General features: G+C 61.7%; 37 protein-coding genes (1 of these 37 running past the window's edge). 24 read left to right on the top strand and 13 right to left on the bottom strand.

Annotated features, from left to right (window positions below):
- Positions 1-1,348 carry the beginning of a serine hydrolase domain-containing protein gene (locus tag LJ738_RS14305; RefSeq protein WP_227787105.1) on the bottom strand. Its footprint begins 1,832 nt before the window's first position, so the window shows 1,348 of its 3,180 coding nt (coding positions 1-1,348); it begins with the start codon at positions 1,346-1,348; its stop codon lies off the left edge, out of view.
- Between the two features lie 449 nt (positions 1,349-1,797).
- Here LJ738_RS14305 and LJ738_RS14300 point away from each other — a divergent pair, with 449 nt between their 5' ends.
- The 14 genes from LJ738_RS14300 (at position 1,798) to LJ738_RS14235 (ending at position 24,829) form a co-directional block, all read left to right on the top strand.
- Positions 1,798-3,042 carry a T9SS type A sorting domain-containing protein gene (locus tag LJ738_RS14300; protein WP_227787104.1) on the top strand — a complete coding sequence of 415 codons (1,245 nt, stop codon included), beginning with the start codon at positions 1,798-1,800 and terminating at the stop codon, positions 3,040-3,042.
- Between the two features lie 631 nt (positions 3,043-3,673).
- Entirely contained in the window at positions 3,674-6,250 is a 2,577-nt protein-coding gene (locus LJ738_RS14295; protein ID WP_227787103.1) for a T9SS type A sorting domain-containing protein, read from the top strand.
- Between the two features lie 251 nt (positions 6,251-6,501).
- Positions 6,502-6,693, top strand: coding sequence for a hypothetical protein (locus LJ738_RS14290; protein ID WP_227787102.1), 192 nt, complete (start codon positions 6,502-6,504; stop codon positions 6,691-6,693).
- Between the two features lie 272 nt (positions 6,694-6,965).
- Complete coding sequence (locus LJ738_RS14285) at positions 6,966-8,789, top strand: DUF885 domain-containing protein (RefSeq protein ID WP_227787101.1); 1,824 nt, start codon at positions 6,966-6,968, stop codon at positions 8,787-8,789.
- Between the two features lie 384 nt (positions 8,790-9,173).
- A complete protein-coding gene (locus tag LJ738_RS14280; protein WP_227787100.1) occupies positions 9,174-11,018 on the top strand; it encodes a DUF885 domain-containing protein in 1,845 nt (614 codons plus the stop codon).
- Positions 11,019-11,142: 124 nt separating this feature from the next.
- Positions 11,143-12,753, top strand: coding sequence for a serine hydrolase (locus LJ738_RS14275; RefSeq protein WP_227787099.1), 1,611 nt, complete (start codon positions 11,143-11,145; stop codon positions 12,751-12,753).
- A 105-nt stretch (positions 12,754-12,858) separates the two neighbouring features.
- The gene (locus tag LJ738_RS14270; protein WP_227787098.1) at positions 12,859-14,637 is read left to right on the top strand and encodes a DUF885 domain-containing protein; all 1,779 of its coding nucleotides are present in this window, start codon (positions 12,859-12,861) and stop codon (positions 14,635-14,637) included.
- 189 nt (positions 14,638-14,826) lie between these two features.
- Positions 14,827-16,644 (top strand): DUF885 domain-containing protein, encoded by a 1,818-nt coding sequence (locus LJ738_RS14265; RefSeq protein WP_227787097.1) that lies wholly within the window; start codon positions 14,827-14,829, stop codon positions 16,642-16,644.
- Positions 16,645-16,674: 30 nt separating this feature from the next.
- Complete coding sequence (locus tag LJ738_RS14260) at positions 16,675-18,009, top strand: MGH1-like glycoside hydrolase domain-containing protein (RefSeq protein WP_227787096.1); 1,335 nt, start codon at positions 16,675-16,677, stop codon at positions 18,007-18,009.
- A 17-nt stretch (positions 18,010-18,026) separates the two neighbouring features.
- Positions 18,027-19,388: a POT family MFS transporter gene (locus LJ738_RS14255; protein WP_227787095.1), complete on the top strand. Its 1,362-nt coding sequence runs from the start codon at positions 18,027-18,029 to the stop codon at positions 19,386-19,388.
- Positions 19,389-19,673: 285 nt separating this feature from the next.
- Positions 19,674-21,710 carry an alpha/beta hydrolase family protein gene (locus LJ738_RS14250; RefSeq protein ID WP_227787094.1) on the top strand — a complete coding sequence of 679 codons (2,037 nt, stop codon included), beginning with the start codon at positions 19,674-19,676 and terminating at the stop codon, positions 21,708-21,710.
- 55 nt (positions 21,711-21,765) lie between these two features.
- Complete coding sequence (locus LJ738_RS14245; RefSeq protein ID WP_227787093.1) at positions 21,766-23,280, top strand: M28 family peptidase; 1,515 nt, start codon at positions 21,766-21,768, stop codon at positions 23,278-23,280.
- A gap of 7 nt (positions 23,281-23,287) precedes the next feature.
- Positions 23,288-24,175 (top strand): alpha/beta hydrolase family protein, encoded by an 888-nt coding sequence (locus tag LJ738_RS14240; protein WP_227787092.1) that lies wholly within the window; start codon positions 23,288-23,290, stop codon positions 24,173-24,175.
- 24 nt (positions 24,176-24,199) lie between these two features.
- The gene (locus LJ738_RS14235; protein WP_227787091.1) at positions 24,200-24,829 is read left to right on the top strand and encodes a flavin reductase family protein; all 630 of its coding nucleotides are present in this window, start codon (positions 24,200-24,202) and stop codon (positions 24,827-24,829) included.
- Between the two features lie 79 nt (positions 24,830-24,908).
- Here LJ738_RS14235 and LJ738_RS14230 read toward each other — a convergent pair whose 3' ends face one another.
- Both LJ738_RS14230 and LJ738_RS14225 read right to left on the bottom strand, forming a co-directional pair.
- Positions 24,909-26,129 (bottom strand): MBL fold metallo-hydrolase, encoded by a 1,221-nt coding sequence (locus LJ738_RS14230; RefSeq protein WP_227787090.1) that lies wholly within the window; start codon positions 26,127-26,129, stop codon positions 24,909-24,911.
- A 187-nt stretch (positions 26,130-26,316) separates the two neighbouring features.
- Entirely contained in the window at positions 26,317-26,688 is a 372-nt protein-coding gene (locus tag LJ738_RS14225; protein WP_227787089.1) for a hypothetical protein, read from the bottom strand.
- A 125-nt stretch (positions 26,689-26,813) separates the two neighbouring features.
- Between LJ738_RS14225 and LJ738_RS14220 the strand changes: the two genes are divergently transcribed.
- A complete protein-coding gene (locus LJ738_RS14220) occupies positions 26,814-28,016 on the top strand; it encodes an esterase/lipase family protein (RefSeq protein WP_227787088.1) in 1,203 nt (400 codons plus the stop codon).
- Positions 28,017-28,098: 82 nt separating this feature from the next.
- Here LJ738_RS14220 and LJ738_RS14215 read toward each other — a convergent pair whose 3' ends face one another.
- Together LJ738_RS14215 and LJ738_RS14210 are read right to left on the bottom strand one after the other, a co-directional pair.
- On the bottom strand, positions 28,099-28,428 hold the full coding sequence (locus LJ738_RS14215) for a hypothetical protein (RefSeq protein ID WP_227787087.1): 330 nt from the start codon (positions 28,426-28,428) through the stop codon (positions 28,099-28,101).
- Positions 28,429-28,561: 133 nt separating this feature from the next.
- Positions 28,562-30,112, bottom strand: coding sequence for an HTTM domain-containing protein (locus tag LJ738_RS14210; protein ID WP_227787086.1), 1,551 nt, complete (start codon positions 30,110-30,112; stop codon positions 28,562-28,564).
- Positions 30,113-30,406: 294 nt separating this feature from the next.
- On the opposite strand from LJ738_RS14210, the gene LJ738_RS14205 reads away from it, so the two are divergent.
- Complete coding sequence (locus tag LJ738_RS14205; RefSeq protein WP_227787085.1) at positions 30,407-30,823, top strand: thiol-disulfide oxidoreductase DCC family protein; 417 nt, start codon at positions 30,407-30,409, stop codon at positions 30,821-30,823.
- A gap of 651 nt (positions 30,824-31,474) precedes the next feature.
- Complete coding sequence (locus LJ738_RS14200; protein ID WP_227787084.1) at positions 31,475-33,925, top strand: reprolysin-like metallopeptidase; 2,451 nt, start codon at positions 31,475-31,477, stop codon at positions 33,923-33,925.
- 153 nt (positions 33,926-34,078) lie between these two features.
- Here LJ738_RS14200 and LJ738_RS14195 read toward each other — a convergent pair whose 3' ends face one another.
- The gene (locus tag LJ738_RS14195; protein ID WP_227787083.1) at positions 34,079-35,386 is read right to left on the bottom strand and encodes a serine hydrolase; all 1,308 of its coding nucleotides are present in this window, start codon (positions 35,384-35,386) and stop codon (positions 34,079-34,081) included.
- A gap of 126 nt (positions 35,387-35,512) precedes the next feature.
- On the opposite strand from LJ738_RS14195, the gene LJ738_RS14190 reads away from it, so the two are divergent.
- Both LJ738_RS14190 and LJ738_RS14185 read left to right on the top strand, forming a co-directional pair.
- Complete coding sequence (locus LJ738_RS14190; protein ID WP_227787082.1) at positions 35,513-36,433, top strand: T9SS type A sorting domain-containing protein; 921 nt, start codon at positions 35,513-35,515, stop codon at positions 36,431-36,433.
- A gap of 149 nt (positions 36,434-36,582) precedes the next feature.
- The gene (locus LJ738_RS14185) at positions 36,583-37,650 is read left to right on the top strand and encodes a WD40/YVTN/BNR-like repeat-containing protein (protein ID WP_227787081.1); all 1,068 of its coding nucleotides are present in this window, start codon (positions 36,583-36,585) and stop codon (positions 37,648-37,650) included.
- A 128-nt stretch (positions 37,651-37,778) separates the two neighbouring features.
- Here the strand turns inward: LJ738_RS14185 and LJ738_RS14180 are convergent, their stop codons facing one another.
- Both LJ738_RS14180 and LJ738_RS14175 read right to left on the bottom strand, forming a co-directional pair.
- On the bottom strand, positions 37,779-38,516 hold the full coding sequence (locus tag LJ738_RS14180; protein WP_227787080.1) for a porin family protein: 738 nt from the start codon (positions 38,514-38,516) through the stop codon (positions 37,779-37,781).
- A gap of 211 nt (positions 38,517-38,727) precedes the next feature.
- Positions 38,728-41,226 carry a glycoside hydrolase family 31 protein gene (locus LJ738_RS14175; RefSeq protein WP_227787079.1) on the bottom strand — a complete coding sequence of 833 codons (2,499 nt, stop codon included), beginning with the start codon at positions 41,224-41,226 and terminating at the stop codon, positions 38,728-38,730.
- Between the two features lie 227 nt (positions 41,227-41,453).
- Between LJ738_RS14175 and LJ738_RS14170 the strand changes: the two genes are divergently transcribed.
- The 3 genes from LJ738_RS14170 to LJ738_RS14160 all read left to right on the top strand — a co-directional run bounded on the left by LJ738_RS14170 (position 41,454) and on the right by LJ738_RS14160 (position 45,496).
- Positions 41,454-42,806: a glycosyltransferase gene (locus LJ738_RS14170; protein ID WP_227787078.1), complete on the top strand. Its 1,353-nt coding sequence runs from the start codon at positions 41,454-41,456 to the stop codon at positions 42,804-42,806.
- A 77-nt stretch (positions 42,807-42,883) separates the two neighbouring features.
- Entirely contained in the window at positions 42,884-43,354 is a 471-nt protein-coding gene (locus LJ738_RS14165; protein WP_227787077.1) for a YdeI/OmpD-associated family protein, read from the top strand.
- Between the two features lie 264 nt (positions 43,355-43,618).
- Complete coding sequence (locus LJ738_RS14160) at positions 43,619-45,496, top strand: glycoside hydrolase family 13 protein (RefSeq protein WP_227787076.1); 1,878 nt, start codon at positions 43,619-43,621, stop codon at positions 45,494-45,496.
- Positions 45,497-45,640: 144 nt separating this feature from the next.
- Here LJ738_RS14160 and LJ738_RS14155 read toward each other — a convergent pair whose 3' ends face one another.
- The 4 genes from LJ738_RS14155 to katG all read right to left on the bottom strand — a co-directional run bounded on the left by LJ738_RS14155 (position 45,641) and on the right by katG (position 55,158).
- Positions 45,641-48,007: an ATP-binding protein gene (locus tag LJ738_RS14155; RefSeq protein ID WP_227787075.1), complete on the bottom strand. Its 2,367-nt coding sequence runs from the start codon at positions 48,005-48,007 to the stop codon at positions 45,641-45,643.
- Between the two features lie 13 nt (positions 48,008-48,020).
- On the bottom strand, positions 48,021-50,285 hold the full coding sequence (locus tag LJ738_RS14150) for a tetratricopeptide repeat-containing sensor histidine kinase (RefSeq protein WP_227787074.1): 2,265 nt from the start codon (positions 50,283-50,285) through the stop codon (positions 48,021-48,023).
- A gap of 6 nt (positions 50,286-50,291) precedes the next feature.
- Positions 50,292-52,463 carry a sensor histidine kinase gene (locus LJ738_RS21515; protein WP_302717651.1) on the bottom strand — a complete coding sequence of 724 codons (2,172 nt, stop codon included), beginning with the start codon at positions 52,461-52,463 and terminating at the stop codon, positions 50,292-50,294.
- A 442-nt stretch (positions 52,464-52,905) separates the two neighbouring features.
- Complete coding sequence (gene katG / locus LJ738_RS14140) at positions 52,906-55,158, bottom strand: catalase/peroxidase HPI (protein WP_227787073.1); 2,253 nt, start codon at positions 55,156-55,158, stop codon at positions 52,906-52,908.
- Positions 55,159-55,479: 321 nt separating this feature from the next.
- Between katG and LJ738_RS14135 the strand changes: the two genes are divergently transcribed.
- Both LJ738_RS14135 and LJ738_RS14130 read left to right on the top strand, forming a co-directional pair.
- Positions 55,480-55,683, top strand: a complete 204-nt coding sequence (locus tag LJ738_RS14135) for a hypothetical protein (protein WP_227787072.1) — start codon at positions 55,480-55,482, stop codon at positions 55,681-55,683.
- 392 nt (positions 55,684-56,075) lie between these two features.
- Complete coding sequence (locus LJ738_RS14130; protein WP_227787071.1) at positions 56,076-56,813, top strand: porin family protein; 738 nt, start codon at positions 56,076-56,078, stop codon at positions 56,811-56,813.
- Positions 56,814-57,144: 331 nt separating this feature from the next.
- Here LJ738_RS14130 and LJ738_RS14125 read toward each other — a convergent pair whose 3' ends face one another.
- Positions 57,145-57,456 carry a transposase gene (locus tag LJ738_RS14125; protein ID WP_227787070.1) on the bottom strand — a complete coding sequence of 104 codons (312 nt, stop codon included), beginning with the start codon at positions 57,454-57,456 and terminating at the stop codon, positions 57,145-57,147.
- Between the last annotated feature and the right edge of the window lie 215 nt (positions 57,457-57,671).

Genomic DNA, 57,671 nt, shown 5'->3' with positions numbered 1-57,671 from the left:
GCCGGTGGCTCAGGTATCGGGCGTGGGGCCCGTTGAGGTCTTCGTAAATGTGCTTGGTTTCGATAGGCCGGTAGTGGTCCAGGCCAGCCCACTGCTTGAGGGCCAGCACGCGGCGGCAGTGCTCGTCGATTTCCTTTTGCGAAATACGGCCGCTATCCACAGCGGCGCGCACCATCTGAATGGCCAGCGGCACATTCTTGCTAAACTCCAGGATGTCGTTGCCCGCAATGAGGGCCCGCACATCGGCCTCGCCGGGCGGAAACTTGCTGATGACACCCTTCATGTTCATGGCATCAGTGAAAATCAGCCCTTTAAAGCCCATCTCCTTCCGCAGGAAGTCCGTGATAATGGGCCGCGAAAGGGTGCTGGGGCCACTCACCGTATCCAGCGCGGGCACGTTGAGGTGGGCCACCATCATGCCCCCAAGGCCACCCGCAATCAGGCTGCGGAAAGGCGGCAACTCCAGCGTATCGAGCCGGCGGCGGTCTACCCGCACGGTGGGCAGGGCGAGGTGGGAATCGGCATCCACGTCGCCGTGCCCAGGAAAGTGCTTGGCCACCGCTAGAATGCCCGCATCCTGCATGCCGCGCATGTACTGGCGGCTATCGCGCGATACAGCCGCCGGGTTTTCGCCCCAGGAGCGAAAGCCGATGACGGGGTTGGCGGCGTTGTTGTTTACATCCACCACGGGCGCAAAATTGACGTGCATGCCCAGCCGCTTGAACTGTTGGGCCACTTCGTGGCCCATGTCGTAGAGCAGCGTAGTATCGGTTTCGCCCCCCAGGCTCATCTGGTACGGGAATTTCACCACGCTGTCGAGGCGCATGCCCACGCCCCACTCCCCGTCCAGGGCCACCAGCAGCGGCACTTGGCTTTGGCTCTGGTAGCGGTTCAGCAGCCGCGCCTGCCGGGCCGGCCCGCCCTGGAAGAAGATAAGCCCGCCAATGCCGTACTGCTTAATCAGGGCCGAAATCGAGTCCTCGTCCACCCGCGTGCGGTTAGAATACGCCGCTACCATAAAGAGTTGGGCTGCCCGCTGGTTGGGAGTGAGCACACGCATCAGGCTATCCACCCAGGGCGAATGTAGGTACTGGGTAAAGGCGGGGGCAGGAGCCGCTTTTTTCGGCGTCAGGGCAGCTTTGCGCGCCGCCGCTTGGCGGGCAGCGGTTGTTGCTTTGGCGCGGGCAGTCTTTGGCCTGGTGGTCCTGGTTTTAGGAGCGGCTGGTGCGGCCCGATGGGTAGCTGCTTTTTGGGGAGCATGCCCGGGGCGGTGCTGGGCCGGAGCTAGCAGCGGAGCCGCCAGCAGCAGGCACACGAGAAGAGACTGGAAGGATTTAGGGAACGACAAGGCGAGGGCGGGATTTTTACTACGAAAGTAGCACCGGCTGCCGCAAGACAGTTAAACACGTCAGTAGTAAGTCAGATGAATAGGGCATTTCGATGATAGCTCACAATCGTCATTTGACCTGTAAATTGAGCACTAAATTTTTTACTGCGCCCATTTGCAGCCGCGTTATGTCCAATTATATGGCGAAATATGATAATTTAATCCAAATAAGATTAAGCTTGATTTTTTAAAGGCCCGATGTGATACGAGGCATAGCATATATTTGTTTATAATAAAACCGATAATATTCACTACCTTGCAGCCGCTTAATTGTAATTAATGAACTTGATGTAAAGCATATCTCAACTGTTTACTGAATATAAAGTACTGGTAAGCTTTACGCACCGCAAAAACATAGCCCATAACAAGCCTTCTCGATTCTGATTCCCTTAAAACTCACCTTTTACATAATGACCGCTTTGAAACGTTATTTACTCTTTTCCCTAATACTGGTCTTGACTGGCTTCATTAGTACCCGTGCCAACGCACAGTGCGTATATACTACCACCAAAGCGGGCAACATTTTGGACCCTAGCATATATACTGGCGGCTGCACCGCGGCTCCCACCTCCACAAGCACCATCATTATTAACCATGCGGTTACCCTCAGCCAGGATTTTAGCAGCTCGGGCACTATTACTATCAACACGGGCGGTTCTTTAACTGCAAGCGTTCCTAATATTACTCTCTCATTAAGTAATGCTAATTTGATAATTGGATCCTCTGTTTCGCGGACGCCTTCTATGCCGCAACTTTCAGTAGGAGTGCTGGATTTATACAAAGTTGAAACTAGTGTAGGAGCAAATTCTGTAGTTACAATAGGCTGCACACTCAATTTTCAAAACCAAGCAAGCAAAAATTTCACGTTGGCAAATAACTCGCTGCTGATTGTAACCGGCAATGTGGTTGTAGGTACAGGCAACCCCAACATCACCGGGCCAACAACTGGCGTTGCTGGCCTACGCATTGTGGGAAACATCTTTGGAAACTCTGGATCCACGCTTTTCACCACTTCAAATTTAATCACTTGTGTAAAAGGGCAGCCGCAACCAAGTGGGTGTGTTGCCACAACTGGGACTCCCCTTATTCCCCCTCCGACTAACGACCAAACTTGTCAGAACCTCGCAGCACTGCCCGTAACCCTTACCCAATTTATTGGCAAACGCACACCCAAGGGCACCGTCTTCCTTGGTTGGTCTACAGCTAATGAGATTAACAATTCCTTTTTTGAAGTTGAACGTTCAGCAGATGCTTTAAACTTTGTACCTCTGACTAAGATTGCAGGTTCAGGTAACACTACTTCGGCACGGACCTATTCCTTTACCGATGAAAACCCTTTAGCTGGACAGGCATACTATCGGTTGCGTCAAATTGACGTTGACGGCACAGATGCCTACTCACCTATTGTGTCTATAGTTGAACAAAAGACTGCTGAACTTGCTGTTTTCCCCAACCCCAGCGCGGGCAGCATTACGGTGCCTTCTGCAGTAGGTGCAACTCAGTATCGTGTCCTCAACGTTCTGGGCCAAGCGGTGCTTAGCGGCAAATTGGCCACCAACGGCCGCATCGAGCTGAACACGCTCAACAAAGGCACGTTCTTCCTTGAACTGACCGGCACCTCCGGCCGCTCCACTCAGCGTCTGGTGCGCGAATAAGTTCTCTCCTTTTGCCGGCTTTCGGCAAAATCTTAGTGAAAAGCCCTACGTCCCCTAGCGTGATGTAGGGCTTTTCTTTTTATATAAAAAGGTCTAACGGCCTAATTTACCTGCTGGGGCGGCCGGCGCCTGCGAGGTCCGGACAGGCCAGGGCATTGCCAAAGACCAGCTCCCGCGCCTGTTTCACCGCTTCGACAAAGGCGCCACCACCGACCCGACCCTGACAGCTATGGCCTGGGGCTAAGCATTGCCCGCACCATCGCCGACCGGCACGGAATCGGGATTGAGGTAAATTCCATTGAGGGGCTGGGCACCTCGTTCCTGCTCACGTTTCCGCCCGCTGCAGACGGGCAGTAGCCCCGAGCCCGGAATTTTTAGCGCCGACGAGCCTCTACTGGTTCCGCTTATCATGTTGGCTTCATGTTGAGGCGGTAGTGTTGTGAGCGCAACATTACCGTTCAGTTTGTGCGCCTATTCGCCACTATAAATCATTGCAAATGGTGGCCTTGGCATTATTGAACGAGGGGCTTTTAAACCCTGTGGCTGAACCCAGGTCTGCGTTACTGTTCAGCCCACCACGCCCGACCGTCTATTTCAGCTTAACTACACTTTCAACCCCTTAGTTTTTTTCATGAATTCACTCCTACAAACACACCAGCCACTCGCAACGTGGCCCCGCCTTCTCGTATTGCTCTGGCTGATGGTGGCAGGCCTGCTGCCGGGCCGCACGCAAGCCCAAACCACCAGCCCCAGCGGCGGCACGCTCAGCCCGGCGGCTTCGTCGGTCTGCGCCGGCTTCAATTCCGGTACGCTGACCCTGACGGGCTACACCGGCTCCATTATTAAGTACCAGGCCGATAGCGGCAGCGGCTACGTGGACGTGGTCGGCACTTCGCCCACGTACACCTTCTCCAACATCCAGACCACCACCAGCTACCGTGCCATTGTGCAGAACGGCACCAACCCCGCGGTGGCCTCTACCGTGGCTACCGTGACGGTGGGCCAGCCCCCCACGGCCACCATCAACTCGCAGGGCCCCACCACCTTTTGCCAGCAGGGCACCATTTACCTGGTGGCCGGGCCCGTTGCCGCGGGCAACACCTACCAGTTTTTGCTCAACGGCCGGGAAATAGTGGGCGCTACCAGCCCCACGTACACGGCTCTGGTCACGGCCAACAGCAGCTATTCGGTGGAAGTAACCAACGCCACCGGATGCTCCTCCATTTCGGCATCCGTAACGGTACTGGTGCTGAAGCAGAACGTGGTAAACCTGACCGCCGCCACGCCCACCACGTTTTGCCAAGGCGGCTCGGTGCTGCTGTCGGCCAATGCGAGCGGGCTGGGCGCCAGCGGCTACACCTTTCAGTATGAGAAGGATGGCGTGCAGATTCCGGGCGCGACCAGCGCTACCTACACCGCCACCACCAGCGGCGCCTACCGCGTGGTAGCGTACAATCCCGCCACGTGCACTTCTACTTCCAATACGATAATCGTTACTGCCACGCCGCTTCCCACGGTGTCGTTTAGCTATGCCCTGCCGAGCTACTGCCTGAGCGGCCCCAGCACCCCCACGCCCACGGCCTCGCCCAGCGGCGGCACGTTCTCGGCTTCGCCCACGGGCTTGAGTCTAAACCCCACTACCGGCATTATCAACCTGAGCCAGAGCCAGCCCGGCACCTACGCGGTGGCGTATGGCATTGGGGGCACCTGCCCGGCCAGCGCCAGCGTCAGCGTTACCATCACAGCAGCCCCCACGGCCAACTTTAGCTACGTGGGCGGCAGCCGCTGCGCGGGCACCCAGGGCACCATCTCGCCTACGCTGGCAGCGGGCGCCACCGCCGGCACCTACACGGCCAGCCCAGCGGGCCTGAGCTTGAACGCCAGCACCGGCGCCGTGGATGTGGCCCAGAGCCAGGCCGGCACCTACACCATCATCAACAGCCTCGCAGCAGCCAACGGCTGCTCCGCTGCCTCGGCCAGCACTTCGCTCGTGCTCAATGCCCAGCCCACGCCGGCCCTAACCGCCGCCGCGGCTACCACGTTCTGCCAGGGCGGCTCGGTTACGCTGACCGCCACGGGCGGCACGGGCGCGGCTACGTACCAGTTCTTGAACAACGGCCAGGCCATCAGCGGCGCCACGGGCACCAGCTACGTGGCCACGGCCAGCGGCTCTTATACGGTCCTCATCACCAACCCCGGGGGCTGCACAGCTACTTCGGCGCCCGTTTCTGTGACCGTGAACCCACTAACTACGGCGAGTTTCGGCTACGCCGGCGCCAGTGTTTGTCAGAGCAGCGGGGCCGCGGCGGCTACCGTAACCGGCACAACTGGCGGCACCTTTGCCGCCTCGCCAGCCGGGTTGGGCCTGAATGCAACTACGGGTACCATCACGCCAGGCAGCAGCTCGCCGGGCACTTACACCATTACCTACGCCGTGGGTGGCCCCTGCCCGAGCAGCAGCACCCAAACGGTGACCATCACGGCCCCGGCCGCTGCCACGTTCAGCTACCCTGCCTCGGCCTATTGTGCCAGCACTAGCGTCGCCCCTACCCTGGCCAGTGGTGCCTCGGCGGGCACATTCAGCTCAACAACGGGCTTAGGGCTGAACACCAGCACCGGCGCCATTGACTTGGCCCAGAGCCAGCCCGGCACCTATACCATCACCAACACGGTAGCAGCCAGCGGCGGCTGTGCTGCCACCTCGGCTACGGCAACGCTCACGGTGAACGCCCTGCCCGCCCAACCCATTCTGACCTTAGCCAACGGCGTATTGAGCACGCCCACGGTAGCCGGCGCTACCTACCAGTATTACCTTAATGGTGTGGCCATTGCCGGGGCTACCAGCGCCACTTATACCACCAAACAAAGCGGGGCATACACCGTAGTCATTAGCACGAATGGCTGCGTGTCAGCCCCTTCGGCAGCAGTTACGGTCACGGTTACGGCGGTACGCTCGGGGCAGTCGGCCTTTGGGCTGGCGGTATTCCCCAACCCCACCACCGGCTCGCTCACCGTCAGCATTGCCGGGAGCCACTCCGCCGCACAACTCACGGTGTACAACGCCCTCGGGCAGCAGGTGCTGACCAGCAGCCTGGCCGCAGCCGCTACCGCCCGCGAATTGGATTTGAGCAGCTTGCCCACCGGCGTGTACGTGCTGCGGGCCGTCACCACAGAGGGCACCGTAACGCAGCGCCTCGTGCGGCAATAGTCTTTGGGTAGTTAGCTCAATTTTTAGCTCCATTTGTAAAAGCCTCGGCGCCATGCCGGGGCTTTTTGCTGGCGGCATATGGCTGGTTGCAGGTTGATAAATACGTCGTTACGACAGCACGGCGGAGGCTAGGTTTCAACCGAGAATTCAGTGTTAAAATCTTTATTTACAGCGGGTAAAACCTCACATGATTTTCACTTTGGCTCCAATAAATTTGAATCATTCCTTAACCCTTTTAACCCTTAATTCTCATGAAAACGCTCATGCTTTCGCTCGCGGCTGCGCTGTGCACGGTTGCCGCCGTGGCGCAGACCACCCCCACTTCAACGGCCTCCACAGCCAAGTCTACCACCCAAACCACCCGGAAATCCAGCACGCACCGCATGGCAAAGCACTCCGGGCGCAAGGCCGGGCATAAGGCCATGGCCCACCACAAGAAATAAACAGGAGCCGCTGCCATACGCAAGAGCCTCTTCGGTCCCCGGAGAGGCTCTTTGCTATAACTCCGGGGGAAACGTGGCTTGGGTAAATATCTTTATACTTGCGTATCTCCCTAAACTCCAAGATAATGACTTCCATAAAAGCCTAAGTTGAGCTGGCTCAGACGCAGTCGGTGGGTCTTCCCGCTGCTACCGAGCCCCACTCCTAGCGGTGCCCTTCGGGTATTTTGCCGTTATTTGACCTCAACGTTCCGCTTAATTCGGCTCCTTCCTTCATGAAAAAACTCGCCCTCGCCGGCCTTGTGGCCGCGGCGCTCACCACGGCCTGCAACCAGACCAAAACCACCGAAAACGCTACCGCCACCGGCCAGCCCGCCGGCACCGAAGCCGCCGCCGATACGACCACCGGCCTGCAGGGCTTATTCAACAGCTACTGGGAAAAGCAGCTGCGCCTCGACCCGATGTCGGCCACGGCGTATGGCGACAACCGCTACAACAACATCCTGCCCAACAACCAGACGCGGGCCTTTCGCGACACGCTGCACGCTTTTTACCAGAACTACCTGACCCGGCTGCAGCAGTTCGACCGCGAAAAGCTGAACGACAACGACAAAATCAGCTACGACATCTTCGCCTACGAGATGAACCACGGGCTGGCCGGCCTCAAGCTCAACACCTGGATGATGCCCGCCAACCAGTTCTACGGCTTGCCTATTACGATGGGCCAGTACGGCTCCGGCCAAGGCAACCAGCCCTTTAAGACCGTGAAGGACTACGACAACTGGCTGGGTCGGGTGCACGGCTTCACGGCGTGGACCGACTCGGCCATCGGCAACTTCCGGGTGGGCATGCGGCGGGGCGTGGTGCTGCCGCGGGCGCTGGTGGTGCGCATGATTCCGCAGCTGCAAGCTCCCGATATTCTCGTGACGGACCCGACCAAGAGCCTGTACTACGGCCCCATTTCGCGCTTCCCCAAGAACTTTTCGGATGCCGACAAAACCCGCATCACGGACGCCTACAAGAAAGCCATCCTGACCGAACTGGTGCCGGCCTACCGCAAGCTGGGCACTTTCCTGCAGCAGGAATACCTGCCCAAAGCACGCACCACGAGTGGCATCGATGCCGTACCCGGTGGCAAGGAAATCTATGCCTACGACGTGAAGTACGAGACCACGACCGACAAGACGCCGGCCGAAATCTACCAGATTGGCCTCTCCGAGGTGGCGCGCATTCGGGCCCAGATGGAGCAGATAAAGTCGGAGGTGGGCTTCAAGGGCGACCTGCAGGCGTTTTTCAAGTACCTGAACACCGACCCTAAGTTCCGGCCCTTCAAAACGCCGCAGGAAGTGCTGGCTGCCTTCGAAAACATCCACCAGCGGATGCTGCCCAACCTGAAGAAGATGTTTGGGCGCACGCCCAAAACGCCCTTTGAAATCCGCGAAACCGAGAAGTTCCGCGAAGCCTCGGCCTCAGCCGAGTACAACCAGGGCTCGCCGGACGGCTCGCGGCCGGGCATATTCTACGTGCCCATCCCCGATGCCACCACGTTTGCCACCACCTCGGGCATGGAGTCCTTGTTCCTGCACGAGGCCATTCCGGGTCACCACTACCAGATTTCGCTGCAGCAGGAAAACACCAGCCTGCCCAAGTTCCGCCGCTTCGGGGGCCAGAATGCCTACGTAGAAGGCTGGGCGCTGTACTGCGAAAGCCTGGGCCCTGAACTGGGCCTGTTTAAAGACCCCTATCAGCGAATGGGCGCGCTAGGCGATGAGATGCTGCGCGCCGTGCGCCTGGTAGTTGACACCGGCCTGCACTCGCGCCACATGACCCGCGAGCAGGCCATCGAGTACCTACTGGCCAACCTGAGCACCACCCGCGACGAGGCCACTTCGGCCATTGAGCGCTACATGGCCATTCCCGGCCAGGCGTTGGGCTACAAAATCGGCCAGCTCAAAATCCGGGAGCTGCGCGCCAAGTACGAAAAGCAGCTGGGCCCCAAGTTCAAGCTCAGCGACTTCCACGACGAGCTGCTGAAGGATGGCTCCATGCCGCTGGCTGTGCTGGAAAAGAAGATGGACGCCTGGGCCGCGAAGCAATAGCGGCTTGAGGAACCTCACCCCCGGCCCCTCTCCCAAGGAGAGGGGAGCCACGGCGGCGCGGTCCTGTCATTGCAAGGACGCAGGACGAAGCAATCCGTCCTGTTCTCAGCGACCAGCCCAATAGTGTGACAAGCCCCGGTACTGCGCAGTACCGGGGCTTGTCGCTTTAAAAGGGTTTGTCACAACTCAGAGTTAATCGCACAGAGAGGACGGATTGCCGCATGCCGCTGCGCTCCATTCGCAATGACAGATGAGAATCATCCGGCTCCCCTCTCTTATGGAGAGGGGCCGGGGGTGAGGTCCCGCGGCGTGCGGTTCTCCCCTCCTACCGCCTTCCCCATTTCCGGGAATAGCCGTAGCTTGCCCCGCACATTAGCACTCTCAATGAAAACAACCTCTATTGTCTTACTGGCGGCGCTTTGCCTGCCGGCCGGTCTGCCCACCGCCCAGGGCCAGCCCACTAAAAAGGCCACCAAAACCCCGCCCAAATCCAAAGCAACCTTGCACGCAGCAATGGTCAGCTCAACTAAGGCATCGGCGCCGCTGGCGGCCCTGTTTGACACCTATTGGGAAGACCGCGCCAAGCTGTTTCCGCTGGGGGCCACCAGCCAGGGCGACTACCGCTACAACGACCAACTGCCCAACGACCAGACCCAGGCTTTCCGGCAGCAACAGCAGCGGTTTTACCAGCAGTACCTCGCATCGCTGCAGAAGTTTGACCGCGCCAAGCTCGCGGCCGAAGACCAGGTGAGCTACGACATCTTCAAGTACGAGATGGATACCCGGCTCGAGGGCCTGAAGCTGAACACCTGGATGATGCCCTTTGCCCAGTTTTACAGCCTGCCCAATACACTGGGGCAGTTGGGGGCGGGCACCGGCGCGCAGCCGTTCAAAACCGTTAAAGACTACGACGACTGGCTGGCGCGCGTGGGCCAGTTTCCGGTGTGGGCCGATTCGGCCATCGGAAACTTCCGGCAGGGCATGAAAGCAGGCGTGGTGCTGCCCCGCGTGCTGGTGCTGAAGATGGTGCCGCAGCTGCAGGCCCAGGTCACGGCCGATGCCACCAAGAGCCTGTTTTACGGGCCCATTACGCGGATGCCGGCCAGCTTTTCGGAGGCCGACAAAACCCGCCTCACCGCCGCCTACCAGCAGGCCATTCTCACGCAGCTGGTGCCCACCTACCGCAAGCTGGCCGACTTCCTCAATTCCGAATACCTGCCGAAAGCCCGCACCAGCACCGGCCTGGCCGACATACCCGGCGGCGCCGAGATGTACCGCTACGACGTGCGCCTGATGACCACCACCGACCGCACGCCCGAGGCCATTTACCAAACCGGCCAGAGCGAAGTGAAGCGTATCCGGGCCGAGATGGAAGCCGTGAAAAACCAGGTGGGTTTCAAAGGCGACCTGCCCGCTTTCTTCACCTACCTGAACTCAGACCCCAAATTCACACCCTACAAGACGCCGGAGGATGTGCTAAACGCCTTCCGCGCCATCCAGGCCAAGATTACGCCCAACCTGCCCAAGCTATTCGGGCACGCGCCGAAGTCGCCGTTTGAGATTCGCCAGACCGAAGCCTTCCGCGCCGCTACGGCTTCGGCTGAGTACAACCGCGGCACGCCCGACGGCTCGCGGCCGGGCATTTTCTACGTGCCCATTCTGGACGCCACCAAGTTCAATACCACCTCGGGCATGGAGTCGCTGTTTGCGCACGAGGCCATTCCAGGACACCACTACCAGCTCTCGCTGCAACAGGAAAACACCACGCTGCCCAAGTTTCGGCGCTTTGCGTCCTACCCGGCCTTCAGCGAAGGCTGGGCGCTGTACTGCGAAAGCCTGGGTCCCGAGCTGGGCCTCTACACCGACCCTTATCAGAAAATCGGGGCGCTGGGCGATGAAATCCACCGCGCCATCCGGCTGGTGGTCGATGTGGGCATGCACGCCAAGCGCATGACCCGCGAGCAGGCCATCAAGTACATGATGGACAACGAGCCCATCTCGGAGCAGGGCGCTACGGCCGAAATAGAGCGCTACATGGCCATGCCGGGCCAGGCGCTGGCCTACAAAACCGGCGCCCTGAAGCTGCGCGAGTTGCGCGCCCGCTACGAAAAGCAGTTGGGCAAGAAGTTCGACCTGCGTGCCTTCCACGACGAGGTGCTGGCCGGAGGCTCGATGCCGCTGGCCGTGCTGGAGCGCAAGATGGACGCCTGGGCCGCCCGCCAACGGTAGCGCTTCGCAGTCTTTTGCTATTTTATTTGTTTAATTTCAATAATATATAGCAAAATATAACAATAAATTAAATATTAAGGCCGAGATTTGATAATTCTTTAAACGAACTTTTCAGATTTTCGACATGCTTCGAATTGCTCTCCTCAGTAGTGCCTTGGTCGCGGGATTGTTCCTGTCGGCCAAGGCACAATCGGTTTCTACGACTCCCGTAGGCCCGCTCGACGTGGCGGCTGTGGATGCCGTGGTGGCCCGCACCCTCAAGGCCTTCGACGTGCCGGGCATCGCCGTGGCCGTGGTGAAGGATGGTCAGGTCGTCATGGCCAAGGGCTACGGCGTAAGCTCACTAGCCACCAAAGCGCCCATGGACGCCAACACCCTGTTCGGCATTGCTTCCAACACCAAGGCCTTCACTGCTGCCGCTCTGGGGCTGCTGGTGGAGGAAGACAAATTGAAATGGGACGACAAGGTGACCGACTACATCCCCGAGTTCAAGATGTACGACCCCTACGTCACTGCCGAATTCACCGTGCGCGACTTGCTCACCCACCGCAGCGGCATGGGACTGGGCGCCGGCGACCTGATGTTCTTCCCCGACTCAACGGATTTCACCATCAAGGATGTGATTCATAACCTGCGCTATTTCAAGCCGGTATCGTCGTTTCGTACCAAATACGATTACGACAACAACCTGTACCTGGTGGCCGGCGAAGTAGTAGCGCGGGTATCGGGCAAGCCTTGGGCTGATTTTGTGGAAGCCCGCTTTCTAAAACCGCTGGGCATGACCCGCAGCGCCGCTGGCTTTGCCCGCCTGCCCGACCCCACCAATGTAATTGACGGTCATGGCCCGGTAGACGGCCGGGTGCAAGTAGTGCGGCGCAGTCTGGGCACCGTAGACTGGGCTTGTGGCGGCATGTATAGTAGCGTGAACGACCTGAGCAAGTGGGCCATGATGCTGCTGGGTGGTCCCGGCGCTCCGGCATCGTTGCTGAAACCGGCCACCCAGTGGGAGTTGTGGTCGGCTCAAACCATTCTACCCGTTCGCCCATTTCCGGCGGCGTACGCCGCTTTTAGTTACAACACGCACTTTTCAGCCTATGGCCTGGGCTGGTTCCTGCGCGACGTGCGCGGGTATAAGGAAGTATCGCACACTGGCGGCCAAGTCGGGATGGTGACCAAGGTGACGCTGTTGCCGGAGTTGCACTTGGGCATTATTGTACTCACCAATCAGGAAAGCGGTGCCGCCTTTACGGCCATTTCCAACACCATCGAGGACCACTACCTGGGCATGCCCGGGCTCGATAACGTGCAGTTGATGGCGGACCTGACAAAGAACAGCGTGTCCGGCGACTCCAAAGCCACCGATGCCGTATGGAAGCAGGTGGCCACGGCCCAAAAAGCCGCGGGCAAGCGGCCGGATTTTAAAGCCTTCGTGGGCCGCTACCACGACGAGTGGCTCGGCGACGTAAACATCTACACGCAGGGCAACCAGCTCTGGTTGAAAGCAGTGCGGGCGCCGCGCTTGGTGGGCCAGGTGCTGCCCTACCGTGGCAATACCTACGCGGTGCGCTGGAAAGCCCGCAGCTTAAACGCCGATGCCTTTGCCGCCTTTACGCTTGATGAGCAGGGCCGGGCCACGGGCCTCAAGATGAAAGCCATTTCCGGTCTCACCGATTTCAGCTACGACTTCCACGACCTGGACCTGAAGCGCGTACCGGAGCCTGCTGCCGTGAATTAAGGCCAGCGAATGAAGCGCCCAGACAATCCGCCTTACTCCTGATATTGGGCCAGAAGCCCTGCTTTTCTAGAGGTACGGCTGGCTTACCATCCATAACCTATACCGATGAAACTGCGCTCCCTTCCCGTACTCGCGCTGGCGTTGACAGCAGCCAGCTACTTCCCGGCGGCTAGGCTTGCCGCGGCTCCCGCGCCTACCCCCGACGCCCGGTTCGACGCATACAAAACCCAGTTCCTCCTGGCCCTGTGGCGCCAGGAGCCGGAACTTGCGGCCGCCAAAGGCTACCACAAATACGACTCGCTGCTGGTGATTCCCGACGCGGCCCAACGGCAGCGGAGTGCCAAGTTTGCCCAAACCAACCTGGCCACGCTGGGCACGTTTGACCTCACCCGCCTCTCGCCCGCCAACCAGATAGACTTACGCCTGCTGCGCAACGAGCTGCGCGCCCGCCGCTGGTACGCCGACACCTTGAAAGCCTGGCAGTGGAACCCCGCCACTTATAATCTGGGCGCCACCGTTGGCCCCCTGCTCAATGGCCGCTACTACCGCCTGGACCGGCGCCTGCGCAACATATCCGATAAAATCAGCCACGCGGCTGAATACTACGCCGCGGCCCGGGCCAACATCAGCACCCCCACCAAGGAACACACCGAGCTGGCCTTGCAACAAGTGGCGGGCGGCATGGCCGTATTTGGCCCCGCCCTGGCCGATTCGGTGCAGAAGTCGGGACTGAGTGCCGCTGAAAAACAGACCTTCACCGCCCGCATTGCTGCCACCCGGCAGGCCATGCAAGGGTACCTGGATTTCCTGAAGAACGAGGTGCTGCCGGCTGGCAAATTCCGGTCCTTCCGCATCGGCAAAAAACTGTACGACCAGAAATTTGCCTACGATATCCAGTCCCGGTTCACGGCCGACCAAGTGTACCAGCAGGCGCTGAAGCACAAAGCCGAGCTGCTGCACGACATGGGCCACCGCGCCGCCCGCCTCTATTCCAAATACCTGCCCGGCAAGGCCGCACCCGCCGACTCGCTGGCCCTGATTGCAGCCGTCATCGACCAGCTCACCCTCAAACACACCACGCGCGACGGCTTCGTGGCGGCGGTGAGGGCCCAGATTCCCACGCTCGTAGCATTTGTAAACGAGCACAAGCTGCTGACTCAGGACCCACGCCAGCCGCTGATAGTGCGCGAAACGCCGCTCTACATGCGCGGCAGCGGCGCGGGCGCTAGCGTGTCGGCTCCCGGGCCGTATGAAAAAGGCGCCAACACTTACTACAACGTGGAGCCAATTCCGGCCGAGTGGACCGCGGCCCAGGCTGAAAGCTACCTGCGCGAGTACAACGCCTACACCCTGCAAATTCTGAATATCCACGAAGCCATTCCCGGCCACTACACCCAGCGAGTATATGGCAACCGCTCGCCTTCGCTGGTAAAGAGCATCTTCAGCAACGGCGCCATGGCGGAGGGCTGGGCTGTGTACGCCGAGCGCATGATGCTGGAAAACGGCTACGGCAACAACTCCGACGAAATGTGGCTGCTCTGGGACAAGTGGAACATGCGCGTGACGCTCAACAGCATCATCGACCACGCCATTCAGGTCGACAACATGAGTGAAGCCGACATGGTAACCTTGCTACGGCGCGAGGGCTTCCAGGAAGAGTCTGAAGCCCGCAACAAGTGGCGGCGTGCTACCCTCAGTCAGGTGCAGCTCAGCAGCTATTTCGCCGGCTACACCGAGATTATGGCCCTGCGGGAGGAGATGAAAAAGAAGCAAGGCCGGGCCTTTTCCATCAAATCTTTCAACGAGCAGTTTCTAAGCTACGGCAACGCGCCAGTCAAATACATCCGCGAGTTGATGTTGCAATCAACCGTGGCCAAGCGCTGAGCGGCTTGGGCGAAAGCATCTGAAGGACGAGAAGCTCCAGTATCGAACTGACTAGAAAAGGCGGGCCATCAGCTGTAGTATTAAATTCCATTTCCAGCCTATGCAGCCTCAGCTACGAATTCCAGGACCCGGGCCTGCGGCGAATAGAGACATCCCCGCAAAGGCAAACTAATACCCAACAACCAATTAATGAGAATATTACTACCCTTGGCCGCTGGCTTACTACTTGCTACGGCAGCCCCCGCACTGGCGCAAAAAGGCAAAGCCTCGGCAAAGCCTGCCGCAACAGTTGACAAGCCGGCCGCCTCGGCGCCCCTGGCGGCATTATTTGAAGCGTACTCGGAAGCGGAGGCCCGGCTGTTTCCGCTGGGGGCCACCAGCCAGGGCGACTACCGCTACAACGACCAACTGCCCAACGACCAGACCCGCGCCTTCCGGCAGCAGCAACACCGGTTTTACCAGCAGTACCTCGCCTCGCTGCAAAAGTTCGACCGCGCCAAGCTCGCGGCCGAAGACCAGGTGAGCTACGACATCTTCAAGTACGAGATGGAAACGAATTTGGCCGGCTTCCAGCACATCCGCTGGATGATGCCCTTTGGCCAAGCGGGGGGCTTGCCGCAGGGCATGGCCCAATACGGGTCGGGCACGGGCGCGCAACCGTTCAAAACCGCCAAGGACTACGACAATTGGCTGAGTCGCGTGCACGCCTTCACGGCCTGGTCCGACTCGGCAGTGGGCAACTTCCGCCAGGGCATGGCCCGGGGCGTGCTGCTGCCCAAGGCCTTGGTGGTGAAAATGATTCCGCAGCTGGACGCCATGGTGGTGACGGACCCAACCAAAAGCGTGTTTTACGGCCCCATCGCCAAGCTGCCCGCTAGCTTCTCTGAGGCCGACAAAACCCGCCTCACCAGCGCGTACCAGCAGGCCATCGTCACCGAGCTGGTGCCCGCTTACCAAAAGCTAAGCGCCTTCCTGAAGAATGAGTACCTGCCCAAGGCCCGCAGCACTTCCGGCTTTGCCGACCTGCCCGGCGGCCCGGCCGCTTATCGATACGCCGTGCAGGCCGCCACGACGACGGCCAAGACGCCCGAACAAATCTACCAGACCGGCCTGAGCGAGGTGAAGCGCTTGCGCACGGAAATGGAGGCCGTGAAAAACCAGGTGGGCTTTCAGGGCGACCTGCCCGCCTTCTTTGCTTACATGAAAAACGAGCCCAAGTTCCGGCCTTATAAAACGCCGCAGGAGGTGCTCGACGGCTTTGAGGCCATTCACCAACGGATGCTCCCCAACCTCAAAAAGATGTTCGGCCGCACGCCCAAAACGCCCTTCGAAGTGCGCCAAACCGAGGCCTACCGGGCGGCATCGGCCAGTGCCCAGTACTCCCGCGGGTCGGCCGATGGCACCCGGGCCGGCATTTTCTACGTGCCCATACTCGACGCCACCCAGTACAACATCACCTCCCTGCCGCCCATGGAAGACGTGTTTCTGCACGAAGCCATTCCGGGGCACCACTACCAGATTTCGCTGCAGCAGGAAAACACTGCCCTGCCCAAGTTCCGCCGCTTTGGCGGCTATAGCGCCTTCAGCGAAGGCTGGGGATTGTACTGCGAGTCGCTGGGCAAAGAGCTCGGCCTCTACACCGACCCTTACCAGTACGCCGGCTCGTTGGGCGGCGAAATGCACCGCGCCATCCGGCTGGTGGTGGACGTGGGCCTGCACGCCAAGGGCATGACCCGCGAGGAAGCCATCAAGTACATGCTCGACAATGAAGTCATTAGCGAACAACTGGCCACCGCCGAGATTGAGCGCTACATGGGCAACCCCGGCCAAGCCTTGAGCTACAAAGTAGGCCAGCTCAAGCTGCTGGAATTGCGCGCCCGCTACGAAAAGCAGCTGGGCCCCAGGTTCAGCCTACGCGCTTTTCACGACGAGCTCCTGGCTGGCGGAAGCATGCCTCTGGCGGTGCTGGAGCGCAAGATGGACGCTTGGGCCGCGCGGCAGAGGTGAGTACCTTCCGCTTCGTTTTGCATGCACGCTATGAATAGGGTTTTTCGAGCAGCCGTGTTTTGCTGTGTATTGGGCCTGTGCACTGCAAAGCAGGCCTGGGCCCAGGTCCAGTCCGCTCCGGTTTCGGCGGCACGCCCGGCCGCTGCCGGCAGTTGGGCTGAGCTTACGGCCGAGGCTAACCGGGTGGGCAAGCCCGCCTGGCGCCCCATGCTGGCCTACGTGGCGGCCCTGCACCAGCGGGCCACGCACCCGGCCGCCCCGCCTTTCGACTACGAATGGGAGGACCTCGGCCCGGGCTACGTGTACGGCAACGCCTTCGGGCACTGGGACGTGGTGCACGAAATCATCGACGTGCTGCCCTCCTACCCCGAGCACGCCCTGCACCAACTGCTGAACGATATCAAGAACCAGGAGCCCACCGGGCTGATTCCAGGCTCCATCTACATACCCGGCGGGCTGGCCCGGCACGACTCGGTGTACTGGAACCACAGCACCCAGGGGCACCCGCCGCTGTGGCCGGTGGCCGTGCAGGACTACGTGCGCCAGACCGGCGACAGCGCCATTGTGGGCCGCTTCTACACCGCGCTGGTGCGGCAGATTACCTGGTTTGAAAACAACCGACGGGCCGCGAATGGCGGCTTTTTCTATAACGACATCCTGCTGAAAAAATGGGAAAGCGGGGTTGACGAAGGCATTCGGTTTGATGACGTGGCCAAGGGCGCCCTGGCCTGTGTAGACGCCACCAGCCACGTGTTCACGCTCTACCGCGTTGCCGCGCAATGGGCCCGGCAGCTCGGCCTCGATGCCCGCTACTACAACCAGCGCGCCGCCGAGCTGCGGACCTATATCCAAACCAGGCTCTACGTGCCCGCCGATGGCATGTTCTACGACAGCTGGGCCGTGCAGAATCCCGCTTTGCGCAACCTGCCCTTCGAAAGCATGTGGCCCCTGGTGAGCGGCGCGGCCACGCCCGAGCAGGCCAACCGCTACATCGACAGCTACCTGGCCAACCCCAAGGTATTTCTTACCGAGCACCCGGTTGCCACCGTGGGCCGCCACGACCCCAAGTTTGAGCTGCGCATGTGGCGCGGCCCGGCCTGGAACAGCATGGCCTACTGGGCTGCCCGCGCCTGCCTGAACTACGGCCGGCGGGACGCCGCCCGGCTCATCCTGGAGAAAGCCCTGGACGACTCCGCCAAGCAGTTTCGCCGCACCGGCACCATCTGGGAGTTTTACCACCCACTGGGCGGCCACCCCGAAACTCTGCAGCGCAAGCCCACCAGCAAATACAACGTGCCCTGCCGCGACTACCTCGGCCACAACCCCCTGCTGGCCATGGCCCGGCTCTACGATTCGTTGCGCTAGCTTAAATCCCGCACCGCATGCCCACTTCTACTGCTTTGCCCACCGAAACTGCCCGCTTTCCCAAAGCAGTGCCCTTCATCATCGGCAACGAGGTGGCCGAGCGGTTTAGCTACTATGGCATGCGGGCCATTTTGCCCACGTTTCTGGTGGCTCAATTTTTCAACCCCAGCCACAGCCCGGCCCTGACGGCCGTGGCCGAAGCCCGGGCCAACGACTTCGTGCACTCGTTTGCGGCGTTGGGCTACGCGCTGCCGGTGGTGGGCGCCCTGCTGGCCGACTGGGTGGTGGGCAAGTACCGCGTTATTCTGTATCTGTCGCTGCTCTACTGCGTGGGCCACGCCCTGCTGGCCGCGTTTGCGAACGATTTAACCGGTTTCCAGTTGGGGCTGCTGGTAATAGCGGTTGGCATGGGCGGCATCAAATCCAGCGTGACGGCCAACCTCGGCGACCAGTTTTCGCGCCACAACGCCCACCTGCTGCCCAAGGCCTACGGCTGGTTTCAGCTGGCTATTGATGTGGGCGCGGCGCTGTCCACGGCGTTCATTCCGGAGCTATATGCCCGGTATGGTCCCGCCGTTGCCTTCGGCGTGCCCGGCTTGCTGATGGGCGCGGCCACGCTCATCTTCTGGCTGGGGCGCAAGCGCTACGTGCGCGTGCCGCCCACCGGGCTGGTGCAGGGCCTGCGCCAAACCTTCGGGCCGGGCGAGGGCCGGGCGGCGCTGCGCCGGGTGGGCGTGGTGTTCCTATTCATCCCGGTGGTGTGGGCGCTCTACGACCAAAGCGTGAGCGAATGGGTGCTGCAGGCGGCTCACCTCAACCGCGAGCTGTGGCCCGGCTTCACGCCCCTGCCCGAGCAGCTCCAGATACTGGGCATCGTGTTTGGAATTGGGCTAAATCCGCTGCTTACCTACCGCGTATATCCGGGACTGGAGCGGCTGGGACTGCGCATGAGTCCGCTGCGGCGCATGGGCACGGGCATGGTCATTATTGCCCTGGCCCTGGCCATTGTGGCCGGCATTCAGCACAGCCTCGATGCCGGCGGCAGCCCCTCGGTGTGGTGGCAGGTGCTGGCGTATTTCGTGGTGGCGGGCGGCACGCTCATGGTGGCCGTTACGGGCCTGGAATACGCCTACACCCACTCGCCGCTCGTCATCAAAAGCCTGACTACGGCGCTGTGGCTGCTCACCATTGCGGGCGGCAATTTCTTCCTGGGCATCATGAACAGCAGCATTGCCAGCGGTGGCTTTTTTGCCAGCTTTCAGGGCGCGAACTACTACTGGTTTTTCGTGGGGCTGATGGCCGTGAACGTGACGCTATTTGCAATTGTGGCTTCGCGGCTGCGTGAGAAAACCTACGTCGGGGTTGCGGCGTCGGCATGAGGCTTTTGGCAATGACGGCCATGTTGAGCGAATCATGACATCAGCATACCCAATCGTCTGTCATGCAGAGCGCAGCGAAGCATCTTATCACGGCCCAACAATTGGTTCTGACCTGATAAGATGCTTCGCTGCGCTCTGCATGACAGATGGTTTATAACGACGAGAACGAAGCGGCAGGTTACTTCTGCTCCTCAGACACTGAATGATTACGCTCCTACCTTCAAAATACCAGGTTACTTGAGGGTGGGTCCTTAGCTTTAGCGCAGAGTTTCCGCTATGCCTGTAATGAAATCCTTGTTTTCAAAGTTGAGCTGGGCACCGGCCGCGAGTCTGCTCCTGCTGCTGTCCGGGAATGCAACGGGGCAAAAGCGCTTCGAATTAACCGACATCGCCAAAACCGTGGGCGTGGGTGACCCACAGCTCTCGCCCGATGGCAAAAGCATCCTGGTCGTGGTGTCGAGGTCGAATTTCGCCACCAACCGCAACGACGCCGAGGTAGTGCTGGTGGACGTAGCTACCGGCCGGCAGCGCGTGCTGGTAGCCGGGCGCCCCACCGTGAAGCAGCCGCGGTGGTCCCCCACCGGCGACCGGGTCGCCTTTCTGGCGCGCACCGGCTCTGGCAAAGACGCCCACACGCAGCTATTTGTGCAGCCGCTGCCCACCGGCGAGCCCGTACAGCTCACGACAGCAGTCGAAAACGTGCAGCTCTACAGCTGGAGCCCCGACGGCAAGGCCCTCGCCTACTCCTCTGCTGATGCGCCCACCAACGCCGCCGAAGTGGCCCGCGGCAACGACAGCTTCGAAGTAGGCAACGGCAGCGTGACCCTCACGGCCCCGCCCACGCCCGACCACCTCTGGCTGGTGAGCGCCGCCGGCAGCCAGCCAGCCCAACGCCTGACCAACGGCCCCGGTGGTCTGCCCGACGACTCCTCAGCCCCATTTGCCTGGGCGCCCAACGGCCGCACCCTCGTGTGCGTGCTCCGGCCCAGCGCCCAAACCGGCGACCAGGAAACCACCGTGTGCACCCTGGACGTGGCCACCGGCACGGTACGCCCCCTGCCGGGTTCGCCCCACCGCGTTGACCTGCCCGCCTTCTCGCCCGATGGCCGCTGGATTAGCTACCAGACGCCGCGGGAGCCACCATTTTTCGAGTCCCTGGATTTTGACGTGGTGCCGGCAGCCGGCGGCAAGCCGCGCCACCTGGGCCGGGCCCTTGACCGCAACCTGCAGCGCGCCGTGTGGAGCCCCGATAGCAAGAGCCTGTTTGTGGGCGGCAACGACGGCGCCAGCGTATCCATCTGGCAGCAAGGCCTGAATGGCAGCAGCCGCAAGCTGAAGCTGGGCCCCGTATCGCCCAACGGCAGCTATTGGGTAGAAATGGCCGTGGGCCGGCGCAATGCCCTGGCCATCACAGCCAATGAGCCCGGCCGCCCAGCCGAGCTATACTACCTCGCTTCGCCCACCTCCACCCCGCGCCGCCTTACCGATTTCAACCACGAAACCGCCGCTATGCCCCTGGGCCGCATGGAAGCCGTGGAATGGAACTCGGACAACCTGCGCCCGAACGGCATCCTGACTTATCCGCCCGATTTTGACGCCACCAAAAAGTACCCGCTGGTACTCTTGATGCACGGCGGCCCCTCCAATGCGTCGCGACTGGCCTTTTATGGGTTGGGGCAGGCCGTGGCGGCGCGCGGGTACGTGGTATTTCAGCCCAACTACCGGGGCAGCGACAACCTGGGCTACGCCTTTCAGCGGGCCATTCGGGAAGATGCCGGCGCCGGGCCGGGGCGCGACGTGCTGGCTGGCATTGCCATGCTCGAAAAGCGCGGCTGGGTCGACAGCACCCGCATTGCGCTTTCGGGCGCATCCTACGGCGGGTTTATGACTACGTGGCTGATGGGCGAGTCGCGGCGCTGGCGCTGCGCGGTGGCCGCGGCTTCCGTCACCGATTTGCTGGACAGCTACAATCTGAGCGACAACAACGTCGCCAACGCCGGGCACTACGGTCCTTCGCCTTGGCGCAGCGCCGAAAACCTGGCGCGGTACCGCACACAGTCGCCACTTTCGCGGGCAGGCCGCTGGCGCACGCCCACGCTCATTCTGCACAACGTGGGCGACTTTCGCGTGCCCATCACCAACTCCTACAAGCTCTACCACGCGCTGCAGGACAACGGTGTGCCCGTGCGCTTTGTGGCCTTCCCCATCGCCGCCCACACCCCCTCCGACCCCGTGCGCCTGCAGGAATGGAACCGCCTCTGGGTGGGCTGGCTCGACCAGTATCTGCAGCCGGAAGCCGCCACGGCCGCGCCCGGCAAGTAATTTAGCTCAACTTCCTTTCAGACGCATCTTCAACTACAAGTACCTACTGCTTAGCATGAATTCACTTCTCAAGACAACCACCGGCTTGCTGCTGGCCGGCCTGAGCCTGGCCGCGCCGCTGGCCGCCTCGGCCCAGAAGAAAGCCGCGGCCACCACCCGCAAAACCACCTCGACTGCCAACGCAGAAGCCGCCATCAAGGAGAGCGACATAAAGCGCGACTTGTATGCCCTGGCCGGCGACCATTTCCGCGGCCGCGAGGGTGGCACACTCGACGAGCTGAAGGCCTCCGTGTGGCTGGCCGACCAGATTCGGGCCATCGGCCTGCAGCCGGCCGGCGACGACGGCACCTACTTCCAGTGGTTCAACCTGCAGCGCACGCGCCTTAACAAAGCCAGCACCCTGCGCATCGGCACGCACCAAATCAAGCTCAACGAGGACGGCGTGGTGACGGCCCCCACCAACGCCACCGTGAACGCGCCGCTGGTATTCGTCGGCACCGGCTCGCCCGCCGAGCTGGCGAAAGTAGACGTAAAGGGTAAAGCCGTGGCCGTGCAGATTGCGGGCGCGCCCACCGACGGCATCAGCTACCGGCGCTACGTGTTTGGCAAATTCAGCGGGCAAACGGCTGACTTGGTGAAGGCCGGCGCCGTAGCAGTGGTGTTCATTTCCGACGCGCCTTCGCAGGCGTTGTACGACCATTGGAGCCACATTTATGAGCGTGGCCGCTATAGCCTGCCCGGCGCGGCCAGCACGAAGGTGGTGAGCACGCCGCCAGTGGTGTGGCTGCCCGCCAGCGCGGCCAGTTGGGCGCAGCAGGCCGGCCAGCAGTTCACAGCCGATTTACGGGTGGAAAGCTTCCAGTATCCCTCCGTCAACATCGTGGCCAAAGTGCCAGGCACCGATGCCCAGCTCAAGAAAGAAAACGTGCTGTTCAGCACCCACCAGGACCACGACGGCGTGCGCGCCCCCATTGCCGGCGACTCCATCTACAACGGCGCCGACGACAACGCCACCGGCTGCGCGGCCCTGCTGGCCATTATGCGCGCCTTCAAGCAGCAGCCGGCCCGCCGCACGGCCCTGTTTGTGTACCACGGCGCGGAGGAGCGCGGCCTCATTGGCTCAACTTACTTCGCCGCCACGCCCACGGTGCCCAAGGAATCCATCGTGGCGGTGCTCAATGCTGAAATGATGGGCCGCAACGCCCCCGATAGCGCCGCTTTGCTCGGCTCCACGCCCCCGCACCTCAACTCTTCCGACCTCGTGAAAACCGCCCTGGCCGCCAACCAGGCCGGGCCCAAGTTCAAGCTGGATACCGAGTGGGACAAAGCCACCCACCCCGAAGGCTGGTACTTCCGCTCCGACCACCTGCCCTATGCCCGCCTGGGCATTCCGGCCATCATGTACACCACCCTGCTGCACGTGGACTACCACACGCCCAAGGATGAGCCCAGCCGCATCAACTACCCCAAGCTGACGAAAATGACGCAGTGGATGTACCTCACCGGCTGGGCCGTGGCCAACCGCACCGCGCCACCCGCCCGCGAGCCCGGCTTCAAGCTGGAGCGCTAGCCAGCCCATGCCTACTATGGTTAATCCGGTGTTCAGATTCCCGCTTCGTTTTCTGCTGCTCGCCATTCTGGCGGGCAGCACGCCCGGGCTCGCGAGAGCCCAAAGTGCGCCAAAATACCTGACCGCCGACCTGGAGAATAATCCCAAGGCCCCGGCCGGTTTAGAGGAATTAACGATTCCGTCGCACGGCAGCCGGATGGCAGCTTTCATGTACACGGCCAGCGGCCCGCAGCCCCACCCCACCCTGATTTTGCTGCACGGCTTCCCCGGCAACGAGCGCAACCTCGACCTGGCCCAATCGGTGCGACGCACGGGCTGGAACGTGCTGTATTTCGACTACCGCGGCTCGTGGGGCAGCGAGGGCGAGTTTTCGTTTGCCAACTGCGTGGAGGACGTGGCCAGCGTGGTGGCCTTCTGTAAAAAGCAGGCCAAAGCGCTGCGCATCGACACTACCCAGCTGGCGCTGTTTGGGCACAGCATGGGCGGCTGGGTTGGGCTGAAAGCCTTGCCGCATCTGCCGGAAATCCGCAAGGCCGTCATTCTCTCGCCTTGGGACATCTACGCCACCGCCGCCGGGATGGCGAAAGACGAGCCACGCGCTGCGTTTGAGAAGTACGCCGATGGCTTGTTTATGCTCCGCAAAGCGTCGGGCAATGCCCTGATGACGCCCGTGCTGGCCGATTCCAAGGCTTTTCAGCTCAATGCCGATGGTCCGGCCCTGAGCAAAAAGCAGCTGGTGTTTCTGGACGAAAACCGCCGCAACGAAGCGTGGATTAAGCCCATTGGCGCGGCCAACAAGGCCAGCTTCCGCTACGAAGTGTGGAACACCGACCATCCGTTCAGCAACAAGCGCGTGGCCCTCACCAAAACGGTTATTGCGTTTTTAAACAAGTAGGGCCCCGTGCGGATTTCTACCGGCATGCACCACATTACCGCGGCCGACATCAAAAACTTTGAGCGGATTTATCGGCTCAACCTCGTCAACGGCCTGCCGGGCTTTAAGCCGGCCAACCTCATTGGCACGGCCGCGCCCGATGGGGCCACCAACCTGGCCGTGTTCAGCTCCGCCCTGCACCTAGGCTCCGACCCGCCCCTGCTCGGCATCGTGACGCGGCCCACCACCGTGCCCCGCCACACCTACCAAAACCTCAAAAGCAGCGGCTGCTACACCCTCAACCACGTGCCCGTGGCTCTGGCCGCCCAGGCCCACTACACCTCCGCCGACTTTGGGCCGGAAATATCGGAGTTTGAAGCGTGCGGCTTTACGGCTGTGTACCGCGACGATTTCCCGGCCCCTTACGTAGCCGAGAGCCCCTTGAGCATCGGCTTGCGGCTGCGCGAGGAACTGCCCATTTCCAACGGCACCGTGCTGCTGGTCGGCACCGTGGAGCACGTGTACCTGCGCGAAGAAGGCCTGCGCGCCGACGGCACTCTGGACCTTTTTGCCCTAGGTACTGCCTGCGTTTCTGGCCTCGACGGCTACCACGAAGTGCTGCCGCCCATGCGCTTCGGCTACGCCCGGCCGGGGCAGCCGCCCGTGGCGCAGTAAATTCTTGAGCTACCCAAACGCAAAAAGTCCGTTTCAATTTCTGAAACGGACTTTTTTATTGCCACAGGCAAAGCCTTAGCTACGGATACTGCGTTTCAATCTTCCGGCTTCGTTGGTCGGAATAGCGTTTGTCGGCAAACGATTGGTCGGTATTGAACTGGCTGGAATCGTTCTGTCGACTTGAGTCGAAATGGTCCGCGTCGGCAAAAGTGCTGGGCCGGCGGTACTGCCAGTCGGGGCCCGAAGGTCCCTGGGGAGCGGGATTGTCGCGGTACCAGGCCCGGTAAGTGGTGTCGGGCTGGCCTTTGTAAGAGCGCCTGGTGCTTTTGAATCGGCGGCCCTTTTTCTTGCCATTGCCGGCCGAGGCCAGGGCCACGGCACTAAGGGCGAGGCCCGCCACGGCCAGGCCCGCTACCCACGGTTTTACCACGGGCGGCGGCACCGAGCGCACCCCGCTGGCGTCGGCCGTGGCGGGCTGGTGGGCGTAGCGGCCCACTTTGGGGCGGGACAGCTGGTCGAAGTGAGCCGACAATTCCGTGAGTTGCCGGCGCAGCGCCTCGCCGTGCATGGGAATGCCGTGGCCGGTGGCCGCTACTTCGGGCTCCATGCGGGCCAGCAGCTGCACCGATTCGCGGGCGGCGTCCCAGTCGGGTGTGAAGTAGGCCGGCGGGCCGTGTACTTCCTGCTTTTGAGTGAGGGTGCTCAGGCCCGATTCGGCAAACACCGTAGTGAACGCATCGCCGGCCACCAGCACCTTGTCGTGCTCGCGGAAGAACGACACGTGGCCGAAGGTGTGGCCCGGCGTGTGCACCCAGCGCCAGCCGGGTAGGCCGGGCACGCTGCCATCTACGGGCAGGGCTTGCACCCGGGAGCCGAAATCATAGGCATGCTTGGGATAGGCAAACGACATATAGGCCATCATGCCGCCGCCCACGGTGGGGTCGGGTGGCGGGTAGCTCGAGCGGCCGGTCAGGTAGGGCAGCTCGAGGGGGTGGGCATACACGGGCACGTTTGGCCAGGCCGCGAGCAAGCCATCCAGGGCGCCCACGTGGTCGAAGTGCCCGTGGGTGAGGATGATGGCCGTGGGCGGGGTAGCGGGCCCGAACTGTTCTTCGGCGTGCGCCTTGATTTTATCGGCCGAGCCGGGCAGGCCGGCGTCGATAAGCACCCAGGGCCCCTGCGGCTGGGCTTCCGGGAAAGCGTAGTACAGGTTCACAAACACGTCGCGCAGCATGCTCAGGCCGGGCACAACGGCAGTGAAAGCGGGTGTCGAGGCCCGCGTTGCTTCGTTGGATAGCATAGGTGTAGAAGATGTTAGGGTGAAGGGAAATGTGGGAAAGGATGGCAGTACTACGATGCCGGGCCGGCCGGGGGTTGGTCTTTTTTTCTTACTGTTGAGGTTATAGCCGGTGCACGGCGCCGCTTGGCTCAAACGCAAGAAGCCCGCTATCTGGCAGATAGCGGGCTTCTTGCACAGTCCGTTAAATTTATTTGCGCTGGGGCATATCGTTCTTGTTGCCCGTGCCATTGGTCGCCTTATTGGGGCTGGCCATGGTGCCGCTGGGGGCCTGGGGCGACGAGGTGCTCTTGCCGGCCGGGGCCGAGTTGAGTTGGTCTTGTACCGTGCCGTTTTTGATGGCGGCCGCCGAGCCCACGCCGCCGGCAGCGGGCGCTTTCTGCTTGTAGTTGATGCTGTCGCGGTTTACGTCGATGTTGTGGTAGGCAGGCGGCGGGTTAACGAAACCGTGCTGGTATTGCGTGTTCTCGCCGGGGCTCCAGTGATAATCGCAGGACGAGACCGAGGCGGCAAGGGCAGTGCCCAGCAACAAGGCCAGGGCGGAACGGGAAGAAAGCTTCATGAAGTTGTGCTAGGGATTGGTCGTGCAAAGTACGTTGATTTCGCGCGGAAGGCCAACGCAATGTCTCGCGCGGCGCTACTTTCGGGCTCCATCCCTTGCTGAGCTGTTGCCCGGCCCCTTTGCCCATGACCGATTCGGACCCCAAGCCGCCTTCCCGCTTCCGCCGCGTACTGGGGGCCGTGGGGCGGGCGGCGCTGCTGCCCGTGCGGGGGGCGGGCTACCTCGTGCGCTCCGGCAAGGCCCACCAGCACTTTTTCCTGCCGGTGCTTAATGGCGCGCTGGGCGACCAGCTGGCGGCCCGCTACGACGCACGCGCCATCAAAATGAGCTTCCGGCAGGGCGAGCGCGACGTGGCCGTGCCGGAACTGTGCCTGGCCCAACCGCACCAAAAAACGGTGGTTTTCCTGCACGGCCTCATGGGTGATGAGCTCATCTGGCAAGCCGGCTTTCAGGACGCGCCCGACACCCGGCGCTACGGCCCCCGCCTGGCGGAGGAAGCCCACATCCGCCCCCTCTACCTCCGCTTCAACTCCGGCCTGCACCTTTCCGAAAACGGCCGCGAACTCAACCGCCTGCTCACCGAGCTGGTCGAAACCTACCCCGACGCCATCGGCGAGCTGGTGCTGGTGGGCCACAGCATGGGCGGCCTCATTATCCGCAGCGCGGGGTATTACGCTTCGCAGGCTTCGCTTAATGAAGAATTAAGAACGACGAATGAAGAATTGGGGGAGACTAAGGAGTTGGCCAAGAATGAAAAATTGAGCCAGCAGGAATCCTCTCCGAATAATAATTCTTCATTCGTCATTCCTCATTCCACATTAAAAAGAGCGCCGTGGCTCTCGCACCTGCGGTCCATCTTCTTGCTCGGCACGCCCAACGACGGCTCTTGGCTGGAGCAAAACTCGCACCTCACGGCGCGGCTGCTGCAGCGCATCGACCTGTTTCCGACCCGGTTTCTGAGCAAGGCGCTCAACAAGCGTAGCAACGGCATCAAGGACCTGCGCTTCTCAATTCTCGTGGACGAGGACTGGCAGGATGCCCACGCCGACGACCTCACGCCGCCCCGCACGCCGGTGCCGCCGCTGCCGGGCGTGCAGTACCATATCCTGATGGGGGCGTGGCTGCGCTCGACGCGGCCCTCGGCGCTGCGCGAGTATTTCGGCGATGGGCTGGTGGGCCAGGACAGCGCCCGCGGCCACGCCACTTTCGGCGAGGAAGCGGCACTGCAAGCTGGCGCCAGCGTGCGCACGGCCGTATTCAGCCAGCAGCACCACGGGGGCCTGCTCACCCATCCGGGCGTTTTCCAGTACTTAAAGCAGTGGGTTTAGGGCTGAAACCTGGCCCAAGTAAAAGAGCCATATTCGGGTAGAATATGGCTCTTTTGTTTGAAAGTTACGGTACGGCGATGGCTCAGGTGGTAGTACCCGTGGTGGTGCCGGAAGTGGTGGTGCCAGTAGTGGTAGAACCGGTAGTGGTGCCCGTGGTGGTAGTGCCCGACGTGGTACCCGAAGTGGTGCCGGTGGTAGTAGTACCCGTCGTGGTAGTGCCAGTGGTGGTAGTACCAGTAGTAGTAGTAGTAGTAGTAGTACCGGACGTGGTACCCGAGGTAGTGCCGCTGGTGCTACCCGAAGTGGAACCGCTGGTAGAGCCGGCATTTTCAGAAGCAGTGCACGCGCTGAATAAGGTGAGCGCCGTGCACATGATGGCACCGGTCAGCCCAAAAAGCCATTTACGTTTCATAAGGCAATTGAAAAGTGGAAAAGAAGATTCTGCGGCCAGTGGCCTATAAGCTATACGGACATTAGCAGCGCTATTTACCCGTATTTTCATTCGGCAAATACTTATTTCCGATTATTGAAAAAGTGCTTCTTTTCTATTCTGATTTCTTGGCTATGGCCGGCGCTACCGCCGGCAATTCACAGTCGCACAGCACTTCGCGGGTGGGGGTAGAAAGCTGGTAGTCGGGCAGCGACACTTCTTTCATGTACACCACAGAAAGGTGGCGCAGGGGTGCGTGGGCGGGATTTTCGTGCCAGATGCGCAGCAGGTAATTGCAGTAGTAGGGGCGCATCCAGGCATTGCTTACGAAGAGGTAGTTCTCGGAATACTTGCGCCAGCGGTCGTTTTTGAACAGCCCCACCACCGAGGCAGGCTTGGCGTAGCGCACGGGCGCGCCGCTGCGGTTCAAATCGAGCTTGCGGCCATCGGCGGTGGTGCCTTCCAGGATGTACCAGCCGTCATCTTTGAAGACCGTGGGCGCAAACATGCCCCAGTGCTGGTCGACCCGAAACAAGTAGCCAAACCAGCGCATGGGCTCCGACATGAGCCCTCCGGTGGGGCGAATCACGGCCACGTCGTCGAGGTTCCACCAGCACACATACGCCAACACCACGGCCACAAAGGTTTCGCGCACGGCCCGCAACAGGCGCTGGCTGCCCGGCGTGGGCGCGGTGGTGCGCTCGAGGCGCAACCGCCAGGGCAGCTGCCAGGCCGGCAGGTGCGGGCGCCAGCTACGGGCCCGCGCCAGGTGCGGGGCCAGCCGCCGCGTGAGCCAGTCCAGGGCCACGGGCGGCAGCAACCCCAGCAGCGAGGCCATGTTCACCAGGAAAAATATGCCCACAAATAAGGTGAGGCTGATGACCAGGTGAAACCCGAATAGTACCCCCACTACCAGCAGCCGCCAGCGGGCCACGCCCACCGGCAAAAACAGCGCAAACGGCAGCAGCAGCTCGGTATAATAGGTGGCGAAGGTGAGAAAGCGCAGCAGCTCGGGGTATGGGTACAGCAGCCGCCCGCCGGGCATGAGCACCTGGTCGAGGCTGAATGCGTAGTACAGCGCCGTGCCGTCGCGGGTCCATTCGGGGCCGCTTTTGAGCAGCGCCGTGCACCAGTACAGCAGGGCCAGCTGCACGATGTAGGCCACAGTAGCCGCACTGAAATAATCTAGGCGGGCCGGGGTGGGTTTGCCGTGCGCATCCCAAGACCACACGCGGCCCCAGGGCAGGAAAATGCCCCAGAACAGCAGCATCCGCAGCAGGTCGTCGCCGCCCTGCCCAATGAGCGGGTTGCGGTTTTGCAGCGATACCAGCAGCACCCAGGAGCCCACCGTGGCCAGCCGCGTGTGGTACCCTAGCAGCATGGCAACGGCCAGGCCTGCCGCTATTGCAAACAGCACGGCTTCGGCCTGCCACATGCCGCTGGCGGCGTGCAGCGAAAACTGGTAGGGCGTCCAGGCATGGTCGAGCAGGGCGGCCATGGGCAGCACGCCTAGGTTGGCGTAGTGGGCTTCGAGGTCGGTGCTGCGAATGGCCAAATCGAGCAGCACCACTGCCGCAGTAGCCATACGCAACAAGGCCAGCGCCCGCAAATCGAGCACGAACGGCCGCCGCAGCACTCCCCAAAAACCTACTGTCTGGTTGGGCATAAGCATTCCTGAATCCGGGGCCGGGAGCGGCCGAAAATCGGCAAGACGCAAAGTGTATCTGTTAAATTACTTGCCGTGGCTATACGGCTATTATTGCATGAATATCGGTTGGAAAAACACTTAATTTACTGCCTCTCCACCCGGCAAGTATGGCTAAATAAATCCGGTCAATCCTGCTGCCAGGCAGTAAGCACGACCCTAACTGGGGGCATCCCGCTACAGTGGCTAAACATACCGGCGTGCTCCCCGTTACCATTCCCGAGCCAAACCAACGCCCACTTCCGCCACTGTTCCATGCCCGCTGCTGCCCCCGATACCATCTTGTTCGACGGCGTGTGCAACCTCTGCAACGGCTTTGTGCAGTTCATCATCCGCCACGACCCGGAGGGCCGGTTCCGCTTTGCGGCCCTGCAGAGCGAAGCCGGCCAACGCCTGCTCGCGGCCCAGGGCCTGGCACCCGCCGCCCTGGCCGCCGAGCCCGAATCGGTGCTGCTGCTCAGCGGCGGCCGGCTCTACTCCCACTCCACGGCGGTGCTGCACATTGCCCGCCGCCTCGGGGGCATCTGGCAGCTGGCGGCGTTGGGCTGGGTACTGCCCCGCGCCTGGCGCGATGCACTCTACCGCTTTATAGCGCGGCACCGCTACCGCTGGTTTGGCCGCGAAGAAAGCTGCATGCTGCCCACCCCAGCGCTGAAAGCACGGTTTTTATAGCGGCACTGGCCCTATCAGCAGCGGTATGCTGTACACCAAGCATTGACAAAGTGGGCGAAAGAAAAAGACGGTCGCACTAGTCGATTGCCTTGTGGCTCAACCTACAAGCAACTGCTTAGTGCGTTGGATTGAGCGCGGCACAATGCCATTTAGCAAAGCCAAATGGTGGAGCCTGCATTTCGCCGATGCTGAGTTTCACTGAACGCATCTAGTGCCGAGCTTCTTCTGGCCTTTATGGCCGGACGCTGCCCATTGAGCTAAATGACAAAATCTTTTAAACCCAATTTATTGGGTACCTGCAAGATGGAGTAATCGCGCCTGTACCAAGCTCCCATTTGGCAGCGAGAAATGCGAATGGGCTTGACAAACAGCTTTTTCGAGCTGGCATTGTTAAGTATGCTCCAGACAGCGTGATTTCACCTTTCCAATAATAGGTTTAATTTATTAGCTGATACACTTGCACTTGGCTAAAAATATATAGCATTTTCCTGAATGGTTCCATAGGCTTTTGTGCCTAACTTTCTAATTAATCGGGCTAAAAGCGGGAATTCGGGCCCCACTTTTTAGCAAGTAGAAATTGTACTTCTGTTCGGCTGTGGCCGGGCTTTTTCCTTTTTCCGAAAGCTCGAACTAGTTGGCTTACCCTTTTATATGAGCAGACATTACCGACTAACCTTCCCCCTATTATTTAGCTTACTCCTCCTCGTTGCAGGGCAAGCCCACGCCCAAAAACCCCTAGCGCTGTGGCGGCCCGCCACTCCCGCGGCCCGCGCCGCAGCGGCCTCGCCCGAACCGGCCAGTTGGTTTACCCTCGATGCGGCTCAACTAGCTACCCGCCTGGCCGCCGCCCCGCCCGAAACCCGGCCCACCGAAGCCGTGACCCTGGAACTGCCCTACCCCGACGGCACGCTCCACCGCTTCGCCCTGACCCAGGTACCGGTGATGGCGCCCGCCCTGGCCGCCCGCTTTCCCCAGATTCGGACCTACGCCGGCCACGCCCAGGACGACCCCGCCACCACGGTGCGGCTCGAAACCGGCCCCGCCGGCCTACACGCCCAGGTAACCGGCCCTACCGGCGTGCACAGCATCCTGGCCGACCCAGCGGCTGCCAATCGCTACGAAAGCCGCCAGGATGCCCCCGTAAAATTTGACTGCAAGGCCCTGCCCAATCCAACGGCCCAACAACCCCTACTGAGAACCACAGCGTCGGCGCCTACCGCGCCCTACGGTTCGCAGCTGCGCACCATGCGCCTGGCCCTGGCCGCCACCGGCGAATACACCCGACAGTTGGGCGGCGGCACCGTGGCCGGCACCGTAGCAAGCATGGTGACGCTGGTAAGCCAGCTCAACGCTGTGTACGAGCGCGACCTGGCCCTGCGGCTGCAGCTAGTGGCCAACACCGACTTGCTCGTGTACCTCGACCCCGCCACCGACCCCTTCGACAACAGCAGCCCGGTCGCCCTGATGAACGCCAACGAAGCCGTGGTGAACGCGGCCGTCGGGGTATCCAACTACGACCTGGGCCACGTGCTGGGCTACATGAGCGGCGGCTACTCGGGCATTGCGTACGTGGGGGTGGTGTGCTCTACCACGCTGGCGGCGGCCGGCGCTTCCACGGGCTCGTCGGCCGGGCTGATGGCCACGGTGCTCACCCACGAAATTGGGCACCAGCTGGGCTCGGCCCACACATTCAACGGCGACCAGGGCAACTGCGCGGGCGGCAGTCGCAGCGCCAGCCTGGCCTTTGAGCCGGGTGCCGGCAACACCATTATGTCGTACGACGGCCGCTGCAACCCCGATAACGTGGGCAGCGCCGTCCCCTACTTCCACGCCGGCAGCATCAGCGCCATTATGAGCAAGTTGAGCTGCGGCACGCTCACGGCCAACGGCAACCACCCGCCCACACTCACGGTGCCGCCCAGCGGCTACGCCATCCCCATGGGCACGCCCTTCAGCCTGGCCGGCACCGGCACCGATGCCGACGGCGACGCCCTCACCTTCTCATGGGAAGAGCTGGACCTGGGCAATGCCAGCGGCCTGGCGGGCGCGGCCACCGATGCCACGGCCCCGCCCTTGTTCCGCAGCTTTGCGCCGCAGGCCAGTGCCACGCGCACGTTCCCGGCCCTATCGAGCATTCTGAACAATACCGCTTCAACAGGAGAAATCCTGCCCCTGGTGGCCCGCCCGCTCAATTTCCGCCTCACGGCCCGCGACAACCACAGCGGCATGGCCACGGCCGACGTGAGCCTGACCGTAGCGGCCGCGGGGCCCTTCCGCGTGACGGCGCCCAGTGCGGCCATTTCGGCGGCCGGCAGCAGCACCTACACCGTGCGCTGGGACGTGCTGGGCACCGACCTGGCCCCGGTGAACTGCGCCAATGTGCAAATCCTGTTCTCAACCGATGGCGGCCAAACTTTCCCCACGGTGCTCCTGAGCAGCACTCCCAACAACGGCACGGCGCAGGTGACTTTCCCAAAGACAGCAACCACCCAGGGCCGCATCAAAATCCAGGCCATTAACAACGTGTTTTTCGCCATCAACAGCGGCAACATCACCCTTTCCGGCTCGCTGCCCGTGGAGCTGACAGCCTTCAGCGCCGAAGCGCGCGCCACCTCCGCGCACCTGGCCTGGGCCACTGCTTCGGAAAAGAACAACACCGGCTTTGCCGTGGAGGCTTCGGCCGATGGCACCGTTTTCCGGCGTCTGGGTTGGGTAGCAGGCCAGGGCAACAGCTCGAGCCCCAGCCAATATCAATTCGAAGACGGAACGCTAGCCCAATACGGCAACCCCACCGTGTACTACCGCCTCCGCCAAATCGACGTGGATGGCACCGAAACCTTCTCGCCGGTGCGCTCGGTGGCCGTTCCCGCAGGCTTGGCCGCGCAGTTCCAGGTGTGGCCCAACCCGGCGCGGGCGGCCGTGTCTGTAGCTGGCGTGGCGCCAGGCCAGGTCGTCCAGCTGCTTGACCTCACGGGTCGCTTGCTGCTCCAAAAGACGCAGTCCACCAGCGGCCCACTGCAACTAGAACTACCTAGCAGCCTCGCGCAAGGCATCTACGTGGTGCGGGCCAATGGCCAGTCGCGGCGCCTGGTAGTAGAGTAAATGTGCCTTTCCGGCACCTCACCCCGGCTGAACCTCACCCCCGGAAAGGGCGCTACAGCGGCAGGACTGTAGCGCGGACTCAGTAGTCCGCGTCCCCACGCCGTTTGGGTGTCGTTCGGGTTCCCGCCCGGGACGCGGACTACAGAGTCCGCGTTACAATCGTCCGGCTCTCCTCTCCGCGGCAGATGGGCCGTGCCCGGCAGGGGTGAGGTTCCGTTGTGCGCGGCTTTCGGCTTCGTAAATGCGCAGGCCCAGGTCGCGCATAAAGGGGAAGCCAATGGCATTGTACTCGTACTTATCGTCGTTGAGCACGCCGTCGGCGTTCACATAAATCACGGCGCTGAGGAGGAATTCCACGCCTTTTTCGGCGTCCACGATGTAGGCGTTGTCGATGAGAAAGCCGTAGGCCTGCCCAATTTTATTGAACACGCGCACACCCGGCGGCAAGGGAGCAATGCCGCCGCCGCCCAGCAAAAACTTGGCGTAGGTATCCGGGTAATGGGCCACGTCGTAGCGCGGGTGGTGGCTTTCGCGGGGCAGCTGCGACATGACCTGGCGCAGGAGTGCGTAGTCTTCGGGGGCGAGGAGGAGGCGCTGCGCGGACGGTACCGATTCCGGAAACAGCACCGCCCGGAGCAGGCGCTGCAGGTCCGGCAGGGAAAACGCATTCTTCTGGCGGAAGTCCAGCGGGCCCGGTAGCTGCTGGTCCCCTTTCATGTACGCTTGCCCAATTTGTTCGCCGTGCAGCCCGGCCCGGGGCCATGGGCCGGCGTAGAACGCGGCCGGCTGCTGGTAGAGCAGCTGCGTGGCCGCGGTGTCGGCATAGAAAGCCACGGGGTTGGTGTGGCGGCTGGCGGGCTCCTGGTCGCCCACCGAGAGGCGGTGCAGCAGCCGGCTGTGGCGCAGGCCCAGCCGGGCCAGGCCCGCGTTCAGTTCAGCTGGCCCCACAAATTCATAGAGCCGATTGAAGGCATCATTATCGCTCACCAACAAAGCCTTGCGAACGTAGTTGGCCACGCTGGGCCGGCCGGTGGCCGAGGAAGTATCGCGCCGCACCCGCGTCTGGCCCGGGTAGGCCGAGTCCGTGAGCATCACCGATTCGGCCGTGAGGCCGGATACCTGGGCAGCCAGCGCGCGCAGCTTTTCCAGGGCCAGTGCGGCGGCGGCAAGCTTGATGGCGCTGGCCGGGTAGAAGTACTCGCGGGGCCGCAGCCGGTAGCTGGAGCTACGAAAATGCGGCCGGCCCGCCGCATCGCGCCGAATGCGGGTGTACAGTATTTGTAGTCGGTAAGCTTCGGGATGGGCCAGCACGCGGGCCAGCCCCACGGTGTCGTGGCGCAGCACTTGGCGCAGGGGATTGCCCGGAAATTGGGCTGCGCTAAGCCGGGGCCAAGCCAGCAATAGCAGCAACAGTAGCGCCGTGGCTCTCACGGCTGCGTCCACGTTTGGGTCATGCTTCAAAGATAGCCGGACGGCATGGGGTCTGGGAACGTCATATTTAGAATATCCCATTTATATTGAGCAAATTAATACACCTTATTAGGCCTCTGCTGCACACCGGCCTGTTCACCTCCTGCTTTCTGCTCCATGAAAACACTTCTTCACACTCTGCTGGCCTTCTCGGCTGGCCTTTGCCAGCTTGTGGCGGCCCCGGCCCAGGCCCAAACCTTTCCCAACAGTAGCCTCGATACCTGGGCCAGCCGCAACGGCGTGGAAGCCCCTACCAACTGGCAAACTACCGACGACGTAGTTGCCGCAGTGTTGGGCACGCGCATCCCCACCAATACCGTGACCAAAACAACCACTGTGCACGGGGGACCTTTTGCCGCCCAGCTTCAGACCCAAAGTGTTCTGGGCCAAGCCATCCAGGGCTCCATCATTTTGGGCAACTCTATTCATGGCGGCGCCGATTTAGCAGGTGGCCTGCCTTTCACGGCCCGCCCCACCAGCATTCAGTTCTACTACCAGCTCAGCGGCGCCCGCGCCCTGACTGATTCGGCCGCGATGGGGGTGCAGCTCACCCGCCGGGTAAATGGCGTGGCCCAGGTGGTGGCGCAAGCCGAGTACCTGTTCACCTCCCTGGCGGGCAACTATACCTTGGTCACATTGCCCATGCAGTACCTGTCGGCCCTCGCACCCGATTCGGTATCGATGATATTTCTCTCCGGCACGGCCAAAACAATAACTGCTGGCACCATCCTGCGCATCGATGACATTGCCTTCGCCGGCGGGGCCACGGCCACCCGCGACGCGGCCCTGGCTGCCGCCCTCAGCGTCTCGCCCAACCCCAGCCCCGACGGGCGCTACACGCTCCACGCCACCGAGCCGGCGCTGCTGGCAGGCCCCCTCACCGTGCTCGACGCCTCCGGCCGCGTGGTGCGCCACGAAGCCGCCGCGAGCCCAGCCACCACCCGTCGCCTCGACCTAGACGACCTGGCCCGCGGCCTATACACACTGCAAGTGTTCACGGGCAAAGGCTTAATTACCAAGAAGCTGGTAGTGCAATAGCTAGCGCGTTGGGCTGAAACTGCCGTTGGTTTCCCCTTATAGTTTAGCCCAATAAGTAGTAGCCTAAGCACCTTACTTGGGCGAGGATGCAACGAATCCGCCACGGCACCGGTCAGGCCCGTGAACCACGGCTTTCTACTTTCGCTGCCATGCGCCTTCGCTTCGCTGTTTTGCTGACCCTCGTGCTGGGGATTACCGCTGGCTGTAGCCACGATTCCGACCCGGCACCGGTCGTGTGGAAAGTCCTGCCCTACGGGGCACCACAGCTCACCAGCTTTTCGGCGGTGCGTTTTGCCTCTGCGCAGGTGGGCTGGATAATCGGTGGGTACGTGCCGGACCAGCTCAATAGCAGTACCCTGCTCACCACGCGGGACGGGGGCGCCACCTGGGCGCGCGTCAAGATGTTGCCCTTCACCCTCAACGGGTTCCGAGCCTTGTTTCCCGTGAGCGAACAAGTGGTTTTCGCCGTGGGCGTAGACCCGGCGGCCGTGTCCCCCACCCTGCCTGGGCCGGTGGGGCCCGCTAATGGCCGCGCCGTATACAAGAGCACCGACGGCGGCACCACCTGGCAAAAACTGCCCGGCACCGGCTTTGCCGACAGCTTTCAGCTCCACTTCTTCGACGAACAAAACGGGCTTTCCTTTAAAAACCAGACCATCCAGCGCACCACCGACGGCGGCAATTCCTGGCAAACGGTATTTGCCCCGGCCTCCGGCAACTGGGACCGGGTGCAGTTTCCCACTCCCGCCGTGGGCTACGCGGCCGGGGGCGGCATCTCCGGCGGCTTTGTGGTGGGCCCCTTGCTCAGCACGGGCAGCCTGGCCAAAACCACCGACCAGGGCGCCACCTGGCAGGCGCTGCCCTGGCCCCACCAATACATCAGCTCGCTATCTTTTGTGAGCGCCACAGTAGGCTTTGCGGCCACTTATCCCGACCAGCACCTCTACAAAACCCAGGATGGCGGCAACACCTGGGCCTTGGTAAACAGCCAATTGCCGGCTTCTGGCAATGGGCAATTCCTGAGCGAGCAGGAGGGCTATTTTGCCGACGGCCAGTCTATTCAGCGCACCACCGACGGTGGGAAAACCTGGCATGAGGAATTCCACACCACGCCCGACTCCCAGTATCCCGCTACCATCAATAGCCTGCACTTCCCTACCGCCGCGGCCGGCTTTGCTGTTTCGGCCGATGGGCAGATAATCCGGGGCACGCGCTAGCTCCTCTATTGGCAAATAAGAAGCCCCGTTGCCGCAGACTGAAACTGCGGCAACGGGGCTTTTTCAGCAATCCTGACAACCTGCTCTTGAGTTACCCACCCGGAACGGATGGGTCAATAAGCAGCAGCTTAAGAAGGCATTTTAAATCCATCGAACCGGTAGCACAAGCCAGCTCCGATGCCGAAGGTGAACGGCTTGGAACCGTCCGAAGAGCCTTTCTCTACGCCCCGAATGGCAGTGCCTTCCACCATAATATCGAGACGGGGGATAATCCGGAATCCGGCACTCAAACCGCCGGTGACATACAGGTGCTGGGTAGGCAAATCAAAGTGTACGTCGTTTTGTACTTGTCCTCCCACCGTGTAGATGACATCGCTCTTATACCGGTGAAATAGCAGCGTGGGGCCCAGCAATGCATCTATATACAGCCGGTGGGTGGGCTGCCGAGCCAGCCGAAAGCGGAGAAAAATCGGCACGGCCGAATCGAACATTTCCGTTCGACCAATATAGGTAACCGGCTGATTTGCCTGGTTTGTGTAGCTAGCGTTAATACTGGACTCTAGGTAGGTGCGGCGCAAAAAGCCTGCTTGCACAGCCAGGTGTGGGGTAAGCTGGTAGCCGGCAAACACATAAAGCGGCTTTACAATGGCCTCCTGCACCGAGTAGCCAGTATTTACCACCCGGTATAGTTGGGCGGCCGCCTGAGCTCCGACATAATACCGGTATTGATGCTGCCATTTGGTTTTTTGCGTGCTGGGCTGGGCCGGCAAAGCCACCGCCGATTGGGCTGGAACGGGAGCATCTTGTGCCCGGCACCTCGAGCCCAAATTGCCGGTCAGCACCAGGGCTCCAAGGAGAAACCGCATTTTAAAATTCATAGTGGGCGATATAAGAGGTGACTGGTTTCTCCAGACTCTCACTTATCGGCAGCTATATCATTTTATTGCATTACAACCAATAAATTACAGGCTGACCCAGTGGCTGCTAACCCCGTGCCAGCGGGAAACTGCAAACGCCCCGCCGGATTCAAATGAAAGACATTTAAATCCGGCGGGGCGCTATATCAAGTTCAGCGCTTTAAACCAGCGGCACTTTGGGCGCTACCGGTGGCACTACTACCGGGGCGGCAGCAGGCGGCACTGCGTTCACGCGCACCTCGCCGAAGCTGACGGGCACAACCACGCTGGGCAGGACGAGGCCCGTTTCCAGCGTGGCTTCGGTGGCTTCTGCGGCTTCGCCATTCACGGAGAATACCGTGAGGGCGAGCGGCAAGCCGTGCAGCACCACGCGGTAGGTGGCGTAGCTGGGCTGGTAGCTGCCTTCAATCTCCTGGGTGAGCACCAGCTCCGTTTCGGAACCCGTGACGGTGAAGCGGCGCAGGGTTTTGTGGCCGTCCTCGTAGGCATAGCCTTCGCCACCGTCGTCGTAGTGCACGCTGTCGGCGGTGCCGTTTTTGTAGTAGACGTGCAGCGTGAGTTCCTCAATGGCGCGTTCGCCCACGTACTGCAGCACGGGCTGCATGGGCAGCACGGCGCCGGCCTTCACAAACAGCGGAATGCGGGTGAGGTCGGCGGTGGCCCATACCTCGCTGCCGCCCGCCGTGGGGGCGTCGGTCCAGTAGTAGAACCAGTCGCCGCGGGGCAGGTACATCCAGCGGCCTTCGGCGCCGGGCTGGGTGATGGGGCACACCAGCAGGTTGTCGCCGAGGCCGAATTCGGCCATGCGCAGGTAGGTTTCGGTGTCGTTCTGGTCGAGGAAGGTGAGCGGGCGCAGCATGGGCGTGCCGTGCGTGGCGTACTGCCAGAACGTGGTGTACATGTAGGGCAGTAGGCGGTAGCGCAGCTCAATAAAGTGCCGGGCCAGGCTCGTAAACGGCTCGCCGAAGCTCCAGGGCTCCTGGTCGCCGTGGTCGCCGGATGAGTGGGTACGGAAGAACGGGTGGAAGGCGCCCAGCGCAATCCAGCGGGCGTAGAGCTCGCCGGTGGGCGTGTCCACAAAGCCGCCGATGTCGGAGCCGATGAAGCTGAAGCCCGAGATGCTCAGGCGCTGGCACTGGATGTTGGCCAGCCAGAGGTGTTCCCAGGAGGCAATGTTGTCGCCGGTCCAGCCCGAAGAGTAGCGCTGGCCACCCGAGTAGGTACTGCGCGTGATGGTGAACGGCCGGTTGGGGTAGCTGAACTGCTTCATGCCCTGGGCCGTGGCGCGGGCCATTTGCATGCCGTAGATGTTGTGGGCTTTCTGGTGCGAGGCGTGGTGGCCGTCGTAGTTGAAGCGCACATCGGGTGGGAAGGTGCCTTTTTCGAACACCGCCGGCTCGTTCATGTCGTTCCACACGCCCTTCACGCCGATGTCCTGCACCAGCTCCTTGAACAGGCCGGCCCACCACTCGCGCACGTCGGGGTTTGTGAAGTCGGGGAAGTTGCACAGGCCGGGCCACACCGAGCCCTTCATCAGCGGGCCGTCGGCGCGGCGGCAGAAGTAGTCGTTGGCGATGCCTTCCTGGTACACGGGGTACTCGGGGTCAATCTTGATGCCCGGGTCGATGATGACCACCAGTTTGAAGCCGTCTTCGGCCAGCTCTTCCACCATGCGCTTGGGCTCGGGGAAGTGCTCCTTGCTCCAGGTGAAGCAGCGGTAGCCCTCCATGTAGTCGATGTCGAGGTAGATGGCATCGCAGGGTATCTGGCGCTCGCGCAAGCCGGTGGTGATTTCTTTCACGTTGGCCTCCGGGAAGTAGCTCCACTTGCACTGGTGGTAGCCCAGGGTCCAGAGCGGGGGCAGCTCGGGCGGGCAGGTGAGCAGGGTGTACTCCTCGGTCACTTCCATGAGCGTGGGGCCGTAGATGAAGTAGTAGTTCATCTCGCCGCCCTGGGCCCAGAAGCTGGTCACGTCGGCGCGCTCGGCCGCGAAGTCGAAGCTGGCCTTGAAGGTGTTGTCGAAGAAAATGCCGTGGGCAATTTTCTGGTGCAGCACGTGGTAGAACGGGATGTTCTTGTAGAGCGGGTCGCTGCCTTTGGTGTAGCCGTAGGTGTCGGAGCCCCAGTTGGTGAAGCGCTTGCCGCGCAGGTTCATGTTGTCGGGCTTGTCGCCGAGGCCGTAGTAGTGCACGCCGGCGGGCACGTGCTTGCTCATCTTCACGATGTCGTTGCCGGTGTCGTAGTCGTACTCCCAGTGGAAGCCCTTCTCGTCGTCGCTCAGGATGGAGCCGGAGCGGTCGAGCACGCGGGTTTTGAGGTTCTCCTTCTGCACGATGCAGATGAGGCGCTCGGTGGTGATGCGGTAATGGTCGGTCTTCTCCTTGAACTCCAGGAACTCGGGCGCCGGGCGCTGGCGGCCGTCGGTGGGCAGGGCGTAAGAAAAGTCGGGAACCAGCGGGCCGTCGGTGAGGTAACGGAAGCGCAGGATTTTGTCGCTGAGCACATACAGCATCAGGCGCACCCCGTTTTGGCAGTTGAAAAGGAAACGGTTGCCTTCGAGTTGTTCGGCGCGAATGACTTCGCCGGGATAATGTTCCTGGTGGCTTTGGGCCGCCAGGTCGTTCACCATGTAATTGTTTTCTTGTATCGTGGTATCCATAAATTTATTCTAAGCAAAAGGCAAGTTCAATCGCAAAACCGGGCAAAAAAAGACCGGCGAGGCCGGTTCTGCGAGTGTTGAGTACGCAAGTTACTTTTCAGTGGCCGGGTCCTCACGATTTTTTAGCTAATATGTGGCCCGGTTGACGTAGCATTGAGGATTGTTTGGCTGCTGCACCGCCGCGGGCGCCTCAGCCGGCCGGACTTTGCCTCACATCCTTGCTTTTCATGACCCCGCCCGAATTTTCTGTACTGCTGCTGGCCTGGGACGATGCCGACCCGAGTGTGGATGTGCTTGGCGGGAAGGCCCTGCCCCCCACCCTGCCGCTGGTGTACCAGCTGGCCGCCCAGCAGCCCGTGCTGGCCGTGTACCCGCACCTGCCCGCCGCAGATGAACGGTACGACGAGCCCATCAACCCCCAGCCCAAGGCCCCGGCTACTACCCCTGTGGCCAGCCCAACAAAGGATTCCGGCGATGCAGCCGCAACTGATGCGGCCGATGAAACTGAAGACGAAACAGATGCCTTGAGCACGGATGCCTCCGGGCCCGGCGTGCGGCTGCTGGCCGGTCCAGCCGCTGGTTCGCAGGCTGCTAGTGACTTGGCGGTACCCGCGTTGCAGTCGCGCATCATTGGGCTGGAAGACCTGGCAGCCGCCAGCTACCACCCGTCGCCAGAAATTGCAGCAGCTCTTGAAGCTGTGCCTACCAGTCAGCCCAATGCCCGCTCGCGCAGCCAATGGCCCACCGGCGTGAACGCGCCGCAGTTTCACCAGAGGCAGGAGCCGGTGGCGCCTTACGTTGGCAGCTCCACGAGTGCTGCTTCGCAAGGACTGCTCGTGCCCAACCCGGTGGCGGGCGCCTCCCAATCGGTGCGCGAGGCGGCCGACCTGGCGTACCGGGCCGCGCTCCCGCCGGCTGCGGTTACGCCTCCCCCGAGCAAACTGCAGCCCAACATAGAACCCGAAGCGGAAGACACAAACTTCGACCCTGACCCGGAGCTGCCGACCCTTCTGGATGGCAATGCCTTTACCGAAGCCGTGGAAGAAACCGGCCCTTTTGAGGCCGCGGCACTCTCAGCCCCCGAAGACGATATCACGCTGGAGGCGTTGGAATTCAGCCCAGTCGTTGAGCTATCCGCCTCCCCTGCTTTTGAGCCCGAACCGGAGGCTGCTGCGCCGGTCCCCCGGACCCCAGCATTCGACGGGCTCAATTTCCGCATGATTCAGTACGCCCGGCGTTCGGCGCAGCTGGTGCGCGGGCGCTCCGATTTTGGGGTCATTTATGCGCCCAACTGGCCAGCCTGGCTGGCGGCGCTCGAAATCCGCAACAGCACGGGCCAGCCGCTGGTGCTGTACGTGGCCAGCCTGGCCATCGACTTTAGCAGCCCCGGCGACCGCGGCTGGCTCCTGGAAGTAGAGCGGATGACGCTGCGCCGGGCCCGCATCATCTTGGTGCCGACCGAAGACCTGCGGCAGCAGCTGCAGCTGCAGTATGGCAGCACCATTGGGGAGGTGCGCGTGGTGGCCGCCGCCGATGAGGATGGGGTGCAGGACGTGCTGTGCGAAGTGGCATTTGGGTAAGCCCCGGCGTGCCGGCCGGCGCCGCAATGGTTTACTTTGCCCCAGCAAGTCTCCATAACCCAGTCCCATTAGCCGCTATGCAACCCGAATACGAATTTGAAGCCATTCTAGAAGCTGGCGAAGACCACGGCGGCGTATTCGTTGTCGTGCCCTTCAACGTGGCCGAGGTGTACGGCACGCGCGGCCGGGTTCCCGTGCAGGCCACGTTCGACAACTACCCCTACCAGGGCAGCATCGTCCCCATCGGCGACGGCCACCACGCCCTGCTCCTGCTCAAGCAGATTCGCCGCGCCATCGACAAAACCGTGGGCGACACGGTGCGCGTCACGCTGTCGCGCGACGTGACCGAGCGCAAAATGGAAGCCCCCGCCGACCTGGCCGAAAAGCTGGCCACCAACCCCAAAGCCGCCGCCTACTTTGCCAAGCTGGCCTACACCCATCAGCGCGAGTTTGTGCGCTGGCTCGAAGGCGCTAAAAAGCCCGAAACCCGCACCCGCCGCCTGGAAGAAACGGTGGAGCTGCTGACGCAGGGCCGCAAGCGCGGGTAATTTCCTAGAACGGTCAAGAAGTGCGAAGCACCTCGCTCGCGGCACTACTTCAATCAGCCATCAATAATCGCCTGTCATGCAGAGCGCAGCGAAGCATCTTATCGCCGCTGCACAACTTGCTCAGGCGTGATAAGATGCTTGGCTACGCCGACCTACGGTTCGCTGCGCTCTGCATGACAGACGGCATGACAGCCGACATTATAAGAGGCGCGGCAAGCAAATCAGCCGCCCCGCACCATACTCAGCTTTCACTCATCTGATTCTATGAAAAAAGGATACCTCCTTCTGTTCCTTGTGTTTAGTGCGCTGCTTTCTGGTTTGGCCAGTGCCCAATCCGTTTCCATCGAGCGCGTGAACCCGACCAACTGGTGGGTGGGCATGAAAAATCCAAACGTGCAGCTGCTCATCCACGGTCCCGGCGCGGGCACGCTGACGTACACCATCGCATACCCCGGCGTGAAGCTGGTGAAGAGCAGCACCGTTGAGAACTCCAACTACGCCTTTCTGGACCTTAGCATCTCGGCCAGCACCAAGCCCGGCCGGCTGCAGATTGTGGGCAAAAAAGCCGGCCAGACCGTGACCCAAAGCTGGGAGCTGCGGGCCCGCGACAAATCGCCCAAAGCGCAAGGCGTGACGGCAGCCGATTTCATCTACCTGGCCATGCCCGACCGGTTTGCCAACGGCGACACCACCAACGACAAGTTTGCCAGCATGCGCGACCCGAACATGGACCGCGCCAACCCCTTCCTCCGCCACGGCGGCGACCTGGCCGGGGCCGCCAAGCGCATTCCCTACCTCAAAGACCTGGGCGTGACCGCCATCTGGTTTACGCCCCTCATCGAAAACAACCAGCCGCTCACCAACGAAGGCGGCACCATGCGCGCCTCCTACCACGGCTACGGCTTCACCGACCAGTACAACATCGACAAGCGCTTTGGGGGCAACGCGGCCTACAAAGCCTACGTGCAGCAGGCCCACGCCGCCGGCCTGAAAGTGGTGCAGGATGCCGTGTACAACCACGTGGGCAACACCCACTGGATACTGCAGGACCTGCCCATGAAAAGCTGGCTGCACCAGTGGCCCACCTACACCAACACCAGCTACCGCTACCAGTCCATCACGGACCCGCACGGCGCCCAGATTGACCGCAAAATCACGCTCGATGGCTGGTTTGTGCCCTTCCTGCCCGACCTCAACCAGAGCAACCCCTACGTGGCCAACTACCTGATTGAAAACGCCATCTGGTGCGTCGAGAACTTCGGCATCGATGCCTGGCGCATCGACACGTACATGTACAACGACCAGCCGTTTATGAACCGCTGCAACGCGGCGCTGCTGGCCGAGTACCCGCGCATCCACATTTTCGGCGAGTCGTCGGTGAACAACGTGGTGGACCAGAGCTACTACACCCGCAACACCATCGGCTTTCCCTTCAAGTCGAACCAGCCCGGCGGGCTCGATTTCGTGCTCGAAAGCGCCATGCTCGACGCTCTGAAGCAGCCCATCAGCTACGACGGCGGGGTGCAGCGCTTCTACCAGACCCTGGCCCAGGACGCCGTGTACCAGGACCCCACCAAGCTGGTGACCTTCCTCGACAACCACGACCACGACCGGTACCTCTCCGTGATTGGCGACGACCTGGCCAAGTACAAAATGGGGCTGACCTGGCTGCTCACCACCCGCGGCATCCCGAGCATGTACTACGGCACCGAAATCCTGATGAAGAATTTCAAGGACCCCACCGATGCCGAAGTGCGCCGCGATTTCCCGGGTGGCTGGCCCGGCGACAAGGAGGATAAGTTCACCGCCGCCGGCCGCAACGCCCGCGAAAACGAAGCCTTCGACTTTGTGAAAAAGCTGGCCACCTACCGCCGCGACCACCCGGTACTGCACAACGGCAAGCTCATGCAGTTTCTGCCCGAAAACGGCCTCTACGTGTACTTCCGCTACGACGCCACCGGCACCGTGATGGTGGCGTCCAACACCTCCGACAAACCGGCCACGCTGCCCACCGCCCGCTTCGCCGAGCGCACCCGTGGCTTCACCAAAGCCCGCAACGTGCTCACCGGCGAGAACCTGGCCAGTATAACTTCGCTCCAGCTCCCGGCCAAAACTGCCGTGGTACTGGAGCTGCAGAAGTAGCCGAGTCGCACTGGGCTGGGCTAAATACAGCCAGCCCGAAGCACCCAAAGCAGGCCAGAAATTTTCCAACTGTATCTGCTGAAGCTAGGCGACTCTTCGCTATTAAGCTAGCTCAATTTTCTTGAGACAGGTTGCCCTTGTGAATTACACGGCAGCATTCACAGGCAAGCCAATGCAGAAAGTCGTGCCTTCGCCTTCCTGCGACTCCATGGTGAGCGTGCCGCCGTGGCCCTGGGCGATGATGTCGTGGCTCAAGGAGAGCCCCAAGCCGGTGCCTTCGCCCGTGGGCTTGGTGGTGAAAAAGGGCTGGAAGATTTTCTGCTTGACGCTTTCGGGCATCCCCGTGCCGTTATCGGTGACTTGAATCTGGACTTGCTGGTTCAGCATGATGGTGCGCACGCCGACTTGTGGTTGGTAGCCCGGCTCGCCCGCTTGCTGGCGCTGGCGCACGGCGTAGAAGGCATTGGTAAACAAGTTGAGCAACACGCGTCCTACATCCGCCCCTACCACGGTTACTGGCGGCAGGTCGGCTAAGAAGTAGGTGCTGAGGGTGGCGTTGAAGGTTTTGTCCTTGGCCCGCAGGCCTTGGTAAGCCAAGCGCATATACTCGTCGGCGAGGCGGTTCAGGTCTGTGGGCTGGCGTTCGCCGGCGCTGATTTGGCTGTGCTCGAGCATGCCCTTGACGATGCTGGCCGCACGTTTTCCGTGCTGGGTAATTTTGGCCATGTTCTGCCGCAGGTCCTCCATCATTTCGGCTTCCAGTTCGGCGTCGCGTTCCGGCCGGGCTTGTTCCTCAGCCAGCTCGTCGAGCAATTCTGCGCTTACTTCGGAAAAGTTGTTGACGAAGTTGAGCGGGTTCTGAATCTCGTGGGCAATGCCGGCCGTGAGCTCCCCCAGCGAGGCCATCTTTTCGCGCTGCACCAGCTGGGCCTGCGTGGTGCGCAGCTCCGTCAGGGACGTGTTGAGCTGGTCGCGTTGGGCTTGCAAATCCTGCTTCTGGTCGATGACCAAGTGCTTGAGGCGTTCGGAGCGGCGGAAGGCGTAGTAGAGCACGGCGGCCAGCGCCACTAGCAAGGCGGCCCCGGCCAGCACGGCCCACAGCACCCGGCGCTGCTGCCGGGCCTGGGCCGCTTCGCGCAGCTGGGTGTCGCGTAGCTGCGCGATGCGCGCGGTCTGGGCCCGGTCGGCTTTCTCGTACTCGAAGTTGGCCACGTGCAGGGCGCCTTGGGTCCTTTCCAGCGTGTCGGCCAGTGCGGCGGCAGTCCGGTAATAGCCGGTGGCCAAGCCGGCTTGCCCGCGCTGGTCGAAGAAGCGGGCCAGTTCCCGCGCATACACCAGGCGCAGCGATACCCGGTTGTTGTGCTGGGCTTTATCATAAGCGGCCCGCCACGCGGTTTCGGCGCGGGCCCAATTGCCGCGGGCCGCGTAGTAGCGTGCCCGGGTCGCGTCCAGCTCGAAATTGCCGTGGGTGGTAAACAAGTGTATCTGGAGCGAGTCGCCCAGGCGCTGCGCCTGGGCCAGCAGTGGCCCGGCCTTGGCCCCGCGGCGGGCGTCGAGTAGTACCTCGCTTTTGAGCACCAACCCGCAGGCGCGTTCTAGCAGATTCCATTCCTTGCGGGCGGCAACGGTATCGTTGGCCGGAAGGGACACCAGGGCCAGATTGGCGTAGCGCAGCGCAGCGGCGGGGTTGCCCAGCTGGCGGTAGGCCTGGGCCATGCCCCGGTAGGTGTAGCCCACTGCCAGCAGTTTGTCTTGCCGGGGCAGGCCCTCGTGCACGTGCAGCGCCTGGCGCAGGTAGTGCAGCGCCAGGGCCGAGTTGCCCCATTCGGCGTAATAGCTGCCGGCCACTTTCAGCTCGTTCTCCTCCTGAAATCGGTTAAAGGTGTGCTCCAGCTCGGCAGCGCGCAGGTAGTGGCTGATGCCCTGGTTATAGTCGCCTTTGCGTAGGTAATACCCGCCAATCTTCACGTGGCAAGCGGCCATGTTTTCCCGGGCCCCGCGGGTGCTGTACTGCGCCAGCTTGGCTTGAAAGTAAGCAAGCCGCGCCTCCGGCTGCTTGAGTTTGTTAAACAGGTCGCCTACCTCATACAGGGGGCCCACGACAGCCAAATGCGAGCGGGCGGCCACCTTAATCATAGCCCGCAGGGTATCGAGCAAGCGCGCGGGTGCCACGCCGGCCGAATCCATTTTGGCGTAGTTCTCCCAAAGGCGAAAAGCGTCAGCTTCGGGCCGCCGGAGCCGGCGCGCCAGCCGCTCCGTTTCTCGGATCAGTTGTCTGACCTCGGTATCCGTCCGAGTGTCGCCGATGTCGTTCAGATGCAACAGGGTACGTAGGCGGGCAGTGTCGGTGTGCTGCCCGGCCAAGACCCGACGAAGCGAATCCGGGTCGGCTTCCCAGTACCGCCGCGGTCGCGTTTGAGCTGCCAGCGGACCAACCGACAGGAAGAGCAGCAAAAGCACGCTGAATAACAGCCCAGCCCGTTTCAGCCGGCGCAGCAAATAGTTTGACATAGCAACTTGAGAATTAAACGGGCAGGGTGATGGTGAATGCGGTACCCTTTCCCTCCTGGCTTTCGACAGCTATCGAGCCGCCGTGGCCCTGGGCAATGATGTCGTGGCTCAAGGACAGGCCCAAGCCCGTACCCTCACCCGTGGGCTTGGTGGTGAAAAAGGGCTGGAAGATTTTGGGTTGCACGGCCGCCGGAATGCCCATGCCGTTATCCGTGACCTGGATTTGCACCTGTTGGTTCAGCATGATGGTGCGCACGCCCACTTGCGGTTGGTAGCCCGGCTCGCCCAGCTGCTGGCGCTGGCGCACGGCGTAAAAGGCGTTGGTGAACAAGTTGAGCAGCACCCGGCCCACGTCCGTGCCCACCACTTCGACCAAGGGCAGCGTAGCCCCAAAGTCGGTGGTGAGTTCGGCGTTAAAGGATTTGTCCTTGGCGCGTAGGCCTTGGTAAGCCAGGCGCAGGTACTCGTCGGTGAGCTGGTTGAGGTCGGTGGGCCGGCGCTCGCCGGCGCGGGTCTGGCTGTGCTCGAGCATGCCTTTGACAATGCTGGCGGCCCGCCTTCCGTGGTGGCCAATTTTGCCCAGGTTCTGCGCCAGGTCACCAGCCAGGGCCGCTACTTCGGCCGAATCGTTGGCGGCGAGGGCTTCCTGGAGCTCGGTCACCAGCTCGGCGCTCACTTCCGAGAAGTTGTTGACGAAGTTGAGCGGGTTCTGGATTTCGTGGGCAATGCCGGCCGTGAGCTCGCCCAGGCTGGCCATTTTTTCGCTTTGAATGAGCTGGGTCTGGGTGGCGCGCAGCTCCGTGAGCGCCTGGGTGGTTTGGTCGCGCTGGCTTTGCAGCAGGGCGTAGGCCCGCTGCTGCTGGCGGCTGCCGCGCAAGAGCACAAACACCAGTCCGCCGATTAGCGCTAGCACCACCAGCACGGCCCCGAGTACCCAGCGCTGCCGCCGGGCCCGGGTAGCGGCCTGCTGCTGCGCCTGGTCCAGTTGCGTGATGCGGGCCTGTTGGGCGCGGCCTGCCTGCTCAATTTCGTAGCGGGCCACGTGCAGGGAGCCCTCGGCGGCCTTCAGGGTATCGGCCAGCCCCACGGCGGCCAGCGCGTACTGCGCGGCCTGCTTCGACTGCCCGTGCCCTTGGTAGAACAGTGCCAGCTCGCGCAGGTACTTCAGCCGCAGCGGCGTCACCCGGCTTTCCAGGGCCTTGTGGTAGGCGGTGCGCCATGCAGTTTCGGCACGGGCCGCATCGCCACGGGCGGCATAATACCGGGCCCAGGTCGCGTCCAGCTCAAAGTCGCCGGCGGTGGTCGTAATGGGCATCTGCAGTGAGTCGGCCGAGTGCTGGGCCGATTGCAGCAGCGGCAGCACTTCGGAGTTGCGGTGCAGAGCTAGTAGCGTCTCCCCTTTCAGCACCAACCCATAGGCTTTTTCCGCAGCAGCGGAGGCCGTATCGACAGAAGCGACGGTCAGAGCCTGCTCGATGGCCTGCAGCGCGGCGGGGTAGCGTTGCTGGCGCAGGTACAGAAGGGTTAGATTGCGGTACAAGTACATTTTATTAGACTCGTCACCCTTTGTAAATGCGGCCAGGGCTTCTTTCAGGTAAGGCAAGGCTTTGGCATCGTTGCCCCATTCCGCGTAATAGCTGCCCAGCACCAACTCTTCGTTGTAGTAATTTTTGAGGTTGAAAGTGCGGTACAGCTCCGCCGACCGCAGGTAGTACCCGATGGCCTGGTTGTAGTCGGCCCGGTACACGTAGTAGCCGCCCAGCCCGTGGTAGCAGGCGGCCATGTTCTCCACCGCGCCGCGCTTTTGGTAGTAGGCCAGCTTAGTTGTGTAATACTTAAACCTGGCTTCCTGCTTGTTGAGCGCGTTATACAAAACCCGCACACTGCTCAGCGCATAAGGCACCGGGCGGCCCAGTTGGTCGAAGACATCGATAGCTGCCTGCAGGCTGTCGAGAGCGAGGCCGATGCGGTTGGCTTTATCGAGCCGGCTTACTGCCCACAGCAGGCGGTAGGCCCGCTGCTCGGGGCGGTGCAGGCGCGCGCTCAGGGTTGTGGCTTCTTCAACTTCTTTTGAGCCCGGTTCTAAATCAGCCATATGCATCAAGGTGCGCAGCCGGGCCGTGTCGGCGCGCTGCCCGGCCAGCACCCGGCGCAAGGAGTCAACGTTAGCATCCCAGTAGCAGTAGCGGGTCGAAGACTGGGCCATGACAGAGCCGCTGCCCAGCAGCAACGAGAGCAAAAACAAGCGGGTGAGGCAACGTTGCGTAAAAAGCGACATATACTATTAAGCGGGTAGGGAAATAATGAAACTAGTGCCCTGGCCTTCGTGGCTCTCCACGCTGAGCGTGCCGCCGTGGCCCTGGGTGATGATGTCGTAGCTGAGCGACAGGCCCAGGCCGGTGCCTTCGCCTGTGGGCTTGGTGGTGAAGAAAGGCTGGAATATTTTGGCCTGCACGGCGTTGCTCATGCCCGTCCCATTGTCTTGCACACGGATTTCAACCCGTTGCTTGGCTAGGCGCGTGCGCACCTCCACGGTGGGCCGGTGCCCGGCCACGCCCAGCTGCTGGCGCTGGTGCACGGCGTAGAAGGCGTTGGCGAACAAGTTGAGCAGCACCCGACCCAGGTCGGCGCCCACCACCTCGACCAACGGCAGGTCGGCGGCAAAGTCCGTAATCAGTTCGGCGTTGAAGGATTTGTCTTTGGCGCGCAGGCCCTGGTAGGCCAGGCGCAGGTATTCCTGGCACAAGGCGTTCAGGTCCGTTGGGGCGCGCTCCCCGGTGCTGGTGCGGCTGTGCTCGAGCATGCCTTTGACAATGGCCGCCGCCCGTTTGCCGTGTTCGATGATCTTGCTCAAGTTCTGAGCGACGTCGCGCGCCAGTTCGGCGGCCTCGGCCGTGTCACTGGCTGCCAGCGCCTCCTGGAGCTCCTCTACCAGTTCGGTGCTCACCTCGGAGAAGTTGTTGACGAAGTTGAGCGGGTTCTGAATCTCGTGGGCAATGCCCGCGGTGAGCTCCCCCAGGCTGGCCATCTTCTCTTTCTGAATCAACTGGGCCTGGGTGGCGCGCAGCTCCGTGAGGGAGCGTTGCAGCTCGCCCGTGCGCTGGGCGACTTGCGTTTCCAGCGTCTCGTTTTGCGCCGCCAGCAGCGCTTGTTTCTCCTGTTCCTGGGCCAGAGTTTGGGCCGAGAGCGTTTCCACTTCCCCCAGCTTGACTTGCAGCAGCTGCGCATCGAGGGCAAATTCGCGGGCCAGAAACAGCGAGATGGCCAGCGCCGGCGGCAGAAACATGAGGGGATACATGAGCGCGCTTACCAGAGAAGAGTACATCGTCGCGCTGGTCACGATGGCGATGAACCCGAGCACGGCCAGCAGCGCCGCCGCGAAGCCCACCCCGATGATGGCCGCGCCGCCCCGGCGCTGGCGCAAGGCCCGGCCCGTCAGGCGCAGCTGCTCGGCCGTCGCGAGCACGATGGCCATCATGAAGCCGAAAAACGCGCCGTTCTGAAAGCCGTGGTGCACCACCTCCACCACGGAGTAGGCCAGCAGGGCGCCGCAACACACGCACAGGCCGGCGTAAAGCCAGCCGGGCCGAAAGCCGAACAACGCATACAGCGCCCGGGCGGCCCATAAGCCGCTCGACACCAGCAGCAGCCATGTTAGCAGCTCGAAGGCCAGGCGCTCGACCGGCGAGGAGAAGGGCACGGCTGGAGTGGAGTAGACGCCCAGCGCACCCAGGCTCAGTGCGCCCGTGTAGAGGGCGAAGTACAGGTTGGCGCGCCGCGCCGGGTTGTAGTAGAAGAACGCCAGGTGCAGGAGCATAAGCAGCCCAACCACACTCCCCAGTGCCAAAAAGACGGGCCCGGCGGCCGCTTGTTCGGCGGTGGCCTTCCGCCGTTGGGCCGTGCCCTGCAGCCGCGCGCTAAACACCAGCGCCTCGTCGAGGCTCTGGTGCAGCAGCGGGTGGTGCCAGGGGGCAAAGCGCACGGCCAGCACGTGGCCCGCGCGGCCGGTGGCGGGCAGCTCCAGCGGTTCGGGCGGATGGGGATTGACGCGCACCCGGTGGGGGGCGGGGTCCAGGGTGCCCTGGCGCTGCAGCCGTTGCCCGTCGAGGTACAGCTCCCAGGCGCCGTTGCCGGTGGTTTGCAGCAGCAGGGCGCGCAGGCGCAGGCTATCGCCGAGCTGAAAACGCAGCCGGAGCCAGCCGAGGCCCGTGTGCAGGCGCGTCGGCAGTTCGCGCCGGGGGCGGGTGGGATTCAGGGTATCCCAGCGGCTATCATCGAAGTCAGGCCGGGCCCAGGTGGGGTCGTCGCCGGCGTGGTAGCGCCAACCTTGGGTGAGCAGCAGGCCGTCGGCGGGCAGGCGGGTGATAGGCTGTACGGCGGTATCGGCCGGCAGCGGAGCGGCCCCGGCGGGCAGGGCCAGTAGCCAACCGGCCACCAGCAAGAAAAAGTAGCGCATAGCAACGAGGGGTACCACCAAGCAAGCGCTACTCGTGGTTGGAATTAATCCGTGGGAAAGTTGAGCTTTAAAGCAGCAAGCTACTGACAAACCCAGTTCTTTCTTTATTTATTTTCTCTGATAATCACCATAGCACCAGCGGCTTTTGAGAATACTTTAGCTCAACTGCCAAAGTGCAGGCCACGCACATGCCCAAAGGGCCTGGAGCCGCAATCAATGTTCAGCCCAATTTGGCCTGCGTCGGGGTTACGGTGCAGGGCCAAGCACAAACTAGTGGCATGAGCAGGGGCTTAATCGTCGCAAGCCTGCTGCGCCGCGTGCAGTCTGATAATCCTTCCGCCTGTTAGCTCAACGTGACATAAAAAAAGGTGGCCCCTCGCAGGGCCACCTTTTATCACTCCGCAATGCGGCCAGGTTTTTCCGCCTGCCAAGCGGGTTGCTACTAGACCAAATCGAAACGGCCCAGATTCATCAGCTTGCTCCACACCGCCACAAAGTCCTTCACGAACTTCTCCTGCGCATCCGAGCAACCGTAAACTTCGGCCAGGGCCCGCAGCTCCGAATTTGACCCAAAAATCAGGTCCACGCGGGTGCCGGTCCATTTTACGGTGCCGGTCTTGCGGTCACGGCCGTTGAAGGTGTTTTGCGCATCCGACGTGGAACTCCAGGTGGTGCCAATATCGAGCAGGTTCACGAAGTAGTCGTTGGTGAGGGCACCCGGGCGGCTGGTGAAGACGCCGTGCTGCGACTGGTCGAAGTTGATGTTGATGGCCCGCAGGCCGCCGAACAACACCGTCAGCTCCGGCGCATTCAGGGTCAGGAGTTGGGCTTTGTCGACCAGCATTTCCTCAGCCGCGGCCCTGTGATGCGGCTTCAGGTAGTTGCGGAAGCCGTCGGCCGCCGGCTCCAGCGCCGCAAACGACATGACATCGGTTTGCGCCTGCGAGGCATCGGCGCGGCCCGGGGTGAAGGGCACCGTCACTTGCTGCCCGGCATTCTGCGCCGCCTGCTCGATGCCAACTCCGCCCGCCAGCACAATCAGGTCGGCCAGGGAAACCTGCTTGCCGCCGTTTTGGGCACTGTTGAATTCCCGTTGAATGCCTTCGAGCGTTTGCAGCACCTGCGCCAGTTGGGCTGGGTTGTTTACTTCCCAATTGCGCTGCGGGGCCAGGCGCAGGCGCCCGCCGTTGGTGCCGCCCCGTTTGTCGGAATCGCGGTAGGTAGACGCGGACGCCCAGGCCGTGGATACCAGCTGGTACACCGACAGGCCGGAAGCCTGAATTTTGCCTTTCAGAGCCGCCACATCCTGGTCGTCAATTACCTGATAGGTAACGGCCGGAATCGGGTCTTGCCAGAGCAGCTCTTCGGTGGGCACTTCCGGACCCAGGTACCGCTCTTTGGGGCCCATGTCGCGGTGCGTCAGCTTAAACCAGGCCCGGGAGAAGGCATCGGCAAACTCCGCCGGGTTCTGGTGGAAGCGGCGGGAAATGACTTCATACGCCGGGTCCGCCCGCAGGGCGATGTCGGTGGTGAGCATGAAGGGCGCATGCTTCTTGGCCGGGTCGTGGGCATCGGGAATGGTGCCGGCGCCGCCGCCATTCACGGGCCGCCACTGCTTTGCGCCGCCGGGGCTGGTGGTCAGCTCCCATTCGAAGCCGAACAGGTTATCGAAGTAGTCGGTGCTCCACTGGGCGGGCGTGCTGGTCCAGGCCCCCTCCAGGCCGCTGGTAATGGTGTCGCTGCCGTGGCCTTGGCCAAAGCTGTTGCGCCAGCCCAGGCCCATTTCTTCCAGGCTAGCCCCGGCGGGCTCCTTGCCCACGTACTCGCCGGGGTCGGCGGCGCCGTGGGTTTTGCCGAAGGTATGGCCACCGGCAATCAGCGCCACCGTTTCTTCGTCGTTCATGGCCATGCGGCCGAAAGTTTCGCGGATGTCGCGGGCCGACCGCACCGGGTCGGGCTCGCCGTTCGGCCCTTCCGGGTTCACGTAGATGAGGCCCATCTGCACCGCGGCGAGCGGGTTGTCCAGCTCGCGGTCCTCGGTGTAGCGCTTGTCGCCCAGCCACTCGGTTTCCGGGCCCCAGTAAATGTCCTGCTCGGGTTCCCACACATCGTCGCGCCCGCCGCCGAAGCCGAAGGGCTTGAGGTTCATCGACTCTAGGGCGCAGTTACCGGCGAGCACTATCAGGTCGGCCCAGGAAATCTTCTGGCCGTACTTCTGTTTGATGGGCCACAGCAGCAAGCGGGCCTTGTCGAGGTTGGCATTGTCGGGCCAGCTGTTAAGCGGCGCAAAGCGCTGGGCACCGGAGCCACTGCCGCCCCGGCCATCGCCGATGCGGTAGGTGCCGGCGCTGTGCCAGGCCATCCGCACGAAGAACGGGCCGTAATGCCCGTAGTCGGCTGGCCACCAGTCCTGCGAATCCGTCATCAGCGCAAACAGGTCTTGCTTCACGGCCGCCAGGTCCAGCTTCTTGAACTCCTCGGCGTAGTCGAAATCCTTGCCCAATGGGTTGGACAGGTCCGCGTGCTGGCGCAGGATGCTTAGCTTGAGCAAATTGGGCCACCATTCGCGGTTGGTGCGGCCACCGCCGGCGCTCTGTTTCAGCGCGCCACTGCTAAACGGGCATTGGGCCGCGGGCTCGTTCAGCTCGTAAAGGATAGAGTTTTCCGGGGGTGGGGTACTTTGGGTATTATGCATCTTGAAATGGATGTTTACTTCGTCCAACTACAAGATTCATCTCCCTGAAAAGTTTGCGCTTTTGCTTGTAAAACTGCGCAGTAATTCATCACACGGTTGGGGTCGCATTCAAGAGGCTGCTTTGGTGCCTTATCGGCCGCTTCTGCCAGCGCGGTGGTGGTAATTCGACAAGTAGGCCCAACATGAAATACGACTTGCTGGAGACGCTTTTAAAACATGAAGCCGCTTCCAGCATGGGTGTGCAGGCTGGAAGCAGCAACGCGGGTACCCGGACGCGGAAATGACCAAGCTACTGCCTCTGCGGGTCCATACCTTTGCGGGATGGAGTTTCAGAAAAAGAAATACAGCTTTCGCGGCATGGACGGCTACGCTGGGTTCCGCCACGGCAAAGAGTACGAACTGGAGTTGGGCATGAGCGAGGCCGACGACGAGCGCCCGGCAGAGGTTGTCATTGTCAACCCCGTGTCGAAAGCGTGGATGTACTGCAGCAAGCAGGAGTTCAGCGAGCGCTGGCAAAAAGGATAAGGCGCACCGGCAACTCTTCTTTGAGGGCCCTTAGTGGTACGGCGCTTGGTTCACTTCAAATGTGGGAGGGCGGAAAGCCCATTTTACTGAAAACGAGCTGGCTACCTGGTCAGCTCGTTTCGTGTCTGCCGTGCCCAATAGGCAAAATAAGCCTAGCGCAAAGGCAGGCATTTTGCGGGCTTGTAAAACGGGCTGGAAGCTGGGGCGGGTTTGCCTGCCCAACCATAGCTAGCCTGACTGGACGGCTCGCTCGGTTTTAAAAGGCCCACGAGCGACCCAAGGAAGCGTTTCAGCGAGAGAGTTTTTAACGCTGTGGCAAGCGTCAGGGCAATAAGAATTATATATCCCTGTTGTCTTGACAATAGTTTAACTTTCTATTGTGCCAAGTGCTGATGAAACGGCTCCCTCTATGGTTGCTTGCCTGCGGTGGGCTGCTCCCTGCCTTTGCCCACGCCCAGCAACAGTTTGCGGTGGGCCCGAGAGTGGGGATGAACATGGGCACCTTTCACAACTTGAACGGCTTCGGCCCGCGCTATTCTTATAAAGCCGGCTTGGAAACCGGAGTGATGGCCGCCTGTGAACACCGGCATTTCGCGGTGCAACCCGCGGTGCTCTTTTCCCAAAAGGGATACATCTCGCACGCCGACGCGGTACTCTCGGGCAGTGGGAAATCGGTTCCAAACTTCAAAGAAGAGGTGCGCTTGAATTATGTCGCACTGGCCGTAAACCTAGCCTATGCCCCCGCGCATTCGGGCCAGGGATTCCAGGTGTTTGTCGGCCCCTACCTGGGGGCCCTGGTGGGCGGCCATCGCGTCGTGGATGACCTAATGGCATATCCGCAGCCAGTAGAAATTCGGACCCGGGTAGCAGGCGGCGGGCAGCCCTACCCCTTGGTTGACCGCACTTATTATTCCCAACGGCTCGATGCCGGGGTACAAGTCGGGTTGGGCTACCGGGCCGGCCCCCTGCTGGTGCAGGCCGGCTACAGTTGGGGTCTGCGCAACCTTACCCCTCCCGTGGTTGATGAGAACAACAACATCATCGCCCCCAGCGGCTTTCCCAGCTATTCCCGAGCGTTCCAAGCCTCATGTGCCTACCTGTGGAGCCGCAACGCCCAGTCAACGCCGTAATAGAAGCCAGTTCCGCTGCCGCTGGCCGCAGTCTAAGCGAAGCGACGACTGCGCGCCGTCCGTAAAAGCGAGTTTGCAACTCGCCTCACAAGCGGCGCTAAAACAACCGCTCAACCTCCAACACTGCCTCCAGTCCCGCATAAAACGAAGCGCTAGAATACACATAATCTTCGGCCCGGTAGCAAATCCCCGCTCGCACCGGGTTCTGGTGAATGTAGTGCAGCTTCTGCTGCGCAACAGCATCGCTGAGCAGCTCAATGCTATGGCTGGGCTGCTGCCAAAACTGAATGTGGGTGTTGCGCTGATTGAAGGCACCAGCGTTCTCAAATAGTCATTTCAGCCAGAAGCGGCGGCTTTCCTGCGGGTTGGCGTGCAGGTTTTCGAAGATGCGCTTGGCGGTATATTTTTTGAAGTCCCGCATGATGTCCGACAGGTTAACGTCATCGGCAGCCCGGGCAATCAGATGCAGGTGGTTGCTCATCAGGCAATACGCAAACAGCTCCAGTCCCTTAGCCTTCTGGCAATGCCGCAGGCTGTCAATGATGATGTCTTTATAGAGCGGACGGGTAAAGACATCGGCCCATTCCACAACAGTGCAAGTGATGAAGTACAAGCCCTGCTGGTTGCGGATGGGGTAGGCCACGGAATGTATTCAGTTGAAGAGAGGTAGAAAAGTGTGTTTGGGACGCTTTTTGGGCTCTGAGTTGGCGGGCGGTGAGCTGGCAACTGTCTAAGCGAAGCGACGACAGTATGCCTTGGGTAAGGCGAGTTTGCAACTTATTGAGGTGGTCTAGCTAAGCCGGACACAATTGGGACGTTGTTTGAAGATGGGTTTCGAAGTGGTTGGGTGAGCAGTAG

The organism is Hymenobacter plasmatis (assembly GCF_020711255.1).
In the GTDB taxonomy this organism is placed as follows: domain Bacteria; phylum Bacteroidota; class Bacteroidia; order Cytophagales; family Hymenobacteraceae; genus Hymenobacter.
This window is presented reverse-complemented; position numbering and strand designations above follow the sequence as displayed.

Bases quoted from the DNA above. Each gene is read 5' to 3' on its own strand.
- LJ738_RS14300 (WP_227787104.1), top strand. From the start codon at position 1,798: ATGACCGCTTTGAAACGTTATTTACTCTTTTCCCTAATACTGGTCTTG.
- LJ738_RS14295 (WP_227787103.1), top strand. From the start codon at position 3,674: ATGAATTCACTCCTACAAACACACCAGCCACTCGCAACGTGGCCCCGC.
- LJ738_RS14290 (WP_227787102.1), top strand. From the start codon at position 6,502: ATGAAAACGCTCATGCTTTCGCTCGCGGCTGCGCTGTGCACGGTTGCC.
- LJ738_RS14285 (WP_227787101.1), top strand. From the start codon at position 6,966: ATGAAAAAACTCGCCCTCGCCGGCCTTGTGGCCGCGGCGCTCACCACG.
- LJ738_RS14280 (WP_227787100.1), top strand. From the start codon at position 9,174: ATGAAAACAACCTCTATTGTCTTACTGGCGGCGCTTTGCCTGCCGGCC.
- LJ738_RS14275 (WP_227787099.1), top strand. From the start codon at position 11,143: ATGCTTCGAATTGCTCTCCTCAGTAGTGCCTTGGTCGCGGGATTGTTC.
- LJ738_RS14270 (WP_227787098.1), top strand. From the start codon at position 12,859: ATGAAACTGCGCTCCCTTCCCGTACTCGCGCTGGCGTTGACAGCAGCC.
- LJ738_RS14265 (WP_227787097.1), top strand. From the start codon at position 14,827: ATGAGAATATTACTACCCTTGGCCGCTGGCTTACTACTTGCTACGGCA.
- LJ738_RS14260 (WP_227787096.1), top strand. From the start codon at position 16,675: ATGAATAGGGTTTTTCGAGCAGCCGTGTTTTGCTGTGTATTGGGCCTG.
- LJ738_RS14255 (WP_227787095.1), top strand. From the start codon at position 18,027: ATGCCCACTTCTACTGCTTTGCCCACCGAAACTGCCCGCTTTCCCAAA.
- LJ738_RS14250 (WP_227787094.1), top strand. From the start codon at position 19,674: ATGAAATCCTTGTTTTCAAAGTTGAGCTGGGCACCGGCCGCGAGTCTG.
- LJ738_RS14245 (WP_227787093.1), top strand. From the start codon at position 21,766: ATGAATTCACTTCTCAAGACAACCACCGGCTTGCTGCTGGCCGGCCTG.
- LJ738_RS14240 (WP_227787092.1), top strand. From the start codon at position 23,288: ATGCCTACTATGGTTAATCCGGTGTTCAGATTCCCGCTTCGTTTTCTG.
- LJ738_RS14235 (WP_227787091.1), top strand. From the start codon at position 24,200: ATGCACCACATTACCGCGGCCGACATCAAAAACTTTGAGCGGATTTAT.
- LJ738_RS14230 (WP_227787090.1), bottom strand. From the start codon at position 26,129: ATGCTATCCAACGAAGCAACGCGGGCCTCGACACCCGCTTTCACTGCC.
- LJ738_RS14225 (WP_227787089.1), bottom strand. From the start codon at position 26,688: ATGAAGCTTTCTTCCCGTTCCGCCCTGGCCTTGTTGCTGGGCACTGCC.
- LJ738_RS14220 (WP_227787088.1), top strand. From the start codon at position 26,814: ATGACCGATTCGGACCCCAAGCCGCCTTCCCGCTTCCGCCGCGTACTG.
- LJ738_RS14215 (WP_227787087.1), bottom strand. From the start codon at position 28,428: ATGAAACGTAAATGGCTTTTTGGGCTGACCGGTGCCATCATGTGCACG.
- LJ738_RS14210 (WP_227787086.1), bottom strand. From the start codon at position 30,112: ATGCCCAACCAGACAGTAGGTTTTTGGGGAGTGCTGCGGCGGCCGTTC.
- LJ738_RS14205 (WP_227787085.1), top strand. From the start codon at position 30,407: ATGCCCGCTGCTGCCCCCGATACCATCTTGTTCGACGGCGTGTGCAAC.
- LJ738_RS14200 (WP_227787084.1), top strand. From the start codon at position 31,475: ATGAGCAGACATTACCGACTAACCTTCCCCCTATTATTTAGCTTACTC.
- LJ738_RS14190 (WP_227787082.1), top strand. From the start codon at position 35,513: ATGAAAACACTTCTTCACACTCTGCTGGCCTTCTCGGCTGGCCTTTGC.
- LJ738_RS14185 (WP_227787081.1), top strand. From the start codon at position 36,583: ATGCGCCTTCGCTTCGCTGTTTTGCTGACCCTCGTGCTGGGGATTACC.
- LJ738_RS14180 (WP_227787080.1), bottom strand. From the start codon at position 38,516: ATGCGGTTTCTCCTTGGAGCCCTGGTGCTGACCGGCAATTTGGGCTCG.
- LJ738_RS14175 (WP_227787079.1), bottom strand. From the start codon at position 41,226: ATGGATACCACGATACAAGAAAACAATTACATGGTGAACGACCTGGCG.
- LJ738_RS14170 (WP_227787078.1), top strand. From the start codon at position 41,454: ATGACCCCGCCCGAATTTTCTGTACTGCTGCTGGCCTGGGACGATGCC.
- LJ738_RS14165 (WP_227787077.1), top strand. From the start codon at position 42,884: ATGCAACCCGAATACGAATTTGAAGCCATTCTAGAAGCTGGCGAAGAC.
- LJ738_RS14160 (WP_227787076.1), top strand. From the start codon at position 43,619: ATGAAAAAAGGATACCTCCTTCTGTTCCTTGTGTTTAGTGCGCTGCTT.
- LJ738_RS14155 (WP_227787075.1), bottom strand. From the start codon at position 48,007: ATGTCAAACTATTTGCTGCGCCGGCTGAAACGGGCTGGGCTGTTATTC.
- LJ738_RS14150 (WP_227787074.1), bottom strand. From the start codon at position 50,285: ATGTCGCTTTTTACGCAACGTTGCCTCACCCGCTTGTTTTTGCTCTCG.
- LJ738_RS21515 (WP_302717651.1), bottom strand. From the start codon at position 52,463: ATGCGCTACTTTTTCTTGCTGGTGGCCGGTTGGCTACTGGCCCTGCCC.
- katG (WP_227787073.1), bottom strand. From the start codon at position 55,158: ATGCATAATACCCAAAGTACCCCACCCCCGGAAAACTCTATCCTTTAC.
- LJ738_RS14135 (WP_227787072.1), top strand. From the start codon at position 55,480: ATGGAGTTTCAGAAAAAGAAATACAGCTTTCGCGGCATGGACGGCTAC.
- LJ738_RS14130 (WP_227787071.1), top strand. From the start codon at position 56,076: ATGAAACGGCTCCCTCTATGGTTGCTTGCCTGCGGTGGGCTGCTCCCT.